Source organism: Amycolatopsis acidicola (genome assembly GCF_007713735.2).
Classification (GTDB): domain Bacteria; phylum Actinomycetota; class Actinomycetes; order Mycobacteriales; family Pseudonocardiaceae; genus Amycolatopsis_E; species Amycolatopsis_E acidicola.
In genome coordinates this window covers 1-55,802 of the sequence record NZ_VMNW02000013.1, presented here as the reverse complement: position 1 = coordinate 55,802, position 55,802 = coordinate 1, and the positions used below count along the sequence as shown (strand labels likewise).

The following is a 55,802-nucleotide window of genomic DNA, read 5'->3' as shown; positions in this document are numbered from 1 at the left end:
GTGCCCGCAGGGATCCTGACGGCGCCGCTGCGGCCCGGGAGGGCCTGCCTGGGCGTGACGGTGCACCGGGGAAGCGCGAGGGCGCGATCCGCGGCCGCCGCCCGGCGGAGGGCCGTCCTCAGCCGCCGCGGACGCCGCCCGCCGATCAGCACCCGTCCCTGCCGCTGACGCCTCGGCGCCCGCGGCCGGAGGATCCGCCGCGGCGCGGGGAGCGTGGCGGCGACCCTGGTGCCCGCGAACGGAAAGCACCGCCGCCCGGAGCGCGGCGGCCGCGTCCGCCGGAGGATGACCGTCGGCGTGGTGGCGACGGCCGCGGTGCCGGCACGGGTGACCGGCCACGCCGCCTGCCGCCGCGAGGCGAAGGCGACCCGCGCGGCGGACGTCAGGGCGACCCGCGACGTTTTCCCGGCCGCCGGAGCAATCCGCCGGAGCGGGGTGGGCGTCGGCCGTGGGACGACGAGGGCTGAGCTGAGCCATACTGAGCTAAGCCGTCTCGGTTGGCCCGCTTCGTCCTCAAGCGACCTTTTCCGACGCTCCACAAAGGACAACTCGCGCGTGGCCAGACCACCGGTCCAGCCGTGCGGGAAGTCCTCGGGACTACTTGCCTGCCTTGCTGCGAAGCTCTCGCGGCAGTGCGAAGGCGATCTTCTCGTTCGCCGTGGTGACTTCTTCCACCTCGCCCCAGCCGCGCTCCGCCAGCCACTCGAGCAGTTCCATCACGAGCACGTCCGGCACCGAGGCGCCACTGGTCACGCCGACTGTGCCGACGCCTTCGAGCCACGACTCGTCGACCTCGCGCGCGTAGTCGATCAGATGCGCGTCCTTCGCGCCCGCCTGCAGGGCGACCTCGACCAATCGCTTGGAGTTCGACGAGTTCCGCGAACCGACGACGAGCACGAGGTCGCATTCACCGGCCATCGCCTTCACCGCGACCTGACGGTTCGAGGTGGCGTAACAAATGTCGTCGCTCGGCGGGTCGGCCAGGTTGGGGAAACGCTCCCGCAACTGGTCGACGCGCTCCATGGTCTCGTCGACGCTGAGCGTCGTCTGGGAGAGCCACACCACTTTGGACGGATCGCGGATCTCCGCCTTGGCCACGTCCTCGGCCGTGTCGACGAGCTGCACGTGTTCCGGCGCTTCACCCGACGTGCCTTCGACCTCTTCGTGACCGTGGTGACCGATCAGCAAAATGTCGAAGTCGTCCCGCGCGAACCGGTTGACTTCCTTGTGCACCTTGGTGACCAGCGGGCAGGTCGCGTCGATGGTGCGCAGGTTCCGCTCCGCGGCCTCGGCGTGCACGGCCGGGGAAACACCGTGCGCGGAGAACACCACCAGCTCGCCCTCGGGCACCTCGGACGTCTCGTCGACGAAGATCACGCCGCGCTCGCGCAGCGTGTCGACGACGTGCCGGTTGTGCACGATCTCCTTGCGGACGTACACGGGCGGCCCGTAGAGCTCCAAGGCCTTTTCGACCGCGATCACGGCGCGGTCCACACCCGCGCAATAACCGCGCGGTTTGGCCAGCAGCACTCGCTTGGCGGATTCGGTCGAAGGTGTCCCTGCACTCATATGCCCCAGGGTACGGGCCATGGGCAGGTGCGCGCGGAACGGTCGCTCCCGCCCCTGGCCAACGGCCGGTGTCATCTCGCGCACAGTCGTCGCAGGCCGGGCCGCGGACGCCCGGCCACCGGAAACCCCGCTACCGGCAACCGGGAAAACGGCTCGGGATTGTGCGGCCCGTCACGTCGGATGGGCCATTGGTCTTGATCGGTTGGGCAGGATGGCCCACTTGGGGCACGCTGTACGCATGAAGCCGCTCCCGCTCCCCCTCCGTGTTGCCGCGGGCCTGGCCGTGACCGCCGCCGAGCATGCCCGCGAGCTGCCGAAACAGGTAGCCGGACTGCCCGTCACGGTGTTCTCCCAAGTCCTGCAGTTCTCCATGCGCCTGCAGCAGCACGTCACCGAACTCGCGATCAAGGGCGACGAGGCGCTGTCCGCGCTGCGGCCCGTCGAGGAGACGCCGAGCTGGGCCACCTTCGACGAAGACCTCGCGGCCGACGACGAAAACCCGGCCGACGCGCCCCCGTTCAGCGAGCCTTCGGCGGTCAAGAACGGCTACCGCCCGGTGACTGTGCTGAAGGACGTCAGCGAAAGCCCGCGGGACCCTTGGGAGCAGGAAGAAAGGGCACTCGCGGAGGACCACACCGAGGGCGAGTTCGACAGCGACGCCGAACCGGGCGACGGGCTGGGCGACGGGCCGGTCGGGCTGGCGAACTACGACGAGATGACGCTGCCGCAGCTGCGGGCGCGCCTTCGCCGGTTTTCGCTCGAGCAGCTCGAGGAGTTGCTGGCCTACGAACGCGCCCACGCCAACCGGCCGTCGTTCGTCGGGATGCTGACCCGCCGCATCGGCAACGTGCAACGACTGGCGGAAAGCGACGGCCCGGACACCGCCGGACTGTGACGCCCCGGCGGGTCGCCACAGTCGAGTCGGCGCACCGCAAGGGCCGCGACCCAACCGGACGATCGAAACCCGATCGGCGCCAGGCCTGCTTTCGGACGGAGCCACCGAGGTCGAACCGGCGCACCGCGGGCGGTCCGAGCTGCGCCGGGCTATCACGGGACCAGCCAACGCGAGACGCGCGAGCCACCACGGAACCACCACAGGCCCAACGCAAAACGGGCGCACGGGCAGGGGCATCGCGGCCAGCCCAACACCAAGACGGGCACGCGGGCAGGGGCATCGCGGCCAGCCCAACACCAAGACGGGCGCGCGGGCGAGAGCATCGCGGCCCAGCCAGACGCAAGGCGCCATGGCCGGAACCACCGCGGCCCCACGCAAGAATTCGGCGAGCCACAAGCGAATTCCACTGCCGAAAGTGACCGTTGCCGATAGATTTACCGGGTTCACGCGCCAGGCCAGCCGGTGATGCACGATCGCGCAGGCAGCGTGCCCACCACCGATTGCACCAGGCCGGCCGACCGCGCCAGGCCACCAGAACACCCGCCGAGCGACACTCCACGACCAAGCCAGGACGCCCCATGACGACCGAATCGACCGGGAACACGCCGCCGACCAGCGCCGAGAATCCGTGGCCCGTCCGCACCGTCGCGCGCAAGATCGCCGACTGGGTGCATCGGCTCGGGGTCGTGTGGGTCGAGGGCCAGGTCACCCAGATCTCCGCCCGCCCCGGCACGCAGACCGCCTTCCTCACCCTGCGGGACCCGAGCGCCGACGTGTCGATGACCGTCACGTGCCCGGTGCGCCTCATCCGCGGGATCGAGCCGCCGCTGCGGGAGGGCGCCAGCGTGCTGGTCAACGCCAAACCCACGTTCTTCCTCGGCCGCGGCACGATCAGCCTGCGGGCCAGCGAAATCCGGGCGGTCGGCATCGGCGAACTGCTCGCGCGCATCGAGCGGCTGCGCCGGCTCCTCGACGCCGAGGGCCTGTTCGCGAGGGAGCGTAAACGGCGACTTCCCTTCCTCCCCAAGGGAATCGGGCTGATCACCGGGCGCGCGTCCGCAGCGGAACACGACGTGCTGGCGAACGCGCACAACCGCTGGCCCGCCGCGCCGATCCAGGTGATCAACACCGCCGTGCAGGGCCCCACCGCGGTCCCGCAGATCCGCAAGGCACTGTCCATTCTGGACGCCGACCCGAACATCGACGTCATCGTGATCGCGCGCGGCGGGGGCAGTGTCGAGGACCTGCTCCCCTTCTCCGACGAAGCGCTCTGCCGGGCGGTCGCCGCCGCGGGGACGCCGGTGGTCAGCGCCATCGGGCACGAACCCGACACCCCGCTCCTCGACCACGTCGCGGATCTGCGCTGCTCGACCCCCACCGACGCGGGCAAACGGATCGTGCCCGACGTCAAGGAGGAAACCGCCCGCGTGCACCAGATGCGTGACCGCGCCCGGCGCGCGCTGCACGGCTGGGTCGACACCCAGTGCCGCCTCCTCGACCAGCTCCGCAGCCGTCCGGTGCTCGCCGACCCCTTTGCCCCGGTGGATCGCCGCGCGGAGGACGTCGAGCTGCACCGTGAGCGCGGCCGCCGCGCGATGCTGAACTCGCTTTCCCACGAGCAGGCCGCGATCGCCTCGGCGCGGGCGCGGCTGACCGCGCTCGGCCCGGCCGCGACGATGTCCCGCGGCTACACGGTCGTGCAATATCCCGACGCGGCAGGCAACCTCCAGGTGCTCCGATCCATCTCTGAAGTAGCGGAGGGCACGCCTCTCCGCGTGCGGGTCGTCGACGGGGCGATCCACGGGACGGTCACGTCGACGGAACCAGGAGAGTAGGCAGTGCGAGCCCCCACGTTCCTCCCGCTCACCGCGGACGTGGCGGCACGCGCCGGAGCCAGGGCCGTGCTGCTCGAAGCCGCGGAGACGGACGAAGCCGCCAACGCGTGCTGGTCGTCGCTGCTGGCGGGCTGCGAGGCGGCGAGCCGCTGGGGCCTGGACAAGCACCTTCGCCGGCTGTCCGAGGTCACCTCGGTGCAGGTCGGCACCACGTGGTGGTTCCGCGAGGGCTCGGCCTACCGGCGCCGGGTCGCGCACGCGCAGGGCTGCATCGAGGACGCGATCACCGAGAGTGATGGCCAGGAGTTCGCCCAGGCGTTCATGGGGTACGACCACGCGGTGGCGAGCGCGCTAGTGTGCGCTGGTGAGCGACGACCCGGAAAACACCGAGCTCGGCTATGAACAGGCCCGCGACCAGCTCGTCGAAGTGGTGCGGGAGCTGGAGGCGGGCGGCCTTTCGCTGGAGCAGTCGCTGGCGCTGTGGGAGAAGGGCGAGCACCTCGCGAAGGTCTGCGAGCGGCATCTCGAAGGCGCGCGCGAGCGCATCGAAGCGGCCCTGAAGTCGGTGGAGGACGACGAGGCGGCCGCCACCGGAGACGGACAGTGACCTTTGCCATGCGGATGGCGGCCTGCGGATCCGAAAGCGTCTGAGAGAATCGACGTCCGGCCAGCACCGACCCTGGAGGCATCAATGTCGAGCGGCACCCCGTCCCCCAGCTCCGAGCGACGTAAGGAAGCGCCCGATCGCAACCTCGCGATGGAGCTGGTGCGCGTCACGGAGGCAGCCGCCATGGCGGCGGGCCGCTGGGTCGGCAAGGGCGACAAGAACGGCGGTGACGGCGCCGCGGTGGACGCGATGCGCCAGCTCATCTCCACGGTTTCGATGCGTGGCGTCGTGGTCATCGGCGAGGGCGAGAAAGACGAAGCGCCGATGCTCTACAACGGCGAGGAGGTCGGCAACGGCGACGGCCCGGCGTGTGACGTCGCGGTCGACCCGATCGACGGCACCACGCTGATGGCGAAGGGCATGCCCAACGCGCTGGCCGTGCTGGCGGTCGCCGAGCGCGGCGCGATGTTCGACCCCTCCGCGGTGTTCTACATGGAGAAGCTGGCCGTCGGCCCGGAGGCCGCTGGCGCGATCGACCTGGCCGCCCCGATCGCGGAGAACATCCGCCGGGTCGCGAAGGCCAAGCACAGCGGGGTTTCCGACGTCACGGTCTGCATCCTGGACCGGCCGCGGCACGAGCAGATCATCAAGGAGGTCCGCGAGGCGGGCGCCCGGATCCGGTTCATCTCCGACGGTGACGTGGCCGGCGCGATCGCCGCGGCCCGGCCGACGACGGGTGTCGATCTGCTCGTCGGCATCGGCGGCACGCCCGAGGGCATCATCGCCGCGTGCGCGCTGAAGTGCCTCGGCGGCGAGCTGCAGGGCCGCCTCTGGCCGAAGGACGACGCCGAGCGTGAGAAAGCGCTCGCGGCGGGGCACGACCTCGACCGCGTGCTCACCACCGACGACCTCGTCCGCGGCGACAACGTCTTCTTCTGCGCCACCGGCGTGACGGACGGCGACCTGCTTCGCGGCGTGCACTACCGCGCGGGCGGCGCGACGACGCAGTCGATCGTGATGCGCTCGAAGTCCGGCACGGTGCGCCTGATCGACGGCTACCACCGGCTGACCAAACTGCGCGAGTACTCGGCGATCGACTTCGACGGTGCCCCGGGTGACGACGCCGACCTGATGCCGCCGCTCCCGTGAGGCGGACGTTGCTGATCACCGCGAGCTGCTTGCTCGCGGTGATCTTCTGTGTACAGCCCGCTTCGGCGATTCAGCCCGCGCTCGTCGGCGGGGTCGAGGCCGATCAGCCGTACCCGTTCGCCGCGGCGCTGCAGAACACCTCGGGCGAGTTCTTCTGCGGTGGCTCACTGATCAACCCGTCGTGGGTGGTCACGGCGGCGCACTGTGTCGAGGGCCGTCAGGCGGACGCGTTCACCGCGCGGGTGGGCAGCAACGACCGCACGCAGGGCGGCGAGGTCACCAAGCCGGACAAGATCGTGGTCAGCCCGGACTACAACCCGTCCGGCGCGGGCGGCGATATCGCGCTGGTGCACCTGACCGCTCCGGCGGCGGCCGCGCCGGCCGCGATCGGCACCGACACCGCGCCGGGCACCAAGGTGCGCCTGCTCGGCTGGGGCCAGACGTGCCCCGACCCGAACTGCGGGCAGGCGCCGAACCTGCTTCAGCAGCTGGACACGCAGCTGCTCGACCCGGCGAAGTGCACCGCCTCCATCGACGCGAAAACCGAGCTGTGCACGGACAATCCCAACGGGAACTCCGGCGCGTGCTACGGCGATTCCGGTGGTCCGGAGCTCGCGCAGGTGGACAACCGCTGGCTGCTGCTGGGCGTGACGAGCCGCCCCGGCAACAATTCCTCGACCTGTGCCACGGCGCCGTCGATCTACACCTCGGCGGTGGCGTACACGAATTGGATCAACCAGACCACGGCCGCGTAGCTATTCGACGTTGCTGGAGTGCCCCGGGAACAGGTGCGCGTCCGGATCGAGCGCGACGGCGATGTTGTTCACCGCCGTCGCCGCTTCGCCGAACCCGGTCGCGATCAGTTTGACCTTGCCTGGATAGCTCGCCACGTCGCCGGCCGCGTACACGCGTTCCCGCGCCGTCGCCATCTTCGAGTCGACAGCGATCGCGCGGTGGTCGATCTCCAATCCCCAGTTCTCGATCGGGCCGAGGTCTGCGGTGAACCCGAGCGCGGCCACGACGGTCTGCGCCGGCAGCACCAGCGCGTCGGATCCCTTGGGCTGCACGGTGATTTCGCTCAGTTCGCCGGATTCGCCTGCCCGCATCTCCGACACCTCGGCGTCGGTGATCATCCGCACGCCGAGCCGTTGCGCCTCGCGCACGATGGAGTCCGCGGCGCGGAACTTGGCCCTGCGGTGCACGAGCGTCACGCTCGCCGCGACCGGATGCAGCGCCAGCACCCAGTCGAACGCCGAATCCCCGCCGCCGACGACCACGACGTCCTGTCCCGCGTGCGCGTCCAGCGCTGGCACGAAATGCACCATGCCGCGGCCGAGCCAGCCGTCGCCCGCCGGCAGCGGCCGCGGGGTGAACTCGCCGATCCCGGCCGTGATGAGTACCGCGCCGGCACGCACGACGTCGCCGCCGTCGAGCAGGATCTCCAGCCCGGAATCCGCCGAGCGCAGCCCTTCCGCCTTGCGCCCCAGCAGATATCGCGGATTCCACGGCGCGGCCTGTTCGACGAGGCCCTTCACGAGATCGCGGCCGCGGACCGCGGGGAAACCGCCGACGTCATAGATCATCTTCTCCGGGTACATGGCGGTGACCTGACCGCCTGCCTCCGGCAGCGAATCCACCACGGCCATCGAAAGGCCGCGAAATCCCGCGTAGTACGCGGCGAACAAACCCGTGGGTCCCGCGCCCACGATCAGCAAATCGACGGACAACTCCTGAGGCGCGCCCACGGCGTACCGCCCTTCCGCAGTGATCTCTGGCACACCGATCCTAGGTGCATCGGGTGCGCAAGCACACGAAGCGAGTCCGGCCGGGCTGCGCGAAACTGGCGTCATGGCTGAACAGGAATACCGGATCGAACACGACACGATGGGCGAAGTGAAGGTGCCCGTCGATGCGCTGTACCGCGCCCAGACCCAGCGGGCCGTCGAGAACTTCCCGATCTCCGGCCGCGGGCTCGAACGCGCCCAGATCCGCGCACTCGGCCTGCTCAAGGCCGCCGCGGCGCGGGTGAACGCCCGGCTCGGCGTACTGGAACCCGACCTGGCCGAGGCGATCGCCGCCGCCGCCGACGAGGTGGCCGAAGGCAAGTACGACGAGCATTTCCCGATCGACGTGTTCCAGACCGGTTCCGGCACCTCCTCGAACATGAACGCCAACGAGGTGATCGCAACGCTGGCGAGCCGCAAGCTCGGCCGCGACGTCCACCCGAACGACCACGTCAACGCGTCGCAGTCCTCCAACGACACCTTCCCGACGACGATCCACGTCGCCGCCACCGAAGCCGTGCTGCTGGACGTCATCCCCGCGCTCGGCCACCTCGCCGCGACGATCGAGCAGCGCGCCGCGGACTGGCAGGACATCGTGAAGTCCGGTCGCACGCACCTGATGGACGCGGTGCCGATCACGCTCGGCCAGGAGGCGGGCGCGTGGGCCGCGCAGGTGCGTTACGGCATCGAGCGGTTGCAGTCCGGCCTGGAGCGGCTCGGGGAACTGCCGATCGGCGGCACCGCGGTGGGCTCCGGGCTGAACGCGCCCGACGGTTTCGGTTCCTCGGTGGCGAACGAGCTCGCCAGGGTCACCGGGCTGCCGCTGACCGAGGCGCGCAACCACTTCGAGGCGCAGGCGAGCCAGGACGGTGTCGTGGAGACGTCGGCGAATCTGCGCACGGTCGCGGTTTCGCTGAACAAGATCGCGAACGACCTGCGGTGGCTGGGTTCCGGGCCGCGCACCGGGCTGGCCGAGCTGGCGCTGCCGGATCTGCAGCCGGGCTCGTCGATCATGCCGGGCAAGGTGAACCCGGTGATCCCGGAGGCCACGCTGCAGGTGGTGGCCCAGGTGATCGGCAACGACGCGGCCGTCGCGTTCGCCGGTTCGCAGGGCAACTTCCAGCTCAACGTGAACCTGCCGGTGATCGCCCGCAACGTGCTCGAATCGGTGCGGCTGCTGGCCGCCGTTTCGCGGCTGCTGGCGGACAAGGTGTTCGCGGGCCTGACCGTGAACGAGGACCGCACCCGGGCTTACGCCGAAGGTTCGCCCTCGATCGTCACGCCGCTGAACAAGTACATCGGCTACGAAGAGGCTGCCGCCGTGGCGAAGCAGGCGCTCAAGGAGCTCAAGACGATCCGCGACGTCGTGCTGGAGCGCGGATACATCCAGCAGGGCAAGCTGACCGAGGCCCAGCTGGACGAAGCGCTCGACGTGCTCCGCATGGCCCGCGGCGGGAAGTGACGCCGGTGGGGGCGGCCCGGCCAGGCCGCCCCCACGCGGTTTTCACCGGCGCCGCAAGGACTTTTCGGTCAACGCCGGTGGCAGGTGGTCCGACTCCAGCCGGTTGAGGTCCACGCATCATCCCGCGAAGGCGTACGCGCTGGCCGAGATGCCCGTGTCGCCGAGAATCCGCCGTTCCCTTTCGAAGAAACGCTCCGGCTCAGGTGTGGACGGACTGCTTCAGCTGCACCTCACCCGCCGGTGAGGTCAACGTGGCGATGCATTCCAGCTGCTTGCCGACGAGGTCGCCGGACACGGGGAGGCTCGGGTTCGTGGCGCCCTCGACGGGAACGTTGTACTTGAAGCCGTCCCCGTCGTCCTTCTCCTCGAACCACTCGTATCCCACCTGAGCGGACGCCGGAGTGAGCCCGCCGACCTCCGCGGTCAGGGACTGGCCAGCGGTTCCGGTGATGCGCAGCGTTCCCGTCGGCGCCAGTTCCGGGTTCGGGCGCAGGGCCTGCTGCCGCCAGTCGGCGGGGTTCATGAACTCGCCCTGATGCGCGCTGCCGTCGCAACCGTCGCCGCTTTGCGCGCTGAGCACACCGGCGACCTCGGGCCCCTCCGCCGTCGTCAGCAGCAGCGGGCCGCCCGAATCGCCGGGGCAGATGCTCGGCACCGCCGCGCCGGAACCGGAGGGCACACCGGTGACGCAGAAGCCGTTGTCCCCCACGGAATCCTGCGGGACGTTCGGCGCGCATTGCTGCGGCGCAAGTAGCTTCATCGTGGCCTGCTGCAGCCTGTCGGTCATCCCGGTGGTCTGCTCTGTGCTGCCGTGGCCGTAGACCGTGCCGGTGCCCGAGGCCGCCACTGCCGCGGAAACCTCGACGGGACTCGCGATCCGCGCGGGGCGGACCCCGCGCACCGGCTGATCGAGGACGACCACGGCCAGGTCGTCGGCCGCGAACGTGCCGTCCTTGGTGTCGATCTTGCGCCACCCCGGGTGCCAGAACCAGCCCCGCACCTGATGCGCGGCGCCCCGGGGCCGCGAGAGTCGGTCCGCGCCGAGGTAGACCTGGAAGTCCGCCGGGGACTTGTCCAGCACGCAGTGCCCGGCGGTCAGCACCCTGTCCGGGGCGATGAGCGTTCCGCCGCAGTAGCCGCTCCGCGTCAGCGGATCGGTGCCGGCGAACGCCAGCGTCGCCATCCAGGGGGCCGAACCGGCCGGGGCCTCGGTGCCCTGCGAAATCGCCGACGCCCCAGGCGTGTTCAGGACCATCCCGGCCAGCAGCGCCGCCGACGCCAGTACCGGTACGCCCAGCCGGCGAGCCGCGCGGCGGAGGTCAGAGGGTGCCATCAGACGTCTTCTCCCGTTGGTTTCAGCTTCGCTTGCAGAGAAGACGCTATTGCCGGCACCGCTGCGCGCACGTCGGCCCGAGGTCGCCAACCGCGCTAAGCCGAAAGACCTATTCCAGCAACTGCTTCGCGATCCGCTTGGCGTTGGACACGGCGCCCGGTACGACCTCCAGCGAAGCGGCCACGGTCGCCCCTTCGATCAGGATGAACAACGACTCCGCCACCTTCCCCGCGGCGCGAAGCCCTGCCGCCTCCGCCAGTTCACGCAGGTAGCCGAGCATCCATTCCTTCTGTTCCTTGATCACCGCGCGGCCGGGGTGCTCGCTGTCCGGCAGCTCCGCGTGCGCGTTCACGAACCCGCAGCCGCGCACGTTCTCGGCGGCCATCCACTCGTCGAGCGCGTCGAACACCAGCAAGGGGCGCCGCGCCGGTGTCGTGCGGGGACTGCGCGCCACGACCTCGAGGACGTGGGCGCGCCAGCGCTCGTCCCGGCGGCGCAGGTACTCGGCGACCAGGGCCTCCTTGGAACCGAACCGGTCGTAGAGGGTTTTCTTGGTCACCCTGGCCGCGGCGGCGATGGAGTCCACGCCCACCGCGTGGATCCCGTTGGCGTAGAACAGCTTCCCGGCGACGTCGAGCACCCGCTCCGCCGCCGGGGTCAAGGTCCGCGTCGTGGTCATGGCTCCAGGGTATACCGATCTGTATAGTCGCGCTTGAAGTAAACAGATCTGTATACCTGGAGGTCCGATGTGGACGTTCGTGCTCGGCGCCGGGTTCGTGGTGCTGTGGTCGTCCGGATTCGTCGGCGCCACGCTGGGCGCCTCCGCCGGCGGGGCGATCACCCTGCTGGCCTGGCGGTTCGTGCTCGCGGCCGTGCTGCTGCTCCTGTGGCGAAGGCGGATTTCGCTGTGCCCCAGGCAGATCGCGGTGCAAGCGGGCCTCGGGCTGCTGTCACAGGGCGGCTATCTGTACGGCGTCTACCAGGCCGCGGACCTCGGTGTCGCCGCGGGCACGTCGGCGCTGGTCGCGGCGCTGCAGCCGATCGCTGCCGCGGCGCTGGGCCAGGTCGTTCTCGGTGAGCGCGCCAACATAAGGCAATGGGCCGGGCTGGTCGGCGGGCTCGCGGGCGTGGCGCTCGTCGTCGGTGGCGACGTCTCCGGGCATCCGGGGACCCCGTTGTGGGCGTACGCGCTCCCGTTCGGCGCGATGCTGGCGCTGGTCAGCGCCACGCTCCTGGAACGCAGAACCACGTCGGAGGTTCCTGTCGCCGACTCGCTCGTCGTGCAGTGCGTGGTCAGCGCGCTCGGGTTCGGCACGCTCGCCGCCGCGACGGGACAGCTCGCTCCGCCGATGACCGGCTCGTTCTGGTTCGCCGTGCTGTGTGTGGTCGTGCTGTCCACGTTCGGCGGTTACGGCTGCTATTGGCTGCTCCTGCGGCGCACCTCGGTGACCACCACGTCCAGCCTGCTCTATCTGACCCCGCCGGTGACCATGCTCGCCGCCTGGGCGATGTTCGGCCAGCAGCTGACCGTCAGCGGCCTGCTCGGCCTGGTGATCTGCTTCGCCGCGGTCGCCCTCGTCCTGCTCCCTCGGAAATTGTCGGTACCCCGGAGCATGATGGCCACATGTTCCTCGCCGATGTCGTCGACGCCTCCGCGGCGCTAGCGGCCACGCGCTCGCGCAAGGCGAAGATCGCGACGCTGGCCGAACTGGTCAACCAGGCCGGCCCTGCCGAGCTGCCCGCTGTCGTCGCCTTCCTCACCGGGCAGCCGACGCAGGGCCGCATCGGCACGGGGTGGCGCACGCTGGCCGAGCTGGGCGCGGCACCGGCCGAGGAGTCCGCGCTCACCGTGGCCGAGGTGGACGCGGCGCTCGGCGAGGTCGCGGGCACCTCGGGCAGCGGCTCGGCGAAGCGCCGCGCCGAAACGCTGCACGCGTTGTTCGCCGCCGCGACGGAGGAGGAACAGCGGTTCCTGTTCCGGCTGCTCACCGGCGAGCTGCGCCACGGTGCGCTGGAAGGGGTGATGATCGACGCGATAGCCGCCGCGGCCGAAGTGCCCGGCGAGGCGGTGCGCCGCGCGTTCATGATCTCCGGGCAGCTCCCGGTCACGGCTGTCGCGGCGGTCACCGGCGGCGCCGAGGCACTGGCCGGGTTCCGGCTCGCGCTGGGGCGACCGTTGCGGCCGATGCTGGCTTCGCCTGCCGAATCGCTCGAAGAGGCGTTGGCGGAGCACGATTCGGCGATCGTCGAGTACAAAATGGACGGTGCGCGCATCCAGGTGCACCGTCAGGGTGACGAGGTGCACGTGTACACGCGCACCTTGCGCGAGATCACGAAGAACGTCGGCGAGCTGGTCGAGCTCGTGCGCGGGCTGCCGTGCGATTCCGTGGTGCTGGACGGGGAAACGCTCGCGCTGACCGACGACGGCAGGCCGCGGCCGTTCCAGGAGACGATGAGCCGGTTCGGCAGCACCCGCGAGGAGCAGGTGCGGGAGTTGCTGCTGCGGCCGTACTTCTTCGACTGCCTGCACCTGGACGGCGTCGACCTGCTGGACGCGCCGCTTCGTGAGCGCAACGCCGCGCTGCACAAGGTGGCGGGCGAGCACCTGATCCCCGGCGAGTCCGTACCGGCGGACCCGGCGGGGCTGCTCGAAGCAGCGCTCGAAGCCGGGCACGAGGGCGTGATGGTCAAGTCGCTGGATTCGGTCTACGCGGCGGGCAGGCGTGGTCGCGCCTGGCTGAAGGTGAAGCCGGTGCACACCCTCGACCTGGTGGTGCTGGCGGCGGAGTGGGGGCACGGCAGGCGCACGGGCTACCTGTCGAACCTGCACCTGGGAGCACGGGATCCGGACGGCGGCCCGCCGATCATGGTGGGCAAGACGTTCAAGGGACTGACGGACGAACTACTGGCGTGGCAGACGAAGACGTTCCCGGAGCTGGAGGTCCGGCGGGACGACTGGACGGTGTACCTCCGCCCGGAGCTGGTGGTGGAGATCGAGCTGGACGGAGCGCAGGTCAGCAGCCGGTACCCGGGCGGGCTGGCGCTGCGGTTCGCGCGGGTGCTGCGCTACCGCCCGGACAAGGACGCGGCCGACGCGGACACGATCGACGCCGTCCGCGCCACGTTGAAGGGCTGAGATGTCACTGGAAGAGCGGTTCGAAGATCTCGTCGACGAGCTGGTCGGCCTGCCGGGGGTCACTCCGCCGCAGCCCGGCCGTGGCTTCGGCGCGCACGCGCTCAAGGTGCGCGGCCGGATCTTCGCGATGTTCGTCCGGGGCAGGCTCGTGGTGAAGCTGCCCGCCGCCCGCGTCGACGAACTTGTCGGCGCGGGCGAAGGAATCCCCTTCGACGCGAACAAGGGCAAGCCGATGAAGGAGTGGCTCAACCTCGATCCGGAGTCCACAGTGGACTGGTCCGCGCTCGCGAAGGAGGCGATGTCCTTCGTCGGCGGGTGAACCTCAGGAGCGGCCGAGGAAGATCGGGTTCGTCATCGCCGCCATCGCACCGAAGTTGAGCCCGGCCGAAAGCGCCGGTGCCCCTGCCGTGCCATCGGTCTGCGGGTGCCGTACTTCGGCGCGCACGTAGACCGAGACGGCCGGCGTGGTCAGCCAGGTCACCGAACCGCTGCCGGACGCGTCCAGGCTCTGCTGCAGGATCTGGCCTTCGTCGGTGATCAGCCGGACCGTGCCGTTCGGGACACCCTTGACGTCCAGGTGCACCGACACCTTGTCGTCGGTGCCGACGTCGAGCCGTTCCCCGATGCCCGCGGACTGGCCGCGCGGGCCGGTGGCGGTGAAGGCGAGGTCGACGGCGGCGGACTCGGCGAGCCAGTTCCGCCCTGCCTTGATCCCGGCGAGGATGGCGTCGCGGGACAGGTCGTCGGCGAGCACCACGTTCTGCGGCAGGCCGATCACGTTGCCCGGGTTGTGCGCGTCGCTGTTGCCCATGGCCGGCAGCCAGTCGCCGGTGCCGCCGCGCGCGAACTCAACCAGCTTGTTGTCCCAAGTGGACACGGTGGCGTCGTCGTCCCAGGTCCACGGCCCGTTCCACACCTCGACCGCATCGAAGTCGGTGTAGCCGAACTTGAAGTTGCAGGCCACCCAAGGGCAGTAGGGGTGCGCGGCCACGGTCAGGCCACCGGATTCGTGCACCTGGCGGGCGTAGTCGGGCAGCACGTGGTCCCGCGAGCGGTAGCGCCAGTCGACGAACTGTCCCGGCTCGAGGCCGAGCGCGAGCCAGTGCCCATTCCGGGTGGTGACCTCCTCGCCGAGGATGATCAGCAGGTCCGGCCCGGCGAACTCGCCCCACACCCCGTGGGAGGACGAAGTGTTGTGGTCGGTGGAAGTGATGAAGTCGAGCTTCGCCTCCCGCGCCCCGGCGGCGACCTCGGTGGGCAGGCGCTTGCCGTCGGAGTACACGGTGTGCAGGTGACAGTCGCCGCGATACCACGTGCGCCCGCGCCCGCGCGCCTTGAGCGGCGGGTAGTTCGGCTTGAACGGCTCGCCCGGCGTGCCGTGGGTGAGCGTGACCTCGACGCGGTAGTTCATCCCTTGCGGCGCGACCTGGTACGGGCCGAGCACGATGTTCCAGGTGCCCGGCATGACGTCGCCCGGCAGGTAGCCCGGCGTCGCCTCGGTGCGGCTGATCGAGAACCTGTCCCGGAACCCGCCGGACCAGCCGCGGAACCCGGCACCGCCGAGTTTCGTGCCGCGCGCGTCGAAAACCCCGATGTCACAAGAGTTTCCCGGCGTGCCCGAGGGCACCGTGGGCTTGTCGTAGCTGTACACCGCGGAGATCTGGCTGACGCCCGCGGGCACCTGTACGGGCAGGTAGACGAAGTCGGCGACGCCGGGGTCGAAGTGCCCGGTGATCACCTTCGTTTCGGTCTGCCCATCGGCCGCTTCGGCGAAGGCGACCGGCGCGAGCGCGGCCGCGGTGCCGATACCCGCCGCAGTCAGGAAATTACGCCGCGAAACACCGGACCCACAGTTCAAGCACATGGCGGGAACGCTCGCAGAGACCGGTAAAACCGCCGGACCGATCAGCCGTCCAGCCGGTGTCGCCAAGCTGAATCACAGTGGCTTCCAAATCAGGCAAGGCTAAGTTAAGTTACTCATCCGGCCCAAAGCAGACGGAACGACCGATCGGAGGGGTGTCTTGCGTGCCGACGGTTCCGCCGTGACGGTGGCCGGATCAGTGGCGAACGGCGCGCGACGGCCGCTGTTCCTCCTGCTCCTCGCGATCGCCGTGCTCGTCTCGGCGCTGCTGAGCCTCGTCGTGGGCAGCAACCACCTCGGCTTCGGCACCGCGATTCACGTGCTCCTGCACGACGACGGGAGCGAAGCCGCGACGATCGTCCGCCAGGTCCGCCTGCCGCGCACGCTGCTCGGCATCTGCGTGGGGATCGCGCTCGGCGCCGCCGGAACCCTGATGCAGGGCCACACTCGCAACCCGCTCGCCGATCCCGGGCTGCTCGGGGTCACCGCCGGCGCGGCGTTCGCCGTCGTGCTGGCTTCGCAACTGCTGTCGATCACCAGCCCGGCCGGGCAGACGTGGTTCGGCCTGGCGGGCGCGCTTGTCGCCACCGCAACGGTTTTCGGCGTGACCGCGGCCGGGAGCGCACGGTTGAGCCCAGTGCCGATGGCGCTCGCCGGCGCCGCCGTGACGGCGTTGCTGACCGCGTTCACGTCGATCATCGTGCTCAGCGACCACACCACGCTCGACGTCTACCGGCGCTGGGCCGTCGGCTCGATTTCCGGCCGGGACGCGGGAGTCCTCGCCGACGTGCTGCCCTTCCTCGCGCTCGGCCTGGTGCTCGCGGTGTTCAACACCAGGGCGCTCAACGTCGTCTCGCTCGGCGAGGACACCGCGCGCGGGCTCGGCCAGTCGGTGACGAGCAGCCGCTTCGTCGGGCTCGCCGCCGTCACGCTGCTCACCGGCGCCGCGACCGCCGCGGCGGGGCCGGTCAGCTTCCTCGGCCTGATCGTGCCGCATCTGGCGCGAGCCGCGACCGGGCCGGATCACCGTTGGCTGCTGCCGTGTTCCGCGCTCGGCGGCGCGGTTCTGCTGCTGCTCGCCGACGTCCTCGGCCGGTTGCTCGGCGGCGCGGGCGAGGTGCAGGTGGGGATCACGCTCGCGGTGCTGGGCGGCATGTTCTTCATGGTCATCGCGCGGCGCGGCAGGCTGGTCCGCCTGTGATCGCACGGACCACCACGATCTGCGTCACGACGCTCGTCGCGATCCTCGCCGTGACCGCGTTCGGCATCGCTCTCGGCGAATACCCGCTGGCCGTGCGGCAGCTGCCGGAACTGCTGTTCGGCGGCGGCACCCGGCTGGACCGGCACATCTTCCTGGACCTGCGGCTGCCGCGCGCGGTGATCGGCTGCCTGGCGGGCGCGTGCCTGGCCATGGCCGGCGCGCTGACGCAGACGATCTCGCGGAATCCCTTGGCCACTCCCGATTTCATCGGGGTGACGGCGGGCGCTTCGGCGGGTGCGGTGGCGGTGATCGTGTTCGGTGGCGGTAGCTACGCCGTCACCGGAACCCTTACCGCACTGGGCATCCCGGCCGCGGCGCTGATCGGCGGACTACTCGCGGCCGGGGCGGTTTACGGGCTTTCCTGGCGCAACGGGGTGGACGGCTACCGGCTGATCCTGATCGGCGTCGGCGCGGCGGCGGTGCTCACCGCGATCACGTCCTGGCTGCTTGTCGTCGCGAGCATCAACAACGCCGCGCAGGCCGTGGTCTGGCTGGCCGGCTCGCTCAACTCGCGCACCTGGGACCAGGCACTGCCGCTGACCGTGCTCGCCGTGGTCCTGCTGCCGTTTTCCGTGCTGCTGCCCCGGGTTCTGCGGGTGACGCAGCTCGGCGACGACGTGGCGACCGCGCTCGGCGTGCGGGTGCAGGCGACCCGGCTGGGCAGCCTCGGGCTCGCTGTCGGGCTGACCGCGGCGGCCGTCGCGGCCGCGGGGCCGGTTGCGTTCGTGGCGCTCGTCGTCCCGCAGATCATGCTCCGCCTCACCCGCGGCTCCCGCCCGCCGCTGCTCGCTTCGGCGCTTGGTGGCGCGTTGCTCGTGCAGAGCGCCGACCTGATCGGGCGCAGCCTGTTCGCCTGGGAGATCCCGGTCGGGCTCGTGACCGCGGTGCTCGGCGCGCCCTACCTCATCTGGCTTCTCGTTCGCAGGAAATAGAAAGGTCGACGAAATGGTGGCTACGCGCAGATCCTTCCTCGCCGGAGGACTCGCCCTCGGTCTGCTGACCGCTTGCGGCACAACGGATTCCTCGTCCTCGGGCGGTGGCGCCTGGTCGTTCACCGACGACCTCGGCAAGAAAACCGAACTGCCGCAACGGCCCGCGCGCGTCGCCGGGCTGAACGACGCCATCGCTTCGCTGTGGAACTACGGCGTCGTGCCGGTCGCGTCGTTCGGCTACACCGGGCTGGCCGAAGACGTGAACTTCCAGGGCAAGGACCTGAGCAAGGTCAAGGAGGTCGGCCGCACCTACGGCGAGATCGACATCGAAGCGCTCGCGGCCGCGAAGCCGGACGTGATCGTCACGCACGCGTACCCCGTCGACAGCGCCGGCACGCTCAGCCCCGACAAGGCGTTGTACGGCTTCAAGGATGTCAGCCAGCAGCAGGCCGTCGCGGAGATCGCGCCGATCATCGCGCTGAAGATGGCGGGTTCGGCGACCGGCGTCGTCCAGCGCACGGTCGAACTCGCCACCGCGATCGGCGCCACCCCGACCGCCCAGCAGGACTACGCCTCCGCGCAGACCAGGCTGAAAACCGCTGCCGCCAAGGGACTTTCGGTGATGGCCATCGCCGCGTACCCGGCCGACGGCGTCTACATCGCGAAGGCCGCGGACGACCCCGCCCTGCGCAGCTACACCGAACTCGGGCTCACCTACCCCGCTCCCGGTGGTTCGGCCTACTACTGGGAAACGGTCAGCTGGGAGAACATCGGCAAGTACAGCACCGATGTCGTGCTGTACTCCCTGCGCGCGATGAACCGCGACGACCTGCTCAAACAGGCCACGTTCGCCCGGCTGCCCGCGGCCACGGCGGGGCAGGTCTTCCCGTGGGAGTTCTCGTCGATGGACTACGTCGCGCAGGCCCGCACGCTCAACGACCTCGCCGGTCACCTGGAGGGCTCCCGCAAGGTCACCTAGCCCACCCGCCAGCCCGACCACCGCCCCTGTCGGGCGCGCTTCGCGCGACTAGCCTTACCGGCATGACAGCAACCGTGCAGAACGTGGTCACGTCCGGGGTCTTCGAACTGGACGGCGGCAGCTGGGACGTGGACAACAACGTGTGGGTCATCGGTGACGACCGGGAGGTCTTCGTCATCGACGCGGCGCACGACGCGGACGTCATCGCGGACGTGGTCGGCGAGCGCACGCTGCGGGCGATCGTCTGCACCCACGCGCACAACGACCACGTCAACGCCGCGCCGGCGCTCGCCGAGCGCACGGGGGCGCCGATCCTGCTGCACCCGGACGACCGCGTGCTGTGGGACCTGACCCACCCGGAGCGCGCCCCGGACGGCGAACTCGCCGACGGGCAGGTGCTCACCATCGCGGGCACCGACCTGACCGTGCTGCACACACCCGGTCACGCTCCGGGCGCGGTCTGCTTGTACGCCAAGGATCTCGGCGTCGTGTTCACCGGGGACACGCTCTTCCACGGCGGCCCCGGCGCCACCGGACGGTCCTATTCGGACTATCCGACGATCGTCCGGTCCATCCGGGAGAAGCTGTTCGCCCTGCCGGAGTCCACGCGGGTCAACACCGGCCACGGCGAGTCGACCACACTGGCCGCGGAGAAGGAGAACGTCACCGGCTGAGGCCGAGCCGCGGCGCCGCCCCGGCGGCGCCAGCGCGGACCCAGTGGACGAGCCCCTCGACGTCGATGCCGTGCGGCGCCTCCGCGGCGTACGGCTCGATGGCGTCGGCTCCGCGGGTGAGCAAGGACACCGCGCCCTTCTCGTTCCCGCGCGCGGCGTGCGTCATCCCGACAGCCAGCTGCGCGAGGCCCTTCCACAGCCCCCGCTCGGGCCCGTCCGAGGACTTCCAGGCGTCCTCGAACACCTCGTGCGCGTGGAACGGCTTGCCCTCGTCAAGCAGCCGTTGCGCCTCCTGAACCGTCTCCTGCGGCGTCCGCACGACACCCTCGGGCTGACGCGCCACCCCGGCTGAGCCGTACGGCAGCGGCCGTCCCAGCCCGTCCCTCGGACGAGCGTTCCTGGCCCGTCCCTCGGTGTCTCGATCCCGCTCGGCCATGTGCCCATCATGACGTATCCTGGGTTCTCGTGCGCTTCCTCGATGGCCACCGGCCCGCCCACGACCTCACCTACGACGACGTGTTCCTCGTGCCGAACCGTTCGGACGTGGAGTCCCGGTTCGACGTGGACCTGTCCACAGTGGATGGCACCGGGACCACGATTCCCATCGTGGTGGCCAACATGACGGCCGTCGCCGGCCGCCGGATGGCCGAGACGGTCGCCCGCCGCGGCGGGCTCGTCGTGCTCCCCCAGGACGTGGACCCGGCGGCGGTCGCCGAGATCGTCGCCTGGGTCAAGCAGCGGCACACGGTGTGGGACACCCCGCTGGTGCTGACCGGGAACGACGCGGTGGCCGACGCGCTCAACCTGGTCGGCAAGCGCGCGCACGGCGCCGTCGTGATCGTCGACGGCGAGGGCAGGCCCACCGGCGTGGTGGACGAAAACGATTGCGCCGGGGTGGACAGGTTCGCCAGGCTGGCCGAGGTCGCCGCCCCGGCCGGGGTCACGGCCCCGCTGGACACCCCAGCCCGCGAGATCTTCGAACGCCTGCACGCCGCCGGGTCGCGGCTCGCGCTGGGCGTGGACGGTGACGGCAGGCTCGCAGGCGTCCTCACACCCACGGCCGCGCTGCGCGCCGACATCTACCGCCCGGCGGTCGACGACGCCGGAAAGCTGCGCGTCGCCGCCGCGATCGGCGTGAACGGCGACGTCGCGAAGAAGGCCGAGGCCGTACTGGCCGCGGGCGTGGACGTGCTGGTCGTGGACACGGCGCACGGCCACCAGGAAAAGATGATCGCCGCGCTCAAGGCCGTGCGCTCGGTCTCGCCGAAGGTGCCGGTGGTCGCGGGCAACGTCGTGACGGCCGAAGGCACGCGGGACCTCATCGCGGCAGGCGCGGACGTGGTGAAGGTCGGCGTCGGCCCTGGCGCGATGTGCACCACCCGGATGATGACCGGCGTCGGCCGCCCGCAGTTCTCGGCGGTCGCCGAATGCGCCGCGGCCGCCCGCGAGCTGGGCAAGCACGTGTGGGCCGACGGCGGCGTCCGGCATCCGCGCGACATCGCGCTGGCGCTGGCCGCGGGCGCGTCCGCCGCGATGGTCGGTTCGTGGTTCGCGGGCACGCACGAATCGCCGGGCGACCTCCGCTACGACGAGAACGGCCGCCCGTACAAGGAATCCTTCGGTATGGCGTCGAAACGCGCCGTCGCCGGCCGGACACGCACCGACAACGTTTTCGAGCGCGCCAGGAAGGCCCTGTTCGAGGAGGGCATCTCGTCCTCGCGGATGCTGCTCGACCCGGCAAGGCCCGGCGTGGAGGACCTCCTGGACTCGATCTGCTCGGGCGTGCGGTCCTCGTTCACGTACGCGGGTGCGCGCGGGATCAAGGAGTTCTCCGAGCGCGCCGTGCTGGGAGTCCAGTCCGCGGCCGGGTTCGCGGAGGGACGGCCGCTGCCGTCCGGGTGGTGACGCCGTTTTTCCCTGACCGAGAAATCGGCGGAAAAGAATCGCGGCCGCGCTTACGCTGAATAACGTGACCGACGCAGTCGTGGTGACCGATCTGGTCAAACGCTATCGGAAAAACGCCCCGCCCGCGGTGGACGGGCTGAGTTTCTCGGTGCCGCCGGGCGAGGTGTTCGGCCTGCTCGGCCCGAACGGCGCGGGCAAGACGACCACGGTCGGAGTGCTCACCACCAGGGTGCTGGCCACGTCGGGAAAGGCGCTGGTGTACGGCGTCGACGTGCGCCGATCGGCCAGCCAGGCGCGGCAACTGCTGGCCGTGGTCCCACAACGGAACAATCTGGACCGTTCGCTCGATATCCGGCAGAATCTGATCTTCCACGCGATCTACCACGGCGTCGGCCGGGCCGAACGCAATCGCCGGGCGGACGAAATCCTCGGCAGGATGGGCCTCGCCGATCAGGCCAAGGCGCGGCTGGACTTCGTTTCCGGCGGGCAGTCCCAGCGCGTGATGATCGCGCGGGCGCTGATGCACCAACCGAAGGTGCTGTTCCTCGACGAGCCGTCCACAGGCCTGGACCCGCAAGCCCGGCTGTTCGTGCACGAGCGGGTCGCGGAGCTGAAGGACGACGGGGTCACGGTCGTGCTGACCACGCACGACATGGACGAAGCGGCCAAACTGTGCGACAGGGTCGGCATCGTCGACCACGGCAAGCTGCTGGCGCTCGACACGCCGGAGGCGCTCACCCGCTCGCTGCCGGGCAGCACCACGCTGAGCGTCACGGTGCTCACCGGCGGCCATTCGCCGGAACGGATCAGCGAGGCACTGTCCACAGTGGATGACGTCGAACGGGTCGAGCGGATAGCGAAGAACCCCGGTCTGTCCACTTCGGACGTCGAGCAGTTCCGGCTGTACACCGCGCACGAGCCCGCGGTCGTGCTTCCGCTGGCGCTCAAGACGTTGACGGCATTGGGTTGCGACGTAACGGATCTGGCGATCGGCACACCCAGCCTGGAGGACGTGTTCATCCACCTCACCGGAAGGGAACTGCGATGACCGCCGCCGTCGACCTGCCCGGGGCGGGCCCAGCCGTCGCGGCGAGGACGTTCTTCGCCGTGCTGTGGCGGGACACCTTCGTCACCGGGCGCGAACTGCTGCCGTTCCTCGCGCAGGTGGTGATCCAGCCGTTCTTCATGCTGTTCATCTTCGGCAAGGTGCTCACCGGGATCGGCTACGTGCAGGGCGATTTCGCGCAGATCCTGCTGCCGGGGATGGTCGCGCTCACCGGGTTCCTGACGGCGCTGCAGAACACCACGATGCCGCTGATCCTGGACTTCTCGTGGACCCGCGAGATCGAGGACAGACTGCTCGCCCCGATGCCGATCCCCTTGGTGGCACTGGAAAAGATGGTGTTCGGCGCGTTGCGCGGGATCGTCGCCGCGCTGCTGATCATCCCGATCGGCTTCCTGATCCTCGACGGCATCCACTGGCCTGCCTCGGCCTGGCCGGGTGTCGTGGGCCTGATCGTGCTGGGCTCGCTCGCGGGTGCGGCGATCGGGATGACGGTGGGCACGCTGGTCAACCCGCGGCGGATCCAGATCATGTTCGCCGTGGTGCTGATGCCGTTGATGTTCACCGGATCCACGCAGTTCCCGTGGCACGGGCTCACGCACCTGCGGTGGTTCCAGGTGATCTGCGCGCTGAACCCGCTGACATACGTGAGCGAAGGCATGCGCGCGCTGCTGCTGCCCGGCGAGATCCAGTCGATCCCGTTGTGGATCGACCTGCCGGTGATCCTGGTGTCGTTCGCCGTGTTCGCCGGGATCGGCATCAAGGGTTTCCTGCGCCGCTCCATCGACTGAGCACGGAAGCCCGCCCCGGGCCTGGGCCCGGGACGGGCGGCGCGCCTTATCCGTGGTCCTCCAGCATTTCCGTCACCAGCGCCGCGATCGGCGAACGCTCCGAGCGGGTCAGCGTGACGTGGGCGAACAACGGGTGCCCCTTCAGCTTCTCGATCACCGCCGAGACGCCGTCGTGCCTGCCGACGCGGAGGTTGTCACGCTGGGCGACGTCGTGGGTGAGCACCACCCGCGAAGCCGTGCCCAGACGGGAAAGCACCGTCAGCAGCACGTTGCGCTCCAGCGACTGCGCCTCGTCCACGATCACGAACGCGTCGTGCAGCGAGCGGCCGCGGATGTGGGTCAGCGGCAGGACTTCCAGCATCCCGCGGTCGAAGACCTCGTCGAGAACCTCCTGGCTGACCAGCGCGCCGAGGGTGTCGAACACCGCCTGCGCCCACGGCTGCATCTTCTCGCTCTCGGAACCGGGCAGATAGCCCAGATCCTGCCCGCCGACCGCGTAGACGGGGCGGAACACCACGACCTTGCGGTGCTCGCGCCGCTCCATCACCGACTCCAGGCCGGCGCACAGCGCCAGCGCGGACTTGCCGGTACCCGCCCGGCCGCCGAGCGAGACGATGCCGACTTCGGGGTCCAGCAACAGGTCCAGCGCGATGCGCTGCTCGGCCGAACGACCGTGGAGGCCGAAGGCTTCCTTGTCGCCGCGCACGAGCCGCACCTTCTTGTCCGGCGTGACCCGGCCCAGCGCGCTCGAACTGCCGGACAGCAGCCGGACACCGGTGTGACACGGCGACTCGCCCAGCTCGGGCTGGCCGAACTCGGCGACGTCGACCGTGCCGTTCGCGAACAGCGCGTCGATCGCCTCCTGCGGCACGTCGACGTCGGCCATCCCTGTCCAGCCCGAGGGCGTCACGTCCTGTGCGCGGTACTCGTCGGCGTCCAGGCCGACCGCGCCGGCCTTGACCCGCAACGGAATGTCCTTGGTGACCAGCGTCACAGTCTTGCGCTCGACGGCGAGGTTGAGCGCGCAGGCCAGGATCCGGTGGTCGTTGGAATCCGTCCGGAACCCCGGCGGTAGCACTGTCGGATCCGAGTGGTTCAGCTCCACGTGCAGGGTGCCGTCCTGGTCCCCGATCGGGACCGGCGCGTCCAGCCTGCCGTAGGTCCGCCGCAGGTCGTCCAGTAAGCGCAGGGACTCCCGCGCGAACCAGCCGAGCTCCGGGTGGTGCCGCTTCGCCTCCAGTTCGCTGATCACGACCAGTGGCAGGACCACTGCGTGCTCGGCGAACCTGGTGACCGCCCACGGGTCGGACAGCAGGACCGACGTGTCGAGCACGTAGGTGTGCCGCTGGGATTCAGGGGATAGCGGGCCAGCCGCTGATTCTCCAGCGCCCTCCGCGCTGGTCGAGGCCTTCCGGGGCGAACGCTGCGCAGTCACGACGGCATCTCCCTCAGTGGGCGTGGCACCCACGCCCGCACTCGCTGGGCCGGGCCGCCCTGGCTTGTCCGTTTCCGCTGACGCCGGTTACGTCAGTCGGGCGCGGCCAAGAAGGCCGGGTGCCGGCCCCCTTGTGCGTTTCGCGAACGACGCCGCGGCTACTACCGCCGCCGTTCCCTCAACTACCGCCACGTCCAGGGCCTCCCGCGATGTTCCGCAAGGTCACGGTCCATCACTTCGGAAGTTACCTGCGATTCGCCGATCTTGCAGGCAGCCAGCCAGGTGATTCGCGAAGATGTCATCTCACCGTCGGTAGAAACATCCCCACAGCGCGTGCATCTACCGTGGGTGTCAATTACCGAATCGGCGGTGCCGCCAGGCGTAGTCACGCAGGGCACGGAGGAAATCGACCCTGCGGAAGGCGGGCCAGTAGGCCTCGGTGAACCAGAACTCCGAGTGCGCGGACTGCCAGAGCAGGAAGCCGGACAGGCGCTGTTCGCCGGAGGTCCGGATGATGAGATCCGGATCGGGCTGGCCCGAGGTGTAGAGGTGCTCGGAGATGTGGTCCACGTCGAGGATCTTCGCCAGCTCGCGGATCGACGTGCCCTCGTCGGCGTGCTGCAGGAGGAGCTTCTTCACCGCGTCCGCGATCTCCTGGCGGCCGCCGTACCCGACGGCGATGTTGACCTCCATGCCGTCGCGGCCCTCGGTGCGCGCCGCCGCGGCCTTGAGGCTGCGGGCCATCTCCGCCGGGAGCAGCTCCAGCGCGCCGACCATGCGCAGCCGCCAGGGGTTCTCCGGCGCGGCCAGCTCGTCCACCACGTCGACGATGATCTTCAGCAGCGGCACGACCTCTTCCTGGGCGCGGCCGAGGTTGTCCGTCGACAGCAGCCACAGCGTGACCACCTCGACGTCCGCCTCGCGGCACCAGGACAGGAAGTCCGCGATCTTCTTCGCCCCGGCGCGGTGCCCGTCGGCCACGTCGGTGAAGCCGGCTTCCCGCGCCCAGCGGCGGTTGCCGTCGAGCATGATCGCGACGTGCCGGGGATGGCGTCCGGCGGCTTGCTGGATGAGCCTGCGGCCGTAGACGGTGTAAGCGATGCGGGAACCGATAGAGCGAAGACTCACGTCGGCCAAGCGTACGCACTCGGCTGTGTGACCGTGGTTCCGGCCACGGACACTGGCGGAAAACCTACGGTCCCGTAACCTTGACTCGTGAGCGTCGCGACCGAGAACCCCGTGGTTGACACCCGCCCGCGACTTCGCGGTCATATCCACTTCTGGTCGTTCTTCGGCGCCCTGGTCGGCGCGGCGACACTCGTCGTGCTCGCGGCCACCACGGTCTCCGGCGAGGCCGCACTGGCCACGGCGATCTATGGGGCGACCGTGATGGGCGTGTTCGGCGTGAGCGCGCTGTACCACCGGCGGCTGTGGAGCCCGCGCGCCTACCAGTGGATGAAGCGCGCCGACCACTCGATGATCTTTTTGTTCATCGCCGGCACGTACACCCCGTTCACGCTGCTGTCGATGTCGAAGCCGACCGGGTACGTGATCCTGGGCGTCGTGTGGGGCGGCGCGGTGCTGGGTGTCGCGCTGAAGATGCTGTGGCCGAAGGCGCCGCGCTGGCTCGGCGTGCCGATCTACATCGCACTCGGCTGGGTGGCGATCTTCGTCCTGCCCGAACTGGCCCGGCACGCGGGCGTCGCGGCGCTCGTGCTGCTGCTGGTGGGTGGCCTGTTCTACACGATGGGCGCCGTGTTCTACGGCGTGCGCTGGCCCAACCACTGGCCGGACACCTTCGGCTACCACGAGTTCTTCCACGCGTGCACAGTGCTGGCGGCGATCTCGCACTACATCGCGATCTGGTTGGCCTTGTACGCCTAGCGCCCGAGTTGGCCGCCCCCGCGCGCGAGTTGGCCACCCCCGTTCACGAATTGGCCACCCCCGCGCGCGAGTTGGCCCGTGGCGGCGACCCGCGTGGCCGCGCAGGTTTCCAGAACGCCACCCGACTGCGGCCCGGGCAGCCCTCAGCCGAGCATCTCCGCGCGTAGGAATGGCTCCGGGATCGCGAAGGCGTCCACCAGCAGCCGCGCGTCCGGGCGTAGCTTCGCGCAGAGCTCGTTCACTGCCGCGATCACCGACTTCGCCCGGGACGCCGTCAGACGGCCGTGTTCCAGGAACCACGCGCGGTCCTCTTCGAGGTTCGACAGCACATACAAGTCGCACAGCTGGTTCAGCACCCCGCGCGCCTCGTCGTCCTCGCAGCGCTCGATCGCGGCGACGAAAGCTTCCAGCACAACCCTGTCGACGTGCACCCGCGCCGCGCTGAGCACATGGTCCTGCGCATCGTTGAAAGCCTCGAACGGATCCCCTTCCGCGGCACGGCGAAGCCGCCGCGCACAGCCCTCCAGCACATGCTTCTCGCGGTCCTCGAACAACGCGACCTGCCAGCCGCGGTCGAACAGCACCCCGTCATCGTCACGGCCGGGCGCCGCGTCGACGAGTCGTTCGATCACCTTGCGCGCGGCCGTCCGCTCGATCACGGTCTCCACCACCTGCTCCGCCACGAACCGCGCCATCGCGAGCGGGCTCAGGTCCGAGAAGTGGTCCCGATAGTTCGTCAGCAGGCCCTTCGCGACCAGCTGCAACAACACCGTGTTGTCGCCCTCGAAAGTGGTGAACACGTCGGTGTCCGCCTTGAGCACCGTCAACACGTTCGCCGCGAGATATCCCGCGCCACCACAGGCTTCCCGCGCCGTCTGGATCGTCTTCGTCGCATGCCAGGTGGCCATCGCCTTGATGCCGGCGGCACGCGACTCCAGCTCCCGCTGACTGTGCTCGTCGACCTCCTCCTCGGCACTCTGGATCTCGTGCAGCTTCCGGACGAGCTCCTCCTGCGCGAAGTGCAGCGCGTACGTCTTGGCGATCGCGGGCAGCAGTTTCCTTTGGTGCGCACGGTAATCCAGCACGACGACCTCTTCCGCGTCGCCGGGCGCGTTGAACTGCCGACGCTGCTCGCCATACCGGACAGCCAAAGCCAGCGCACGTTCCGCGGCGCTCGTGGCCGCGCCCGCGACGCTGATCCGGCCGCGGATCAGCGTGCCCAGCATCGTGAAGAAACGCCGCCCGTCGCTCTCGATCGGACTCGAGTAGGTGCCGTCCTCGGCCACGTCGCCGTACCGGTTGAGCAGCGCCTCCCGCGGCACGCGCACGGAACGGAACGTCAGCCGCCCATTGTCGACCCCGTTCAAACCACCCTTGCGCCCGCAGTCGCCGATCTCCACGCCCGGCAGCGGCTCACCCAGCTCGTTGCGGATCGGGACCAGAAACGCATGCACACCACGGCTTTCACCACCGGTGACGAGCTGCGCGAACACCACGGCCATCCGCCCGTCACGCGCCGCGTTCCCGATGTAGTCCTTGCGGGCCGAGGGATCCGGGGTGTCGATGACGAACTGGCGCGTCTCCGGGTCGTACGTCGCCGTGGTGCGCAGGTGCTGCACGTCCGAGCCGTGCCCGGTCTCGGTCATCGCGAAACACCCCGGCAGGTCGAGGTCCATGATCCGCGACAGGTACCGCTCGTGGTGCTGCTTCGTGCCGAGCAGCTGCACCGCCCCGCCGAACAACCCCCACTGAACCCCGGACTTGACCATCAGCGACAGGTCACCGAGCCCGAGCAGCTCGAACGAGACGACCGAACCGCCGATGTCCCCACCACCGCCGTACTCGCGGGCGAACCCGAGCCGCGGCTGCCCCGTCTTTGCCAGCTTGTGCAACTGGTCCAGCACCCAGACCCGGTAGTCCTCGGTGCTCAGGTCACGCGGCTCGTCGTAGGCGTTCTCGCTGAGCTGCTTGCGGACTTCCCGCCGCAGCTCAGCCCACTGTCCATCCAGAACGACCGTCAGCGCCTCAGGGTTCATGCCCCAAGTTTCGCGCAACCAGGCGGAGTCCGCACGGTTCAGCCGAGGTCGGGACCCTTCGCCCGCAGATCGTCCACTTTGGACATCGCGTCCCGCAGCCCGGTCAGCCACTCCTCCGCGTGCTCGCCGACCAGCCGGACCGCCCAGGCCAGCGCCTCCGACCGCGACCGCGCCACGCCCGAATCGACCAGCGTGTCCAGCACCCGCCGCTCCGGCTGGCGCAACCGCGTCATCACCGGCACCGACAAGGTGGTGAACAGCTCGGTGGTCTCACCGATCCGCGCGCCCCAGGCGACCTTGCGCTGGTAGCGATGTTCGGCCTGCCGGGCGATTTCGATGCGCTGGTCCCTGGTGTCCTCCCGGAACCGGCTGATCCGCCCGGACTCGGCGGCGGCACGGGCCGCGTCGTCGGCGAACTCCTCGGTCAGCGCGGGCAGCGTGCCGACGACGAGGATCTCCTCGCGGTCGACGGTGATCTCCGGCGCTTCGGTGAACCACTCGTCGGGCAGGCGTCCGGTGAACCAGCCCGCGGCGTCGTCGGCGGACGGCACCTCGTTCTGCTGCCAGCCGCCGCGTCCCTTCCAGCCTCGTCCGTGCGTGCGCATTCCGACCTCCGCGATTACATGATTACATCGCTACACACGCTACGCCGATTTCAAGCAGCCGAGCCCACTGTTTGCCGAGGGCGAAACCTAGCGGGCCAGCGCCGCTTCCAGCTGGTCAGCGGTGGTGACAGGGCGTTCGCAGACGTAGCCGCGGCACACGTAAGCGGCCGCCGCGCCTTCGACGAGCGGGCGGTCCGCGAGCAGCGGCACCGTCTCCGGCTGCCCCGCGAGCACGACACCGCCGCCGTGCACGAGCTGCGCCGCCGTGGTCCGCAGTTCGGCCCACGACTCCGGATCCAGCCCGACCACGGCCACCTGGATCGGCCCGGACGCCAGCGCCTCCGCCACCGACAACCAGTTCCCGGCGAACCGGGGCACCTTCGCGGCGAGCCTGCCGACCCGGCTCACCGCGCTCTCGGCGGCCTCGCGATACCGGGACGCACGCTCAGGCCCGACGAGTACGGACGCCGTCACCAAGGCCGCCGCGAGCGCCGAAGCGCCCGACGGGCTCGCGTTGTCCCCGGGGTCGGAAGGACGCTGTACCAACGTTTCCGCGTCGTCCGCCGTGTCGTGGTATGCGCCAGGAGTCTCTTCGACGGCAAAGTGCTCCAACGCGATGTCGAGCAATTTCACTGCTTCGTCGAGCCAACGCTGCGCGCCGGTCGCCTGGTGCAGCGCCAAAAGCCCTTCCGCGAAGCACCCGTAGTCCTCGAGCACGCCTGCCGCTTCGCCGACCTCGCCGTTTCGCGAGCTTCGCCGCAGGCGCCCGTCCACGACGTGTACACCGAGGATCGTTTCCGCCGCACGCTCCGCGGCCGCAACCCATTCAGGCTCGTTCAGCGCGACGCCCGCTTCGCAGAGCGCGGTGATCGTCAGACCGTTCCAGGACGCGATCACCTTGTCGTCACGACCGGGCTGCGGCCGCAGGTTCCGCACCGCGAGCAGCAGCCGGCGAACCTGCTCGAACCGCTCGAAATCGTCCGGATCCCGACGCAGCTGCAGCACCGACGTGCCCCGCTCGAAGGTGCCGGACGCCGTCACGCCGAACAGCTCGACGGCCCAATCCCCGTCCGCCCCAAGGACTTCCCGCAACTCCGCCGGCGTCCAGACGTAGGTCAGGCCCTCCTCGCCGTCGGTGTCCGCGTCGAGCGAAGCTGCGAACCCGCCTTGCACCGTCCGCAGCTCACCGAGCAGGAACCCGGCCGTCTCCCGCGCCACCGCGAGCGCACGCGCGGACTCCGTCAAGCGGGCGAGATGCGCGTACACGCGAAGCAGCAAAGCGTTGTCGTACAACATCTTTTCGAAATGCGGCACCACCCACGCGCTGTCCACCGAGTACCGCGCGAAGCCGCCGCCGAGCTGGTCGTACATCCCGCCGCGCGACATCGCCGACGCGCATTCTTCGACCAGGGACAGCGCTTCCGCCGAGCCGGTGCGTTCGTGGTGGCGCAGCAGGAACTCCAGCACCATCGACGGCGGGAACTTCGGCGCACCACCGAAACCGCCGTGCTCGTGGTCGGCCTCCGACGCCACGCTCTTCACCGCCGACTCGAGCACCTCGGCATCGACGGCGGCCTCCGGCAGTGGGCCGGTGCGCTCGGCCAGATGCGCCACGATCTGCCCGGCTCCCTCACGCAGCTCCTCGCGGCGCTCCTGCCACGCCTGCGCGACCGCGACGAGAAGGTGCTGGAACGAGGGCATTCCCGGCCGCGGCTCGGGCGGGTAGTAGGTGCCGCAGTGGAACGGTTCGCCTTCCGGCGTCAGGAAACACGTCATCGGCCAGCCGCCCTGGCCGGTCATCGCCTGGGTGGCGGTCATGTAGACGGCGTCGAGGTCCGGCCGCTCCTCGCGGTCGACCTTGATGTTGACGAAGTTGTCGTTCATCAGCCGGGCCGTTTCGGCGTCCTCGAACGATTCGTGTGCCATCACGTGGCACCAGTGACAGGCCGCGTAGCCGATCGACAACAGGATCGGCACGTCGCGACGTTTGGCCTCGTCGAGCGCTTCGGGGCCCCACTGCCACCAGTCCACCGGGTTGCCGGCGTGCTGGAGCAGGTACGGACTGGTCGCGGTGGCGAGTCGGTTGGCCATGCACCCAGGGTGTCACGGCCCCGCACTCGCCACGCCGCTAGGAGCTTTCGCTCTTCTCCTGTTTCGCGGTGGCCGCCTTCACCTTCGGCTCCTCGGCTTCCGGCTCCGTGGCCTGCTCACCCTCGGCCGAAGCCTGTTCCTCGTCGGCCGGGTCGAAACTCGCCGGAACACGCTTGAGGTGCTTGGTCATCGAGCGGACCAGGAACGCCACCGCGACCAGGAACACCAGCAGCAGCAGGAATCCCACCGGCGAGGACTTGCCGAAGTCCTCGCCCTGGCCGCCGTTGTCGCCGTTGCCCGGCTGCTGCGCCAGCACCAGCGCGGTCGTCGCGACCGGCGCCGCCACCGGCAGCACGAAAGTCATGCCGTCACCTTCTCCCTCACCCCGGCGAACAGATCGTCCTCCGGCAACGTGCTGTCGACAAGGGAGCGGACCAGCTCGTACTCCTCGGTCGGCCACACCCGCCGCTGCATCTCCAGCGGCACGGCGAACCACCGGCTGTTCGGGTCGATCTGGGTGGCGTGCGCCTTCAGCGCCTCATCCCGGACCTCGAAGTAGTCACCGCAGTCGACCCGCGTGGTCACCCGCTCCATCACGTCGGCACGCTCAGGGTCCCACTTCTCCAGCCACTCGCCGTACGGGGAGTCCAGTCCGGCCTCCGTCAGCGCGTCGTGGAACAGCTGCATCTTGGCCCGCGAGAACCCGTGCATGTAGTAGAGCTTCAGCGGCTGCCACGGCTCGCCCGCGTCGGGAAAGCGGTCCGGCTCCGCGGCCGCGTCGAAAGCCGCGACCGACACCTCGTGGCACCGGATGTGGTCGGGGTGCGGGTAGCCGCCGTTCTCGTCGTACGTGAGCACCACGTGCGGGCGGAACTCGCGGATGACCTTCACCAGCTCGTGCACCGGCTCCTCGAGCGGCACCACCGCGAAGCAGCCCTCCGGCAGCGGGGGCAGCGGGTCACCCTCCGGCAGCCCGGAGTCCACGAAGCCCAGCCAGTGGTGCTTGATGCCGAGGATCTTGGCCGCGCGCGCCATCTCCTCGCGGCGGATCTCGCTCATGTTGGCGTGCACCTCGGGCCGGTCCATCGCCGGGTTCAGCACGCTCCCGGCCTCGCCGCCCGTGCAGCTCACGACCATCACTTCGGCGCCATCGGCGACGTACTTCGCCATCGTCGCGGCACCCTTGCTCGACTCGTCGTCCGGATGCGCGTGCACCGCCATCAAGCGAAGGCGCGACCCTGCTTCGGCTGTCCGCTCGTCAGATCCCACCATGCCTGCAACGACCCCTTCTGCACCGCTATTCCGCGCCTGACGGATACTCGACCTGGACCCCATTGTCCCCGGGGGTACGACAAGACCGATCAGGAGGCCCTGTTGAGCACACGCGCGCTGCCGGAAGGCCGATACGGCCCGGTGCGCGCACGCACGCAGAAGCGCTGGCTTCGCCGGCTGTGGACGGCACTCGCGCTGGTGGTCAGCTGCGCCGTCGCGTGGATCGCGTACGTCAATCTCGGCCCGGCGCCGATCGAGGCGGACCGGACGAGCTTCTCCGAGCAGCCCGGCAACGCGATGTCGGTCACCATCAACGTGACCAGGGACGACCCGTCCAAACCCGGCGTCTGCATCGTGAAGCTGCAGGACATCACGGGCGCGGAAAGCGGGCGCAAAGAGGTCTACGTCCCGGCGGGTGACGACCACAGCATGCAAACCACCGTGGTGCGCAGCATCGACCGGCCGGTCACGGCGGACGTGTTCGGTTGCTCCTACGACGTACCAGGGTATTTGTCAAGCAGCTAGCGGCCAACGGGGTGAAACCCGCGCCGAGTGTCCGGGGCCGACCAAAACGGGCGGCCTCCGGCGCTTGCTGCGTGCTATCCTGGTCTACCGGCACGGCCCATGCGGGCCGTGTTTTTCCTTTATCTCAGCCTCGCTGGCTGCCAGTCAGTGAGGCCGCCGGCTTGTATACCCATGCCCGGCAGGCACAACGAGGAGATGGTGACCGTGAGCGACACCCAGGTGACCTGGCTGACCCAGGAAGCCTTCGACAGGCTCAAGCACGAGCTCGACGAACTGATCGAGAATCGTCCGGTCATCGCCGCGAGGATCAACGACAGCCGGGAAGAGGGCGACCTCAAGGAGAACGGGGGCTACCACGCCGCCCGCGAGGAGCAGGGGCAGGCCGAGGCGCGCATCCGCCACCTGCAGGAGCTGCTCCGCTCCGCCAAGGTCGGCGAGGCCCCCGCCAACGACGGAATCGCGGAGCCGGGCAAGGTGCTCACCGTTCGCTACGACGGTGACGACGAGGACGAGCAGTTCCTGCTCGCCACGCGCGAAGAGGGCGCCGAGGGCGAGCTCGACGTGTACTCCCCCGAATCGCCGCTGGGCAAGGCCCTGCTCGGCGCCAAGGAAGGCGAGTCGCGCGAGTACGACCTGCCCAACGGCAGCAGCCAGAAGGTCACGCTGGTGAAGGCCGTGCCCTACAAGGGCTGAGCTCACGGGCAGCGGGCCCTTTCCCACCGGGAAAAGCCCGCTGCCCGGCGCCGCGGGCGCGCTAGCGTTGGCGGATGGACTCCCTTCCGATCTGCGCCACCTGTGGCATGCAGTACGCGTCGCCGAGGCCCGACTGCCCGATCTGCGAGGACGACCGTCAGTGGGTGCCGCGGTCCGGCCAGCAATGGACTGATCTACGGTCTCTCCGCGCGGAGCACACCGCCCTCATCCAGGAAGAGGGCGAGGGCGTGCTCGGCATAGCCTGTCAGCCGAAGTTCGCCATCGGGCAACGAGCGCTGCTGATTTCGGCCGGTTCCGGCAACTTCCTCTGGGACTGCGCCCCCTACCTCGACGACGAGATCATCGAAAAGATCAACGGACTCGGCGGGCTCACCGGGATCGCGATCAGCCACCCGCACTACTACGCGACCGTCGTGGACTGGGCGCACGCCTTCGACGTTCCCGTTTACCTGCACGAGAAGGACCGGGAATGGGTGGGGCGCCCGGATCCCGCGATCGAGTTCTGGGGCGGGGAGACCAAGCGGGTCGCCGAGGACCTCACCCTGGTCCACCTCGGGGTCCACTTCGCGGGCGGCACGGTGCTGCACTGGCCCGACGGCGAGCAGGGCAAGGGCGCGCTGTTCACCGGCGACATCGCGAACGTGGTCGCCGACCGCAAGCACGTCGCCTTCATGTACAGCTACCCGAACCAGATCCCGGAACGCCCCTCGCTGGTCCGCCGCGCGGCGGAAATCCTTGCGGGGTACCGGTTCGACACCGTCTACGGCGCCTGGTGGGACGCCGTCATCCGCACCGACGGGCACGACGTGGTGCAGCGCTCGGCGAAGCGCTACCTGGATTTCGTTTCGTCGTAAGCGATCCGCTCCAGCAGCGGGCGCACACGCGGCGGGATCGGCGTGGTCAGGGCGAGGGAAGTGTTGGTGCGCAACACTCCCGGCAGTCCGACCACGCGGTCGATCACCTGCTGCAGGTCCTCGTGGTCCCGCGCGACGAGCCGCACGAACAGGTCGCCCTGGCCGGTGGTGGCGTGCGCTTCGCAGACCTGGTCGATCGCGGCCAGCCCCTCCGCCACTTCGAGCCGGCTGCCCTGCGCGATCTCCAGTACGGCGAAGGCGGTGAGCCCGTAGCCGATCGCCGTCATGTCCACCTCGGGCGGGAACCCGCCGAGAATCCCTTGCTCCGTCAGCCTGTCCAGGCGCGCCTGGACCGTCCCGCGCGCCACACCGAGCCGTCGCGCGCATTCGAGCACGCCGAGCCGGGGCGCGTCGGTCAGCAGGAGCAGCAGCCGTGCGTCGAGCGAATCCAAGGTGGCCACCTCCTACGCCATGCGCTCGCGGACGAGGGTGTATCCGGCCCGCTGGAGTTCGGCGGCGACGTCGGCGCAGTGCTCCGGGCCGCGCGTCTCCAGGTTGAGCGCCACCTCGACCTCGCCGAGCGCGAGCGCGCCGGAAATCCGTGAATGCTCCACGTCCAACACGTTCGCACCGAGTTCGCTGATCCGCGACAGCACGGACGCGAGCACACCCGGCCTGTCCGGCACGCGCAGACGCAGCGCGAGGTAGCGGCCACCGGCGGTCATGCCGTGCTGGATGATCTGCAGCAACAGCAAGGGATCCACGTTGCCGCCGGAGAGAATTCCGACGATCGGCCCGCGGAACGCCCCGGGGTACTGCACCAGAGCGGCGACAGCGGCCGCACCCGCCGGTTCCACGACGAGCTTCCGCCGCTCCAGGCACAGCAGCAGGGCACGGGAAAGCGCTTCCTCGGAGACCGTCACCACGTCGTCCACCAACGCCTCCACGTGCGCGTAGGTGGTCGGCCCCGGCTGCCCGACCGCGATCCCGTCGGCCATCGTGGACGGACTCGGAACCCTGGTCGGTTTCCCTTCCGCCAGCGACAATTTGAGCGACGCGGCCCCCTCGGCCTGCACCGCGATCACCCGCGCTTCGGGCCGCGAAGCCTTCACCGCGGAGGCGACACCGGTGACCAGCCCGCCACCGCCCGCGGGCACCAGCACCGTGGCGACCTCCGGCACCTGGTCCAGCAGTTCGAGACCCACCGTGCCCTGTCCGGCGATCACGTCGGGGTGATCGAAGGGGTGGATGAACACCGCTTCGGTGCGCTCGGCGAAGGCGATCGCCTCCGCGAGCGTCTCGTCGAAGACGTCTCCGTGCAGATGCACGTCCGCGCCATAACCCCGGGTCGCGGCGAGTTTCGGCAGCGGCACCCGGTTGGGCATGAAGACGGTGGACTTGATGCCCAGCAACGACGCGGCGAGCGCCACGCCCTGCGCGTGGTTGCCCGCGCTCGCGGCCACGACGCCACGCTCGCGCTCAGCGGCGCTCAGCCCGTGAATCCTCGTGTACGCGCCGCGGATCTTGAAGGAACCGGTGCGTTGCAGGTTCTCGCATTTGAGATGCACCGGGGTGCCGTGAACCTTTTCCAGATCCCGTGCGTGTTCCATCGGGGTGACGCGGACGATCCCCTCGAGGAGCGCACGCGCCTCGAGGATCCGGTCCAAGGTCACCAAACGCATAACCGGGATCATGCCACCCCGGCCGGACCGCTTTCGGTACCCTGGACGCGGTCAGGACCGGGAACCAGGGAGTAACCATGCGAAGGCGGAGCGGTACGGCCGACGGCGGCAGCCGGCGCGCCCTTCGTTCGGCCGGGGTCCTGCCTCTCGTCGCGGCGGTCACCTCGGCCTTGGCTCTGACGGGCGCCGCGTTCTACACCGTCGACAGGGCCGCCTGTGGCGACCCGGCGCAGTACATCCGCCACGACAACCACGTCGAGCTCGTGGGTGGCTGCGTGGACAGCTCGGATCTCGCCCAGCTGCGCTCGCAGACCCACTCCTCCGGCCAGATCACGGACGACAGCTACCGCCCCTGATCAGCCGGCCGCTCATCAGCCCAGCGCCCGCCGGAGATCCTCGACGAGGTCGCGGCCGTCCTCGATACCCACCGAGAGCCGCAGCAGATCCGCGGGCACCTGCAGCATCGAACCCGCCGTGCTGGCGTGCGTCATGCGGCCCGGGTGCTCGATCAGCGACTCGATCCCGCCCAACGACTCGGCGAGGATGAACAGCGAGGTGCGTGAGGCCACGTCCAGTGCCGCCTGCTCACCGTCCACATGCCGGAACGAGACCATGCCGCCGAACCGCCGCATCTGCTTCGCGGCCACCTCGTGGCCCGCGTGCCCGGCCATACCCGGGTAGTACACCTGCGCGACCTTCGGGTGCGCGGCCAGCGCCTCGGCCACACGCTCCGCGTTGTCGCAGTGCCGCTCCATGCGCACCGCCAGCGTCTTGGCGCCACGCAAGGTCAGCCACGCGTCGAACGCGCCCGGCACCGCCCCCGCGGCGTTGCGCAGGAAGAAAAGCTGCTCGCGCAGGTCGTCCTCATTGGTCAGCACGGCGCCACCGACCACATCGGAATGTCCGCCGAGGTACTTCGTCGTGGAGTGCACGACGATGTCCGCGCCCAGCGCCAGCGGCGTCTGCAGGTACGGGGTGGCGAAGGTGTTGTCCACGACCAGCCGCGCGTGCACGCCGTGGGCCACGCCTGCCAGCGCGGGGATGTCGGCGATGCCGAGGAGCGGGTTGCTCGGGGTCTCGCACCAGATCAGCTTGGTCCCCGGCCGGGCGGCGGCCCGCACCGCTTCCACGTCGGCGAGGTCGGCCACGGTGTACTCGACGCCCCACTGGCTGAGCACCTTGTCGATCAGCCGGAACGTGCCGCCGTACGCGTCGTTCCCGAGCACGAGGTGGTCGCCGGGGCGCAGGGTCGCGCGGAGCACGGCGTCGGTGGCGGCCATGCCGGAGGCGAACGCGAGGCCGTGCCGGGCCCCCTCCAGCGCGGCGAGCTGCTGCTCGAGCGCCGTCCGGGTCGGGTTCGCGGTCCGTGAGTATTCGTAGTCACCCTCGCGGGTGCCGCCGACACCGTCCTGCGCGTAGGTCGAGGTCTGGTAAATCGGCACGATAACCGCGCCGGTCCGCGGGTCAGGCTCCTGACCAGCGTGGATGGCACGGGTCTCGAAACCGAACGCAGAGGTGTCGTGGGTCATGGCTCGAATGTAAACCGTCGCGCGAAGCGTGTCCGCTGAGGGCGGTGGTGGGGAAGCGGCCGGCCTTACGACCAGCCGCTGGTCACCCACCGTGCGGTCGGCCGGACGCTGGCGAGCACGAGCGTCGCCACCGCGGGCAGGCACAACAGCGCGGTGTACCCGACCGGGATCGTCTTGTCCGCCAGGCCGAGGAAGAACACCCCGAACGACCCCAGTACCAGCACGGACACGTACAGCAGCAAGGCGAGCACCGCGCCGCCGATGGTCCACGTCCGGCCGAACGGTTTGGCGAGAATCAGCCCCACCCCGCCGGTGATCAGCACTCCCGCCACGAGCACGTGCAACAGGAACGTGAGCAGCGCGCGCCCGAGATCGTCGTCCCCGGCCAGCATCACCGCCCCGCCCGCGACGCCGATGAGGTGGAAGATCCCGCCGAGCAGCGCGAGCACGGCGGCGGGGATCCCGGTACCGCCCCCGCGGGAGGACTGCGAAGACATGGTCAATCAACTACCAGGCCCGCGGCGGACAGGGCTGAACGGGGTAACCCGGATCCGCCGGTCGATAGCGCAGATAGCGGAACGTCGCAGGCAGGACGGACAGCACCAGCACGACGAAACCGCCTGCCACGCCCGCTATCCGCACCCACGAGTCGTCGAGCTGGAGCTGGAACACGGCCTTGAAGAACTGGGTGAACTGCCCGGGGAAGAGCAGCAGCGGCTCGGCGACCACCGCCCCGATGGCGGCGAGCGCGGCCAGGATCAGCAGCACTCCGCCCGCGAGCGCGCGGAAGAACGTGACCAGCGCGCCGATCAACAGCAGCAGCGCGGCACCGAGGTAGAGCCCGAGCACGATCTTCGCCTTGTCCGGCAGGTCGTTGATCCCGAAGTCGATGAACGTGCGGACCGGGAGGTAGCCGAGCACGCCGGCGAGCGCCAACGCCAGCAGGCCCGCGAGCACGGCCGTCCCGCCACTGGGTCGTCGAAGTGCGGCCTGCTGGCCGTACGGAGTGGTCACTATGCCCCCAGATGGCGAGCACAAGGCTGGTCCGCACACTTTAGCGGCGCCGGGCACATTCCGGATGAGGTTCGCGAAACAACGATGCCCCCGGCCTCGTGGCCGGGGGCATCGGGTTGTTCAGCTGGTCACCACTGGGGCGGCTGACCGGGCTGCTGCGGCGGCTGGCCGTACGGGCCGGGCTGGCCGGGCTGCCCGTAACCACCGGGCTGCTGGCCGGGCTGGCCGTAGCCGGGCGACGGGAACCCGCCGCTGGTCGGCGTCGGGCCACCGGGCTGCTGGCCGTACGGACCAGGCTGGCCGAAGCCACCGCTGGGCGGACCGTACTGCTGCGGCTGACCGAAGCCACCGGGCTGACCCGGCTGGCCGAAACCGCCACCGGGGGGCGGGCCCCCGAAGCCGCCGGGGCCGCCGAAGCCACCACCGGACGGGCCGCCGTCGAGACCGACGAACTGCTTCGTGGCCGCGACGAGGCCGAGCGCGCCGATCGCCGCGATCACGATGCCGAAGATCAGCTCGAACACCGCGCGGGTCAGGTTGCCCAGGCTCGCGAGGAAGATGATCGAGAAGATCAGCAGGAGCGCACCGCTGGCGGCGAGCACCCACGCGGACAGCTTGTTCTTCAGGAACAGCAGCACCGCGCCACCGACCGCGGCCAGCGAAGCGACCGCGAAGATGATCACGTAGATCCACGCTTCGGTGGTCTGGCTGTCGGCTTCCTTGTAGCTCTCGCAGATGCTGGTGTTGCCACCGAGCTGCTGCATCGAGCTCATGCACTGGTCGTAGGCGCCGCTGCTGCTCGAAGAGCCGCCGAGGTCGCCCATCAACGTGAAGGCGAGGATGGCGCCGATCAGGCCCAGCAGGCCCGCGACACCGGCCGCGATCCAGCCGAACAGCTGGGTGTTGCCGCCACCGCCGCCGGCCGGAGCGCCGTACTGCGGGGCGCCGTAAGCACCGGGAGGCGGGCCGCCGAAGCCACCGGGCTGGCCGCCCGGCGCGCCGAAGCCCTGCTGGGGCGGCTGGCCGTACGGCCCGGGCGGCGGCTGCTGGCCGAACCCACCGGGCTGCCCGAATCCGGGCGGGGGCTGCTGGCCCATCGCCGCGGGGTTGTCCGCCGCGCTGGGCGGCGGCGCGTACGGGATGGAGGGCGGTGGCTGGGAGCCAGGGGGAACCAGCTGCGTCGACTCCGCACCCGGGCCCTCACCGCCCCCGGCCTGGGTCGCGCCGGACGCACCCTGCTCGCCGGGCTGGCCCGGCTGGACGACCTGGGTCGGCTCGGCGGTCTCCCCGAAGTTGCCGGTCGGCTGTGCTTGGCCGGGTTGTACCACCTGGGTCGGCTCGGAGGAGCCGAACGGACTGTCTTGCTGCTGAGGGCCGCTCGGCGGCTCCTGCGGTGACTGTCCGCCACCCCAGGGCTGATTCGGCGGCTGCGGAGCGCTCATGCGGGTCTTGAACCCCCCTTGACGAGGACTGTTGAGGACAAAAATTTGTCTACTGGCGGCACACGCTATCGGATGCCACCAGGGGACGCTCGTAACGCCCCGAACGAAAAGGGCGATAAGTCTACCCTCGGCGCCCGGCGAGGAAACCCAGCAGATCGTGCCGGGTCACCACACCGGCCGGTTTTCCGTCCAGCAGGACGAGTGCGCCGTCTGCTCCGGAAAGCGCTGTCATCGCGACGCTGACCTGCTCACTGGCCCCGATCGTGGGCAGCGGGGCCGACATGTGCCGGTCGAGGCGGTCGGCGAGGTTCGCCTTGCCGGTGAACAGGGCTTCGAGCAGGTCGCGCTCGATCACCGCGCCCACCACCTCGGCCGCCATGACCGGCGGTTCGGCGCTGACCACGGGCATCTGGCTGACGTTGAACTCGGACAGGATCGCGACCGCCTCGGCGACGGTCTCGTTGGGATGGGTGTGCACCAGGTCCGGCAGGGTGCCGGTCTTCGCCCGGAGCACGTCGCCGACCGTGGCGCCCGACTGGTCCGGGGAGAGGAAGCCGAAGGACGACATCCACTGGTCGTTGAAGACCTTCCCCAGGTAGCCGCGGCCGCCGTCCGGCAGCAGCACCACGATCACGTCGTCCGGGCCGAGCCGCTTCGCGAGCTTCAGCGCCGCCGCGACGGCCATCCCGCAGGAGCCACCGACGAGCAGGCCCTCTTCGAGCGCCAGCCTGCGGGTGATCTCGAAGGACTCGGCGTCGGAGATCGCGATGATCTCGTCGGCGACCGTGCGGTCGTAGGTCTCCGGCCAGAAGTCCTCGCCGACGCCCTCGACCAGGTAGGGACGGCCGGAGCCGCCCGAGTACACCGAGCCCTCGGGGTCGGCCCCGACGACGCTGACATGGCCGTCCGAGACCTCCTTGAGGTACCGGCCGGTGCCCGAGATCGTGCCGCCGGTGCCGACACCCGCCACGAAGTGCGTGATCCGGCCTTCCGTCTGCTGCCACAGCTCCGGGCCGGTGGAGTGGTAGTGGCTGGCGGGGTTCTCGGGGTTGGCGTACTGGTTGGGCTTCCACGCGCCGTCGATCTCTTCGACGAGCCGGTCGGACACGGAGTAGTAGGAGTCCGGGTGCTCCGGCGGCACCGCCGTCGGGCAGACGACCACGCGGGCGCCGTAGGCCTTGAGCACGTTGCGCTTGTCCTCGCTGACCTTGTCCGGGCAGACGAAAACGCAGTGGTAGCCCTTGCGCTGGGCCACCATGGCGAGGCCGACCCCGGTGTTGCCGGAGGTCGGCTCGACGATCGTGCCGCCGGGGCGGAGTTCGCCGGACTTCTCGGCGGCTTCGACCATCCGCAGCGCGATGCGGTCCTTCACGCTGCCGCCCGGGTTGAGGTACTCCACCTTGGCCAGCACGAGCGGCTGCAGGCCTTCGGTCAGCGCGTTCAGCTTGACCAGCGGGGTGTTGCCCACGAGGTCGACGACATGCTCGACGTAATCCACCCGGTCAGCCTAAACGGTCAACGTGATGCTCCCGTTGCGTTCGGTCGCGATGGTGGCTCGACGGCGTGGTGGCGCCCGTCGCGTTCGGGTTTTGCCCGGCGCGGCGGACAGGGCAGGATATGGGTAAGCACCCGCTTAGCTTGACCCGAAGGAGTGTCCCGCCATGCCCGAAGCCGTGATCGTGTCGACAGCCCGCTCGCCCATCGGGCGTGCGAACAAGGGCTCGCTCGTGAACCTGCGCCCCGACGATCTGGCCGTGCAGATGGTCCGGGCCGCGCTGGACAAGGTCCCGCAGCTGGACCCGAAGGACATCGACGACCTGATGCTGGGCTGCGGCCTGCCCGGCGGCGAGTCGGGCTTCAACATGGGCCGCGCGGTGGCCGTCGAGCTGGGGTACGACCACCTGCCGGGCTGCACCGTCACCCGGTACTGCTCGTCGAGCCTGCAGACCACGCGGATGGCGCTGCACGCGATCAAGGCGGGCGAGGGCGACGTGTTCATCTCGGCCGGGGTCGAGACCGTCTCCCGCTTCGGTAAGGGCAGTTCCGACTCGTGGCCCGACACGCACAACCCGCTCTTCGCCGACGCGGAGGCCCGCACCGCGAAGACCGCGGCCGAGGGTTCGGAGACGTGGACCGACCCGCGTGAGGACGGCAAGATCCCCGACGTCTACATCGCGATGGGCCAGACCGCCGAGAACCTGGCGCGGCTGAAGAACGTTTCCCGCGAGGAGATGGACGAGTTCGGTGTCCGCTCGCAGAACCTCGCCGAGAAGGCCATCGCCGACGGGTTCTGGGCCAAGGACATCACCCCGGTCACGCTGCCCGACGGCACGGTCGTCGCGAAGGACGACGGGCCTCGCGCCGGCGTGACGGTGGAAGGCGTTTCGGGGCTGAAGCCGGTCTTCCGGCCCGACGGCCACGTCACCGCGGGCAACTGCTGCCCGCTCAACGACGGCGCCGCGGCACTGGTGGTCATGTCCGACACGAAGGCGAAGGAGCTCGGCCTGACCCCCCTGGCGCGGGTCGTGTCGACCGGCGTTTCGGGGCTCTCCCCGGAGATCATGGGCTACGGCCCGGTCGAGGCGTCGAAGAAGGCGCTCGCGAAGGCGGGACTGTCCACTGGGGACATCGACCTCGTGGAGATCAACGAGGCCTTCGCCGCGCAGGTCATCCCGTCGTACCAGGACCTCGGCATCGACCTCGACAAGCTGAACGTCAACGGTGGCGCGATCGCGGTCGGCCACCCGTTCGGCATGACGGGCGCCCGGATCACGTCCACGCTCATCAACTCCCTGCAGCACCACGACAAGCAGTGGGGCCTGGAGACGATGTGCGTCGGTGGCGGCCAGGGCATGGCGATGGTACTGGAACGGCTCAGCTGAGCGGAAAGCCCGGGCGCTCCGGCGCGCCCGGGCTTTCGCCTCAGGCGGCGCCCTCGGTCTGGGACGCGCAGATCGTGGTCGGTGGCTTGGAGTAGGTGAGCGCGCCGTCGGCGTCCGTGCCGTCGCAGGCACCCTCGTCGGCCTGGCCGTCGACCACCTTGAGGATCTTCACCTCGGCGGTCGGGTCCGCGCAGTCGACCCGCTTGTAGCCGGCCGTGGTGTTACTGAGGACGTTCGCGACGCATTCGCCCTCTTGCGCGTTCAACATCAGGCAGAGCTTGTACCCCGAGGACCGGCCGCTCACGGAGTACTCGTCGTAGTCGCCGCTGGGGCAGCTGCCGTTGTCGTCGTCGAGCCTCACCCCGACCTTCACGTTCGCCGAGGGGTCCGTGCAGGCGACCTTGTCCGGCTCGGCGCCCTTGCGGAACTCCTTGACGTTGAGGCAATCCCCTTCCGCCGCGTTGTCCGGCGAAGAGGTCGAACCGATGATCACGGCGATCCCGACGCCGATCACGACGACAAGGCCGATACCGAGGCGCAGCCAGCGCTTGACGTTCGACGGCTTGATCGGCGCGCCCGGCGGCGGGCCGAAGTTGCCGGCGGGCTGGCCGGGAGGCGGGAACCCGCCGGGCGGACCGGGCGGCGGGAAGCCCTGGCCGGGCATGCCACCCGGTTGTCCCGGAGCGCCGAGCGGCGGACCGGTGGGAGCGGGCTGACCGGGGAACCCGCCGGGCTGCGCAGGGGCACCGCCGTAGGGCGCCGGCTGACCAGGTTGTCCCGGCTGAGGGGGAACGGACACACGAACCTCACAAATGTGAAATGACGTCAGGTGTCCGTATCTAACACCGCGTAAGCAACTCCGGAGGCACATACCTCCGATTCAGTGGAAAAACAGACAGGGGACGTTCGGCCGGTTACCGAACGTCCCCTGCTTCAGCCTGCAGGCGCTAGTCGTTCTGGAGGTACGACAGGAGCCGGAGGATCTCGAGGTAGAGCCAGACCAGCGTGGTCATCAGGCCGAAGGCCGCGAACCACGCCCACTTCGACGGCATGCCCTCGCGGATCATCCGGTCGGCCATGTCGAAGTCGAGCAGGAAGTTGAACGCCGCGATGCCGATCACGACGAGGCTGAAGACGATCGACAGCGTGCTGCCGTCGCGCAGCCCCATGTTCACGCCGAACAGCGCGAGCACCAGGTTGGCCAGCATCAGGATGACGACGCCGGCGGTGGCCCCGATGATCCACTTGGTCAGCTTGGGCGTGACTTTCACGGCACCGGTCTTGTAGACCACGAGCATGGCGATGAACACCCCGGCCGTGCCGAGGATCGCCTGCAGCGCGATGCCGTGGTACACCAGCTCGAAGATGCCGGTGAGCGCACCGAGGAAGACGCCCTCGACGGCCGAGTAGGCCAGGGTCATCGGCCCGCTCGGCTTCTGCTTGAAGATCATCACCAGGGACAGCACGAGGCCGATCAGGACGGACACGCCCATCACGGCTCCGACGACGCCGACGTTGTCGGCGGAGACCTGCCCCATCGCCCACACCGCCGCGAGCACACCGGTGACCAGCGCGACGCCCAGCGAAATACCGGTCTTGATGACGACGTCGTCCACCGTCATCGGGCGATCGGCGGCACCTGAGGGCGCCGGCGGCATGCCGTAACCGGGCACGCCGCCCTGCGGTTGGTTGAAGCCCACGCTGGGCCCGTACTGACCGTATCCCGCAGCCCGGCCGGTGGGCAGATTGCGGAACGCGGGGTTGCTCGTGGAACGCACCTTGATCCTCCGGATCTCCTGGCACCTGCATCAGGTCTAACGGCGGGGACCGCAGACCGGTTCCCGTTAAGTAAAGGCGACTTTACCCACGCTCGAGGGCCTGCCCGCGCCGTGGCACTCATAGACGGCGGTAATCAGCACTTCAGCGGATTGTCCATGAACCTCTTTCCCGTGACCCTCACATGGGGTGTCCGCCTGGTCACCCGGAACCGTCGTCGGGGGACGATACGCGAAGGAGACGGCAGTTCATGGGGAGGACACCACGTGCCCTGCTGGGCGTTCTGGCGGTCTGCCTGCTCGGCGCACTGGCCACGACCACACTGGCGGCGCCCGCGTCGGCCGAGTTCCGCGAACAGACCGGCCGCCTGGTCACCCCGGGGCAGCCCTACGGCGGCAAGCCGAGGTCCGGCGACTGGCTCGGCTCCTACCTGGTCAACGGCAAGCAGGTCTTCTGCGTGCAGTTCGAATACAAGGCACCCGACACCGACGAGCAGTACCAGCCGGGCGACGAGCTGCGGACCAAATGGGGTGACGCGCTCGAACCCAACATCGCGGCGAACATCTCGTATCTCTTGCTGCGCTACGGCGACACCACCGACGCGGACGAGGCCGCGGCTTTGGCTCACCTGCTGCATTCCTGGACCTCGCCGGCCCGCGCTGGGCACGACGATCTCAACCCCGCCAACGATTTCCGGCACATCGCCTACGACGCGCCCTTCCATCTCGCGAAGCTCCCGGCCGGCGCGCGGACGGCCGTCCAGCAGCTGACCGCCGACGCCGAGGCGAACCGCGGCCCGTGGACGGCCTCGGTCACGGCGCCGAAAGACCCCCAGACGATCGGGACCGCGGCGAAGTGGACGGTCACCGTGCACAACGCCAAGGGCAACGGCATGGCCGACGTGCCCGTGTCCCTGAAGCTGAAAGACGCGACCGTCAAGGGCGGCTCCGACGAGGCGTCGCTGACCACCGGCAAAGACGGCACCGCGACCGTTGAGGTCACGCCCACCGGCACCGAGCCGAGCGCCACGGCCACCCTCGCGGGTCCTGCCGACAAGCCGTACGTGCAGGCTCCCGTCGACGTCGACACCCAGCGCGTGGTGTCGACCGGCGGCGAGAAGCAGCTGACCGCGAAGGCGAGCGTGACGGCACGCACGAAACCGGGCGCGGTGCACATCGCGAAGCTCGATGCCAAGAGCGGTAAGGGAATCAGCGGGGTCGCGCTGCGGCTGACGGCCAAGGACAAGACGTCTCCGGCGAAGGGCCAGAGCGGTGACTCCTTGGTCGGCCCGGACGGGAAGCCCGCCGTGCTCACGACCGCGGGAGACTCCGGCGAGGCCGCGGTGGCGGATCTCCAGACACCGCAAGAGATCTGTGTCGTCGAGGTGAGTCCTCCGGCCGGCTACGACGACGCCTTCAACCCGGAAGATCCGCCTTCCGCGTGTGGCACGGTCCAGCCCGGCGACACGCTGGCGCTGACCATCGAGAACTCGCCGAACGAGGTGCCCACGGCGATTCCGGCCGGCGCCGATCCGCCGACCGCCGTGTTCCGCGCGTCGACCACCACGACCACGTCGCCGCTCGGCATCGCGGCTGTCGGCGGGCTGGCCCTGCTGGGCACCGGCCTGGTCGGGTTCCTGGCGCGCCGCCGGTTCGGCCGGAACTGAGCGATGGAGTCGCGACACGGCAGGTTCGCCACGCCCTTTTTGCTGGGTGTGGCGAGCCTTCTCCTACCGGGGCTGCTGATCGCCGCCGGGCTGATCCGGCCACCGACGACGGCCATCGCGGGCAGCCCCCAGCCGGTGCAAGCCGCCGTCGCCTCGGTGAACGCCGGGACAACTCCTGCGCCGGTGGTTCCCCGACCGACCCAGGACGCGCCCACGAGTTCCGCGCCTCCGACGTCGACGGCACCGCGGACGCAGACGGCCCAGCCACCGGGCACCGTGCGGCTGGCGGACGGCAGCACCGCCCGGCTGGTGCGCCAAGAGGTGGTCGGCGGAGTCCTCCCGGTGCCGAAAAACCTCGACGAAGCGGCCTGGTGGGGCGCGGAGCTGAACGCGCCGCGCGGCGCCAGCGTGCTGGCGGGCCACGTGAACTGGGGTGGCCGAACGGGTCCGTTCGCGTCGTTGTGGAGCGCCCGGATCGGCCAGGAGATCACCGTCGCGGACGCCGACGGCAAACCGGTGCCGTACCGGATCTCGCAGCTCGTCACGCTGCACAAGGACGAACTGCCGCAGCGCGCGACCGAGCTGTTCGGCCAGACCGGATCCCACCGGCTCGTGCTCGTCACGTGCGGCGGCGAATGGATCGGCGGCGCGGAGGGCTACGACGAGAACCGGGTCGCGGTCGCCGACCCGGTTTGACGGTGGACGGCTGAACGGGTGCCTGTGCGGGACGGCGGTGGTCTCCGCACCGCCGGTGCAGCAGAATGCGCAGTGATTCTGCACGGACGCGGCGAAGAGGTGCACCATGCCCGGCTATTTCGTGACCGGCGCGACCGGCCTGATCGGTCGCCAGTTCACCCGGCTACTCCTCGCGCGGGAGACGACCGAGCGGGTCTATCTCCTGGTGCGGGAGGCCTCCCGCACCAGGCTCGAGAAGCTGGTCGCCACGTGGCCCCATCCCGAGCGGGTCACGCTGGTCACCGGGGACATCTCCGCCGAGCGGCTCGGCGTGGGCGACGAGGTCCGCGAGGATCTTCGCGGCCGGATCGACCACCTGGTGCACCTCGCGGCGCTCTACGACATCACCGCCGACGACGAGACCAGCATCCGCGCCAATGTGGACGGAACGCGGAACGTCGTCGAGCTGGCCGCGGACGTCGACGCGGGTTGTCTGCACCACGTGTCCTCGGTCGCCGTCGCCGGGGACCACGAGGGCGTGTTCACCGAGGACATGTTCGACATCGGCCAGCGGCTGCCGACCGCTTACCACCGCACGAAGTTCGAGGCCGAGCGCATCGTGCGTCAGCAGCACGAGGTGCCGTGGCGGGTGTACCGGCCCGCCGTGGTGGTCGGCCACTCGGAGACCGGCGAGATGGACAAAGTGGACGGTCCCTACTACCTGTTCACCGCGATCGACAAATTGCACGGGCTGCCGAACGTGCCGCTGGTCGGGCCGGACCTCGGGGACACGAACATCGTCCCGGTCGACTACGTGGCGAAGGCGCTGCTGGAACTGGCCGGCAGGCCCGGCCTCGACGGCTGCGCGTTCCACCTCGTCAGCCCGGAACCGCAGTCCGTGGTGAGTGTCTACAACGCTTTCGCGAAGGCCGCCGGCGCGCCGACCATCAACGCCGAGCTGGAGCCACGGCTGTCGAAAGGGCTGCTGCGGCTGGCGAAACTCACCGAGCACGTGCCCGGCGTTTCCCTCGCCCGCGACGCTTTCCTGGCGCGCCTTGGCATCCCGCCGGTACTGCTGGAGACGATGTCGTTCCCGTCGGTGTTCGCCTCGGCCGCGACGCGGAAGGAACTCGCGTCCTCCGGCGTCGAGGTGCCGCGGCTCGAGGACTACGCGGCGGTGCTGTGGCGCTATTGGCGCGAGCACCTCGACCCGTTCCGCGCCCGGCAGCACGGAAGCCGGGGTGAGCTCGACGGCCGCCGGGTGATCATCACCGGCGCGTCGTCGGGCATCGGGCGCGCCACCGCGCTGAAGGTGGCCTCCGAGGGCGGCGTCCCGCTGCTCGTCGCGCGGCGGCAGCACGAACTGGAGGAGGTCCGCGACGAGATCGTCGCGGCGGGCGGTTCGGCGTCGGTCTACCCCGTCGACCTGACCGACGAGGAGGCGATCACCAAGCTGGTCAAGCAGATCCTCGTCGAGCACGGCCGGATCGACATGCTGGTCAACAACGCGGGCCGCTCGATCCGCCGGTCGATCAAGCTCTCCTACGACCGGTTCCACGACTACGAGCGCGCGATGGCGATCAACTACTTCGGCGCCGTGCGGCTCATCCTCGCCGTGCTGCCGCACATGTCCGAACGCAAGTTCGGGCACATCGTCAACGTGTCCTCGATCGGGGTCCAGGGCATCGCTCCCCGGTTTTCCGCTTACGTGGCATCGAAAGCGGCGCTGGACTACTTCAGCAAGATCGCCGCGACGGAGACGCACGGTGACGGGATCACCTTCACCACCATCCACATGCCACTCGTGCGCACGCCGATGATCCGGCCGACCAAGATCTACGACGCGTTCCCGACCAAGTCACCGACGCAGGCCGCGGACATGGTGTTGCGGGCACTGAAGGAACGCCCGAAACACATCGGTACCCCTGAGGGGTACCTGATGCAGGCGGCCTACGCGCTGCTGCCCGGGCTCGTCGACGCGGTCGCGTATGAGGGGTACCGGATTTTCCCCGACTCGACGGCCGCGGGCGGCTCCGGACAGCTCAAGCTGGGCAAGGGTGAACTGCACTTGTCCAAGGCGGCGACGAGGCTGATCCGACTCACTCGCGGGTTCCACTGGTGAGTCCAAAAAGCTCGGACACGAGCTGACCTGACAGCACTAACACCCTGTACCCGGGTACCTTCGTCGGTATGGTTCCCGAGCGAGACAACGCCCTCCTCCCGCTGAAGCGTGAATACAACCAGGTGTGGCACGGTTTCGACCGCGGTCAGGTGCTGCAGTACCTGGACCATGTCGAGGTAAACCTGCGGCGGGTCATGGCCGATCGCGATGCCGCGCGGGCACAGGCGAGCACCATGTCGCGTGAGCTGGAGAACGCGCGCGCGGAAATCACCCGGCTCCGCAACCGGGTGGAGGAACTGAAGCGGCCGCCGGAGCGCGTCGAGGACCTCGACGAGCGGATGCAGCGCACCGTCGACCTGGCGAACGCGCGCGCCGAGGAGATCGTGAGCCGGGCGCAGGTCGCCGCCGAGGAACACTGGGCGAAGAGCACGGACGTGTCGAGCCGGCTCCGGGAGCGCTACCAGAAGCTGATCTCCGCGCTCGAAACGCACGCCGAGGCGCTCGAAGCGGAGCACAAGAACGCGCTCGACTCGACCAAGAACGAGGTGCGCAGGCTGACCACCGAGGCGGCGCAGCGGCGCACCGCGATGGACATCGAGGCCGAGCGCAAGCGGCGCACCATCGAGCACGAGTTCGAGACGTCCATGAACTCGCAGCGGGCCCAGCTCGAGAAGCACGTCGCCGATCAGCAGACGGCCAGCAAGAACCAGGCCGAGCGGCGGATCAACGAGGCGACGGCCGAAGCGAAGCGGCTGGTCGACGAAGCGACGGCGCGGGCGAAGCAGCTGGTCTCGGACGCGACGGCGAAGGCCGAGCAGCGCGAGAGCGAGGCCGACCGGAAGGTTCAGCGGCTCAACGGGTTGAGCGAGCAGGCCGCGTCGCGGCTCCGCCGGGCGAACGAGGTACTCGCCCGCAGCCAGGCCTCGCTCGAACCGCTCAAGGACGAGTCCGTGGTGAACATGGCGCGGGCGACCGAGGCGATCGACCCGCCGACCAAGCCCGCCACGTCCACCACCACGCGGCCCGCGACCTCGGCCGCCACCCGTTCGCCGTCCGCGACGAAGCCCGAGACGAAGCCGGCCACGCCGTCCGAGAACGGCGACGGAAACGGCAAGGCGCCGTCCGACAGGCCGGAGCCCGCAGGCACGACGAAGCGGAACTGACCAGGCGCCTCAGGGCAAGCGCGGCCAGGGGTTGAGGCGTTCGAGCTGGGCCGCCAGGCCCAAGAGCCGAGACTCGCCGCGCGGGGTGGTCACGAGCTGGATCCCGATCGGCAGTCCATTCGGATGCCGTGCAGCGGGCACCGTCATCGCCGGGAAGCCCGCCAGGTTCCACAAGCCCGCGAAGCCCGCCACGCGAATGGACGGCAGGGCGTTCGCCGGGCAGGAGCGGGTGTGCCAGCGTTCCGCCTTGGGCGGCAGGGTGGCCAGCGCCGGGGTCAGCAGGATGTCGTAGTCCTCGAAGAACCTGTTCGCCCGCGCCAGCCAGCGCTCCTTCGTGCCCGGCTTGATCAGCCCGGCCTTCCGCAGCACCCGGCCGAACCGCACCTGAGCGCGAGTCCGTGGCTGCAACAACTGCTCGTCCAGTTCGTCGGCCTGTTCCGACGGGCCGCCGAACCAGCGCGCGGCGATGCCCAGCGTCGCCTCCACCCCGTAGTCCGGCGTGGCCCGTTCGACGGAATGTCCTTGTGCCGCAAGGACGTCCGCCGTGTGGAACACCGCGTCGCACAACGCCTTCGGGACCGGGGCGTGTGTCAGCGGCAGATCGGTCGACACGGCGACCCGCAACGGACCCGGCTCGGTGAGCCCCGCCAGTTCCGGCTGGTTCGCGAGGACTGACAGCAGTAGCGCGGCGTCGGTGACCGTCGTCGCGAGGCTGCCGTGGGCCGACATGCCGTACCAACCGCTTTCGCTCAACAGGTCGGCTCCGGGCTTGATCCCCACCAGACCGCACATCGCCGACGGCAGCCGGATCGAGCCGAGCCCGTCCGTGCCGTGCGCGATGGGCACCAGGCCCGCTGCGACCGCGGCCGCGCTGCCGCCGGACGACCCGCCCGCGGTGTAGGCCGGGTTCCACGGGTTGCGCGTGATGGCCTCCGGCGAATCGGTCATGGGCCAGATGCACAGCTCGGGCACCCGCGTCAGGCCGACGATCACCGCGCCAGCGGCACGGAGCCTGCGGACGATCTCCCCGTCCTCGGCGGCAGGCCGCTCCGGTACGGCGGCCGAGCCCCACGACGCGTACTCACCACGGATGTCCGCGACGTCCTTGACCGCGACCGGGACCCCGGCCAGCGGAAGCTCACCGAGGTCGGACCGGGTCGCAAGCGCTTGCGCTTCGGCCAGCGCCTGCTGCGCCCGGACCTTGCGGAACGCCCCGACCACGCGGTCGGCCGCTTCGATCCCGTGCAGCACCTTTTCCGTCAGCGCAACAGGATCGACCCGGCCCGCGCGCACGCCTTCGGCCCATTCGGCAGCAACCATGCCGGAACTCTAGCGCCGGGAGATCGCCCGTGGCGTGCTCAGTCGATCGCGGCCGGTGCCGTGGCGGTGCGGTCGGTGCCGAAGCTGATGCCCTTCGCCTCCTTGCCGACCAGCGTCAGCACCGCCACCACGATCAGCACCGGAATGATGGTCACGGCCAGCGCGAACGGATACCCGTGGCTCTCGGCCAGCGACTCCTGGATCGGCAGGTTGAAGGCGGCGAGGCAGTTGCCGAGCTGGTACGTCACGCCGGGGTAGAACCCGCGGATGGCGTCCGGCGACATCTCGGTCAGGTGCGCCGGGATCACGCCCCACGCGCCCTGCACCATGACCTGCATCAGGAACGCGCCGAGGCACAGCATGGCCGCCGTCGTGGAGAAGGCGAACAAGGGCACGATCGGCAGGCCGAGCACGGCGCAGAAGGCGATCGTGTACCGGCGGCCGAAGCGTTCCGACAGCGAGCCGAAGACCAGCCCGCCGATGATCGCGCCGATGTTGTAGATCACCGCGATCCACGTGGCCGTCGTGGCGGACAGGCCCGCGCCGCCGTTGGTGTGCGCGGACAGGAACGTCGGGTACACGTCCTGGGTGCCGTGGCTCATCCAGTTGAACGCCGTCATCAGCACGACCAGGTAGATGAACCGGCGGATGATCTTCGGGTCGAGCAGGATGTCCTTCACCGAGGTGCGGGTGAGCCGCATCTTCTCCTGCGCCGACTGCCAGACCTCGGACTCCTTCACCCGCGACCGGATGATCAGGCTGATCAACGCGGGAATGACGCTCAGCGCGAACAGCCAGCGCCACGACAATCCGGCCCAGTCGAGCACGACGAGCGAAGCCAGCGACGCGAGCAGATAACCGAAGGAATAACCCTCCTGCAGCATTCCCGAGAAGAACCCGCGCCGTTTGACCGGGATCTTCTCCATCGCGAGCGCGGCGCCAAGCCCCCATTCGCCGCCCATGCCGATCCCGTACAACAGCCGCAGGATCAGCAGCACCGTGAAGTTCGGCGCGAAGGCGCAGAGGAAACCGACGATCGAATAGAAGATGACGTCGACCATCAACGGGATCCGGCGGCCCACCCGGTCCGCCCACAGCCCGAACAACAGCGCACCGACCGGCCGCATGATGAGCGTGGCGGTGGTGATGAAAACGACGTCGGCCTTCGCCATCCCGAAGCTCTTGGCGATATCGGCGTAGACGAAGACGACGATGAAATAGTCGAACGCGTCCATCGTCCAGCCGAGCACGGCGGCGAGGAACGAGTTCCGCTGGTCGGACGTGAGGCGCTGACGCGCGCCGGTGCCGGATGACGACTCTGCCATGCCTGTAGACCCTATTTCGACAACTCTCGCCGAACCACTCTTACCGGTGATTAGTTTCCACCATTGACGGCAAAAGGGATGTTTCAGGCGGATTCGAATTCGGCCCTTACTCCTAACAGCCGAATCGGGCGGCTGTCCTCGAAGCGCGACCACACCTCGAGTGCCGCTCGCTCGATTTCGTCGCCGTCGCTCGTCGGTGCGGGCAGCGTGGCGCTCCGGGTCTGAGTCACGAAGGGCGCGAAGCGCACTTTCACGGCAACGCGCACAGCCGGCCGCCCTTCGGCGACGACGTCCGCGGTGACGCGCCGGGCGAGCGCCGCCACTTCACGGCTGATGTCCGCCGGGTCGGTCAGGTTCTGCTGGAAGGTCACCTCGCGGCTGCGCGAGCGCGGCACGTACGGGGTCGCGGTGACCTCACGGTCGCCGACGCCGAGCGCGAGGATCCGGTACCACGGCCCCATCGTCGGCCCGAAGCGCTTGGCCAGGTCCGCCGGATCGCTGCGCGCGAGCTGCTCGACGGTTTCCACGCCCAGCTCCGCCAGCTTCTTCGCGGTTTTGCGGCCGATGCCCCACAGCGCTTCCGTGGGGCGCGCGTTCATCACCTCGCCCCAGTTTTCTTGGGTGAGGCGGTAAACGCCGGCCGGTTTCCCGAATCCCGTGGCGAGTTTGGCGCGCAGCTTGTTGTCGCCGATGCCGACCGAACAGAACAGGCCGGTGTTCTCGCGAACCCGGCGCTGGATCTCCGCCGCCAGCGCCTCGGGGTCGTCGGTCCGCGCGCCGAGGAACGCCTCGTCCCAGCCGACCACCTCGACCACGACGGGCAGCTCGCGCAAGGTCGCCATCACCCGTTCGGAGACCTCTTCGTACGCGGGCTTGTCCACGGGCAGAAATACCGCGTCGGGGCAGCGCTTAGCCGCGGTACGCAGGGGCATGCCGGACTGGATGCCGAACTCGCGCGCTTCGTAGGACGCCGTGGCCACGACGGCACGCTGTGTCGGATCCCCGACGCCACCGACCACGACCGGGCGTCCGCGCAGCTCAGGGTGCCGCGCCACCTCGACGGCGGCGATGAACTGATCGAGATCGACGTGCAGGATCCAGTCCTCGGGCACGCGATCAGTATGGGGCCGGATTCGGCCGAGGGCCGCCTGGATTTCCCGCCCTGGAGTGACGCATCACACGGTAGGGTGGCGCCGGTCGCCCGCGGCCGACTACAAATCCGGTGCGGGTTAGGCTGACTCACCCAGACGAAGGATCAGGAAGGGCACGATCTGTGACGACCGCGACCCATAGCCTCGACACCTCGTCCGGCACGACGGTGGCCGAGCTCCTCGCCCGCAACGGCGCCCGCCCGAGCCGTACACCGCACCGGCGGAGCCGCGCCGAAGGGCAGTTCGACGGCACCTTGGCCGAAGTGCCGATCCCCGCGCAGTCCGGCACGCTTTCGGGACTCGTCGCGGAGCCTTTCACTTCCGTTCGGCCGGATGCGCCGGCGCGTGAGGACGACACGGTCCTGATCCAGTACCGCTACGACGAGTCCGCCTTCGCGGGATTGCTCGCGCCTGCCGCGGAAACCACGGCTGTCGACGCGCTGCCGATCGTGGAACCCGCGGTTGCCGAGCCAGTCAAGGAAAAGAGCCGCACCGGCCGGAAGATCGCGGGCCTGGCGTTCGCCGGCGCGGTCCTCGTCGGTGGCTGGGCGCTCGCCAGCGCGCAGACTCCCGACCACCAGGGCCCGGCCAACGCGGGTCCCGTTCCCGGCCAGGGCGCGGCGAGAGACTCGCTGGCCGACCTCTCCGCCCCGGTGGGCGGGCAGGTCGCGCTGCTCGGGTCATCCACGCCGACCGGCACCGCCGAGATCCCGGCACCGGCGACGACCGCCCAGCGGCAGCCGGATCAGGGGCAGATCAGCGGCAAGCTGCCGACGACCACGCAGAAGAAGGCCGCGGCCGCGCCGACCACGAAGAAGGCGCCCCAGGCGCCGGTGGCCGCGCGCGTTCCGGCACAGATTCCGGCCCCGGCCAACTGGCCCACGGCCGGGCGTCCCGGTCAGAAGAACCAGGGCAACCAGCACGACGGCGGCGGGAAGTCCCACAAACCCCATCACTGAGCTCCGGCTGGGCTCGCACCCGATCGTGGTCAGGGCAGCCGGGTCATGCCTGGGCGGTACGTGCTCGAAACCGGCGGGCGGCTCGCTTGGCCGTACCCGCGGACGATCTCTTGGCTGGCACGGTTTTCCTCACGGTGCGGGTGGATCTGGCTGACCAGCGGTTTCGAGCTCCGCGAGTTCCGTCCGCAGCGCGGCGACTTGCGCGGGCGTGAACCGCCGCAGCTGCAGGTCGAGGACCGCGAGCGCCTGTTCCTCGGTCACGCCGAGCACCCGCTGCACGGCCGCGCGCGCCTCCCCGTCGTCGCTCACCTGCCACAACGCCTCAAGCAACTCGTGGCGATGCCCGGCGGCGAGCACCAGGGCGCGGAGAACCTCCACGCGGTCGCGGATCAGCTCGTCACTCGGCATGGCAGGCACCCTATCCGCCCGGGGGCGTGGGTGGGC

Annotated in this window: 55 protein-coding genes (1 of these 55 running past the window's edge); 29 read left to right on the top strand and 26 right to left on the bottom strand. The window is 69.8% G+C overall.

All coding sequences use genetic code 11. The features are described from left to right. On the top strand, positions 1-467 hold the end of the coding sequence (locus FPZ12_RS11825; protein WP_144747943.1) for a DUF6542 domain-containing protein. Its footprint begins 604 nt before the window's first position; 467 of the gene's 1,071 nt are visible here — the last part of the coding sequence; its start codon lies beyond the left edge, outside the window; its stop codon occupies positions 465-467. A 130-nt stretch (positions 468-597) separates the two neighbouring features. Here the strand turns inward: FPZ12_RS11825 and FPZ12_RS11820 are convergent, their stop codons facing one another. Beyond that, positions 598-1,569: a 4-hydroxy-3-methylbut-2-enyl diphosphate reductase gene (locus tag FPZ12_RS11820; protein WP_243769800.1), complete on the bottom strand. Its 972-nt coding sequence runs from the start codon at positions 1,567-1,569 to the stop codon at positions 598-600. Positions 1,570-1,807: 238 nt separating this feature from the next. Between FPZ12_RS11820 and FPZ12_RS11815 the strand changes: the two genes are divergently transcribed. From FPZ12_RS11815 to FPZ12_RS11790, 6 genes are all read left to right on the top strand, one after another. Next, on the top strand, positions 1,808-2,464 hold the full coding sequence (locus FPZ12_RS11815) for a lipid droplet-associated protein (RefSeq protein WP_144747944.1): 657 nt from the start codon (positions 1,808-1,810) through the stop codon (positions 2,462-2,464). 578 nt (positions 2,465-3,042) lie between these two features. After that, a complete protein-coding gene (gene xseA, locus FPZ12_RS11810; RefSeq protein ID WP_144747945.1) occupies positions 3,043-4,299 on the top strand; it encodes an exodeoxyribonuclease VII large subunit in 1,257 nt (418 codons plus the stop codon). 3 nt (positions 4,300-4,302) lie between these two features. Further along, positions 4,303-4,701: a hypothetical protein gene (locus FPZ12_RS11805; protein WP_144747946.1), complete on the top strand. Its 399-nt coding sequence runs from the start codon at positions 4,303-4,305 to the stop codon at positions 4,699-4,701. Beyond that, positions 4,664-4,906: an exodeoxyribonuclease VII small subunit gene (locus tag FPZ12_RS11800; protein WP_144747947.1), complete on the top strand. Its 243-nt coding sequence runs from the start codon at positions 4,664-4,666 to the stop codon at positions 4,904-4,906. The genes FPZ12_RS11805 and FPZ12_RS11800 overlap by 38 nt, the downstream gene beginning before the upstream one ends. Before the next feature lie 84 nt (positions 4,907-4,990). Next, positions 4,991-6,055, top strand: coding sequence for a class II fructose-bisphosphatase (gene glpX / locus FPZ12_RS11795; protein ID WP_144747948.1), 1,065 nt, complete (start codon positions 4,991-4,993; stop codon positions 6,053-6,055). Beyond that, positions 6,052-6,810: a S1 family peptidase gene (locus FPZ12_RS11790; RefSeq protein ID WP_144747949.1), complete on the top strand. Its 759-nt coding sequence runs from the start codon at positions 6,052-6,054 to the stop codon at positions 6,808-6,810. Before glpX ends, FPZ12_RS11790 begins: the two co-directional genes overlap by 4 nt. Here FPZ12_RS11790 and FPZ12_RS11785 read toward each other — a convergent pair whose 3' ends face one another. After that, complete coding sequence (locus tag FPZ12_RS11785; protein ID WP_144747985.1) at positions 6,811-7,767, bottom strand: NAD(P)/FAD-dependent oxidoreductase; 957 nt, start codon at positions 7,765-7,767, stop codon at positions 6,811-6,813. 136 nt (positions 7,768-7,903) lie between these two features. Between FPZ12_RS11785 and FPZ12_RS11780 the strand changes: the two genes are divergently transcribed. Next, the gene (locus FPZ12_RS11780) at positions 7,904-9,301 is read left to right on the top strand and encodes a class II fumarate hydratase (RefSeq protein ID WP_144747950.1); all 1,398 of its coding nucleotides are present in this window, start codon (positions 7,904-7,906) and stop codon (positions 9,299-9,301) included. Between the two features lie 199 nt (positions 9,302-9,500). Here FPZ12_RS11780 and FPZ12_RS11775 read toward each other — a convergent pair whose 3' ends face one another. Both FPZ12_RS11775 and FPZ12_RS11770 read right to left on the bottom strand, forming a co-directional pair. After that, positions 9,501-10,634: a S1 family peptidase gene (locus FPZ12_RS11775; protein ID WP_144747951.1), complete on the bottom strand. Its 1,134-nt coding sequence runs from the start codon at positions 10,632-10,634 to the stop codon at positions 9,501-9,503. A 109-nt stretch (positions 10,635-10,743) separates the two neighbouring features. Beyond that, positions 10,744-11,313: a TetR/AcrR family transcriptional regulator gene (locus FPZ12_RS11770; RefSeq protein WP_144747952.1), complete on the bottom strand. Its 570-nt coding sequence runs from the start codon at positions 11,311-11,313 to the stop codon at positions 10,744-10,746. A 67-nt stretch (positions 11,314-11,380) separates the two neighbouring features. Here FPZ12_RS11770 and FPZ12_RS11765 point away from each other — a divergent pair, with 67 nt between their 5' ends. From FPZ12_RS11765 to FPZ12_RS11755, 3 genes are read left to right on the top strand one after another with little or no spacing between them, the layout of a single operon-like run. Then, positions 11,381-12,298 carry a DMT family transporter gene (locus tag FPZ12_RS11765; RefSeq protein WP_144747953.1) on the top strand — a complete coding sequence of 306 codons (918 nt, stop codon included), beginning with the start codon at positions 11,381-11,383 and terminating at the stop codon, positions 12,296-12,298. Then, the gene (locus FPZ12_RS11760) at positions 12,259-13,770 is read left to right on the top strand and encodes an ATP-dependent DNA ligase (protein ID WP_144747954.1); all 1,512 of its coding nucleotides are present in this window, start codon (positions 12,259-12,261) and stop codon (positions 13,768-13,770) included. The genes FPZ12_RS11765 and FPZ12_RS11760 overlap by 40 nt, the downstream gene beginning before the upstream one ends. Position 13,771: 1 nt before the next feature. Continuing rightward, positions 13,772-14,089, top strand: a complete 318-nt coding sequence (locus tag FPZ12_RS11755) for an MmcQ/YjbR family DNA-binding protein (RefSeq protein ID WP_144747955.1) — start codon at positions 13,772-13,774, stop codon at positions 14,087-14,089. 3 nt (positions 14,090-14,092) lie between these two features. Here FPZ12_RS11755 and FPZ12_RS11750 read toward each other — a convergent pair whose 3' ends face one another. Continuing rightward, positions 14,093-15,634, bottom strand: a complete 1,542-nt coding sequence (locus tag FPZ12_RS11750) for a CehA/McbA family metallohydrolase (RefSeq protein ID WP_144747956.1) — start codon at positions 15,632-15,634, stop codon at positions 14,093-14,095. Between the two features lie 157 nt (positions 15,635-15,791). On the opposite strand from FPZ12_RS11750, the gene FPZ12_RS11745 reads away from it, so the two are divergent. The 4 genes from FPZ12_RS11745 to FPZ12_RS11730 all read left to right on the top strand — a co-directional run bounded on the left by FPZ12_RS11745 (position 15,792) and on the right by FPZ12_RS11730 (position 19,477). After that, a complete protein-coding gene (locus tag FPZ12_RS11745; protein WP_243769799.1) occupies positions 15,792-16,832 on the top strand; it encodes a FecCD family ABC transporter permease in 1,041 nt (346 codons plus the stop codon). Further along, positions 16,829-17,824: a FecCD family ABC transporter permease gene (locus tag FPZ12_RS11740; RefSeq protein ID WP_144747958.1), complete on the top strand. Its 996-nt coding sequence runs from the start codon at positions 16,829-16,831 to the stop codon at positions 17,822-17,824. Before FPZ12_RS11745 ends, FPZ12_RS11740 begins: the two co-directional genes overlap by 4 nt. 13 nt (positions 17,825-17,837) lie before the next feature. After that, complete coding sequence (locus FPZ12_RS11735) at positions 17,838-18,803, top strand: ABC transporter substrate-binding protein (RefSeq protein ID WP_144747959.1); 966 nt, start codon at positions 17,838-17,840, stop codon at positions 18,801-18,803. 62 nt (positions 18,804-18,865) lie between these two features. After that, complete coding sequence (locus FPZ12_RS11730) at positions 18,866-19,477, top strand: MBL fold metallo-hydrolase (protein ID WP_144747960.1); 612 nt, start codon at positions 18,866-18,868, stop codon at positions 19,475-19,477. Here the strand turns inward: FPZ12_RS11730 and FPZ12_RS11725 are convergent. After that, positions 19,467-19,913 (bottom strand): DUF309 domain-containing protein, encoded by a 447-nt coding sequence (locus FPZ12_RS11725; RefSeq protein WP_144747961.1) that lies wholly within the window; start codon positions 19,911-19,913, stop codon positions 19,467-19,469. The genes FPZ12_RS11730 and FPZ12_RS11725 overlap by 11 nt on opposite strands. A 29-nt stretch (positions 19,914-19,942) precedes the next feature. On the opposite strand from FPZ12_RS11725, the gene guaB1 reads away from it, so the two are divergent. From guaB1 to FPZ12_RS11710, 3 genes are all read left to right on the top strand, one after another. Further along, positions 19,943-21,382: a GMP reductase gene (gene guaB1, locus FPZ12_RS11720; RefSeq protein WP_144747962.1), complete on the top strand. Its 1,440-nt coding sequence runs from the start codon at positions 19,943-19,945 to the stop codon at positions 21,380-21,382. A 64-nt stretch (positions 21,383-21,446) separates the two neighbouring features. Beyond that, positions 21,447-22,430, top strand: a complete 984-nt coding sequence (locus FPZ12_RS11715; RefSeq protein ID WP_144747963.1) for an ABC transporter ATP-binding protein — start codon at positions 21,447-21,449, stop codon at positions 22,428-22,430. Beyond that, a complete protein-coding gene (locus FPZ12_RS11710) occupies positions 22,427-23,236 on the top strand; it encodes an ABC transporter permease (RefSeq protein WP_144747964.1) in 810 nt (269 codons plus the stop codon). The genes FPZ12_RS11715 and FPZ12_RS11710 overlap by 4 nt, the downstream gene beginning before the upstream one ends. A gap of 46 nt (positions 23,237-23,282) precedes the next feature. Here the strand turns inward: FPZ12_RS11710 and FPZ12_RS11705 are convergent, their stop codons facing one another. After that, the gene (locus FPZ12_RS11705) at positions 23,283-24,569 is read right to left on the bottom strand and encodes an RNA 5'-3' helicase PhoH2 (protein WP_144747986.1); all 1,287 of its coding nucleotides are present in this window, start codon (positions 24,567-24,569) and stop codon (positions 23,283-23,285) included. Positions 24,570-25,022: 453 nt separating this feature from the next. Further along, complete coding sequence (locus FPZ12_RS11700; protein WP_166462695.1) at positions 25,023-25,799, bottom strand: isoprenyl transferase; 777 nt, start codon at positions 25,797-25,799, stop codon at positions 25,023-25,025. Between the two features lie 87 nt (positions 25,800-25,886). Here FPZ12_RS11700 and trhA point away from each other — a divergent pair, with 87 nt between their 5' ends. Then, a complete protein-coding gene (gene trhA, locus FPZ12_RS11695) occupies positions 25,887-26,555 on the top strand; it encodes a PAQR family membrane homeostasis protein TrhA (RefSeq protein ID WP_144747966.1) in 669 nt (222 codons plus the stop codon). Between the two features lie 143 nt (positions 26,556-26,698). On the opposite strand, the gene FPZ12_RS11690 is transcribed toward trhA, so the two are convergent. The 5 genes from FPZ12_RS11690 to mca all read right to left on the bottom strand — a co-directional run bounded on the left by FPZ12_RS11690 (position 26,699) and on the right by mca (position 32,559). Continuing rightward, positions 26,699-28,591 carry an acyl-CoA dehydrogenase family protein gene (locus FPZ12_RS11690; protein ID WP_144747967.1) on the bottom strand — a complete coding sequence of 631 codons (1,893 nt, stop codon included), beginning with the start codon at positions 28,589-28,591 and terminating at the stop codon, positions 26,699-26,701. Between the two features lie 38 nt (positions 28,592-28,629). Then, positions 28,630-29,196 carry a hypothetical protein gene (locus FPZ12_RS11685; protein WP_144747968.1) on the bottom strand — a complete coding sequence of 189 codons (567 nt, stop codon included), beginning with the start codon at positions 29,194-29,196 and terminating at the stop codon, positions 28,630-28,632. A gap of 87 nt (positions 29,197-29,283) precedes the next feature. Continuing rightward, the gene (locus FPZ12_RS11680; RefSeq protein ID WP_144747969.1) at positions 29,284-31,287 is read right to left on the bottom strand and encodes a thioredoxin domain-containing protein; all 2,004 of its coding nucleotides are present in this window, start codon (positions 31,285-31,287) and stop codon (positions 29,284-29,286) included. 37 nt (positions 31,288-31,324) lie between these two features. Further along, positions 31,325-31,651: a hypothetical protein gene (locus FPZ12_RS11675; RefSeq protein ID WP_144747970.1), complete on the bottom strand. Its 327-nt coding sequence runs from the start codon at positions 31,649-31,651 to the stop codon at positions 31,325-31,327. Next, a complete protein-coding gene (mca, locus tag FPZ12_RS11670) occupies positions 31,648-32,559 on the bottom strand; it encodes a mycothiol conjugate amidase Mca (protein ID WP_144747971.1) in 912 nt (303 codons plus the stop codon). The genes FPZ12_RS11675 and mca overlap by 4 nt, the downstream gene beginning before the upstream one ends. Before the next feature lie 102 nt (positions 32,560-32,661). Between mca and FPZ12_RS11665 the strand changes: the two genes are divergently transcribed. From FPZ12_RS11665 to FPZ12_RS11655, 3 genes are all read left to right on the top strand, one after another. Then, a complete protein-coding gene (locus FPZ12_RS11665; RefSeq protein WP_243769798.1) occupies positions 32,662-33,084 on the top strand; it encodes a DUF4307 domain-containing protein in 423 nt (140 codons plus the stop codon). 195 nt (positions 33,085-33,279) lie between these two features. Then, positions 33,280-33,777 carry a transcription elongation factor GreA gene (greA, locus tag FPZ12_RS11660; RefSeq protein ID WP_144747987.1) on the top strand — a complete coding sequence of 166 codons (498 nt, stop codon included), beginning with the start codon at positions 33,280-33,282 and terminating at the stop codon, positions 33,775-33,777. A 74-nt stretch (positions 33,778-33,851) separates the two neighbouring features. After that, the gene (locus FPZ12_RS11655) at positions 33,852-34,652 is read left to right on the top strand and encodes an MBL fold metallo-hydrolase (RefSeq protein WP_144747973.1); all 801 of its coding nucleotides are present in this window, start codon (positions 33,852-33,854) and stop codon (positions 34,650-34,652) included. On the opposite strand, the gene FPZ12_RS11650 is transcribed toward FPZ12_RS11655, so the two are convergent. Further along, the gene (locus FPZ12_RS11650; RefSeq protein ID WP_208025830.1) at positions 34,628-35,104 is read right to left on the bottom strand and encodes an Lrp/AsnC family transcriptional regulator; all 477 of its coding nucleotides are present in this window, start codon (positions 35,102-35,104) and stop codon (positions 34,628-34,630) included. The two genes, FPZ12_RS11655 and FPZ12_RS11650, sit on opposite strands and share 25 nt — an antisense overlap. A 12-nt stretch (positions 35,105-35,116) precedes the next feature. Further along, the gene (ilvA, locus tag FPZ12_RS11645) at positions 35,117-36,334 is read right to left on the bottom strand and encodes a threonine ammonia-lyase (RefSeq protein ID WP_144747975.1); all 1,218 of its coding nucleotides are present in this window, start codon (positions 36,332-36,334) and stop codon (positions 35,117-35,119) included. A 77-nt stretch (positions 36,335-36,411) separates the two neighbouring features. On the opposite strand from ilvA, the gene FPZ12_RS11640 reads away from it, so the two are divergent. Further along, positions 36,412-36,690 carry a hypothetical protein gene (locus FPZ12_RS11640; protein WP_144747976.1) on the top strand — a complete coding sequence of 93 codons (279 nt, stop codon included), beginning with the start codon at positions 36,412-36,414 and terminating at the stop codon, positions 36,688-36,690. Between the two features lie 15 nt (positions 36,691-36,705). Here FPZ12_RS11640 and FPZ12_RS11635 read toward each other — a convergent pair whose 3' ends face one another. The 5 genes from FPZ12_RS11635 to FPZ12_RS11615 all read right to left on the bottom strand — a co-directional run bounded on the left by FPZ12_RS11635 (position 36,706) and on the right by FPZ12_RS11615 (position 41,817). Next, positions 36,706-37,863 (bottom strand): cystathionine gamma-synthase, encoded by a 1,158-nt coding sequence (locus FPZ12_RS11635; protein ID WP_150980288.1) that lies wholly within the window; start codon positions 37,861-37,863, stop codon positions 36,706-36,708. Between the two features lie 65 nt (positions 37,864-37,928). Then, positions 37,929-38,360 (bottom strand): hypothetical protein, encoded by a 432-nt coding sequence (locus FPZ12_RS11630; protein ID WP_144758083.1) that lies wholly within the window; start codon positions 38,358-38,360, stop codon positions 37,929-37,931. 10 nt (positions 38,361-38,370) lie between these two features. Next, a complete protein-coding gene (locus FPZ12_RS11625; RefSeq protein WP_144758082.1) occupies positions 38,371-38,877 on the bottom strand; it encodes a hypothetical protein in 507 nt (168 codons plus the stop codon). A 128-nt stretch (positions 38,878-39,005) separates the two neighbouring features. Continuing rightward, on the bottom strand, positions 39,006-40,319 hold the full coding sequence (locus tag FPZ12_RS11620; protein ID WP_144758081.1) for a DUF4064 domain-containing protein: 1,314 nt from the start codon (positions 40,317-40,319) through the stop codon (positions 39,006-39,008). A 121-nt stretch (positions 40,320-40,440) separates the two neighbouring features. Continuing rightward, positions 40,441-41,817, bottom strand: a complete 1,377-nt coding sequence (locus FPZ12_RS11615) for a cystathionine beta-synthase (RefSeq protein WP_144758080.1) — start codon at positions 41,815-41,817, stop codon at positions 40,441-40,443. A gap of 163 nt (positions 41,818-41,980) precedes the next feature. Here FPZ12_RS11615 and FPZ12_RS11610 point away from each other — a divergent pair, with 163 nt between their 5' ends. After that, positions 41,981-43,201, top strand: coding sequence for an acetyl-CoA C-acetyltransferase (locus FPZ12_RS11610; protein WP_144758079.1), 1,221 nt, complete (start codon positions 41,981-41,983; stop codon positions 43,199-43,201). A 40-nt stretch (positions 43,202-43,241) separates the two neighbouring features. Here the strand turns inward: FPZ12_RS11610 and FPZ12_RS11605 are convergent, their stop codons facing one another. Next, a complete protein-coding gene (locus tag FPZ12_RS11605; protein WP_243769797.1) occupies positions 43,242-43,865 on the bottom strand; it encodes an LppU/SCO3897 family protein in 624 nt (207 codons plus the stop codon). Between the two features lie 283 nt (positions 43,866-44,148). Further along, positions 44,149-44,979, bottom strand: a complete 831-nt coding sequence (locus FPZ12_RS11600; RefSeq protein WP_144758077.1) for a Bax inhibitor-1/YccA family protein — start codon at positions 44,977-44,979, stop codon at positions 44,149-44,151. A gap of 248 nt (positions 44,980-45,227) precedes the next feature. Here FPZ12_RS11600 and FPZ12_RS11595 point away from each other — a divergent pair, with 248 nt between their 5' ends. The 4 genes from FPZ12_RS11595 to FPZ12_RS11580 all read left to right on the top strand — a co-directional run bounded on the left by FPZ12_RS11595 (position 45,228) and on the right by FPZ12_RS11580 (position 50,603). After that, a complete protein-coding gene (locus FPZ12_RS11595) occupies positions 45,228-46,643 on the top strand; it encodes an MSCRAMM family protein (RefSeq protein WP_144758076.1) in 1,416 nt (471 codons plus the stop codon). Between the two features lie 3 nt (positions 46,644-46,646). Further along, positions 46,647-47,339, top strand: a complete 693-nt coding sequence (locus tag FPZ12_RS11590; protein WP_144758075.1) for a class F sortase — start codon at positions 46,647-46,649, stop codon at positions 47,337-47,339. Between the two features lie 106 nt (positions 47,340-47,445). Next, entirely contained in the window at positions 47,446-49,440 is a 1,995-nt protein-coding gene (locus FPZ12_RS11585; RefSeq protein ID WP_144758074.1) for an SDR family oxidoreductase, read from the top strand. 68 nt (positions 49,441-49,508) lie between these two features. Continuing rightward, the gene (locus FPZ12_RS11580) at positions 49,509-50,603 is read left to right on the top strand and encodes a coiled-coil domain-containing protein (RefSeq protein ID WP_208025829.1); all 1,095 of its coding nucleotides are present in this window, start codon (positions 49,509-49,511) and stop codon (positions 50,601-50,603) included. Between the two features lie 9 nt (positions 50,604-50,612). Here the strand turns inward: FPZ12_RS11580 and FPZ12_RS11575 are convergent, their stop codons facing one another. From FPZ12_RS11575 to FPZ12_RS11565, 3 genes are all read right to left on the bottom strand, one after another. Next, complete coding sequence (locus tag FPZ12_RS11575; RefSeq protein ID WP_144758073.1) at positions 50,613-51,923, bottom strand: amidase family protein; 1,311 nt, start codon at positions 51,921-51,923, stop codon at positions 50,613-50,615. A 38-nt stretch (positions 51,924-51,961) separates the two neighbouring features. Continuing rightward, on the bottom strand, positions 51,962-53,248 hold the full coding sequence (locus FPZ12_RS11570) for an MFS transporter (protein WP_144758072.1): 1,287 nt from the start codon (positions 53,246-53,248) through the stop codon (positions 51,962-51,964). 83 nt (positions 53,249-53,331) lie between these two features. Continuing rightward, positions 53,332-54,360 carry a DNA polymerase IV gene (locus FPZ12_RS11565; RefSeq protein ID WP_144758071.1) on the bottom strand — a complete coding sequence of 343 codons (1,029 nt, stop codon included), beginning with the start codon at positions 54,358-54,360 and terminating at the stop codon, positions 53,332-53,334. Positions 54,361-54,521: 161 nt separating this feature from the next. On the opposite strand from FPZ12_RS11565, the gene FPZ12_RS11560 reads away from it, so the two are divergent. After that, entirely contained in the window at positions 54,522-55,358 is an 837-nt protein-coding gene (locus FPZ12_RS11560) for a hypothetical protein (protein ID WP_144758070.1), read from the top strand. 129 nt (positions 55,359-55,487) lie between these two features. Here the strand turns inward: FPZ12_RS11560 and FPZ12_RS11555 are convergent, their stop codons facing one another. Beyond that, positions 55,488-55,766, bottom strand: a complete 279-nt coding sequence (locus FPZ12_RS11555; protein ID WP_166462694.1) for a hypothetical protein — start codon at positions 55,764-55,766, stop codon at positions 55,488-55,490. Positions 55,767-55,802: the final 36 nt, after the last annotated feature.

Bases quoted from the DNA above. Each gene is read 5' to 3' on its own strand.
- FPZ12_RS11820 (WP_243769800.1), bottom strand. From the start codon at position 1,569: ATGAGTGCAGGGACACCTTCGACCGAATCCGCCAAGCGAGTGCTGCTG.
- FPZ12_RS11815 (WP_144747944.1), top strand. From the start codon at position 1,808: ATGAAGCCGCTCCCGCTCCCCCTCCGTGTTGCCGCGGGCCTGGCCGTG.
- xseA (WP_144747945.1), top strand. From the start codon at position 3,043: ATGACGACCGAATCGACCGGGAACACGCCGCCGACCAGCGCCGAGAAT.
- glpX (WP_144747948.1), top strand. From the start codon at position 4,991: ATGTCGAGCGGCACCCCGTCCCCCAGCTCCGAGCGACGTAAGGAAGCG.
- FPZ12_RS11780 (WP_144747950.1), top strand. From the start codon at position 7,904: ATGGCTGAACAGGAATACCGGATCGAACACGACACGATGGGCGAAGTG.
- FPZ12_RS11775 (WP_144747951.1), bottom strand. From the start codon at position 10,634: ATGGCACCCTCTGACCTCCGCCGCGCGGCTCGCCGGCTGGGCGTACCG.
- FPZ12_RS11770 (WP_144747952.1), bottom strand. From the start codon at position 11,313: ATGACCACGACGCGGACCTTGACCCCGGCGGCGGAGCGGGTGCTCGAC.
- FPZ12_RS11765 (WP_144747953.1), top strand. From the start codon at position 11,381: ATGTGGACGTTCGTGCTCGGCGCCGGGTTCGTGGTGCTGTGGTCGTCC.
- FPZ12_RS11760 (WP_144747954.1), top strand. From the start codon at position 12,259: ATGTTCCTCGCCGATGTCGTCGACGCCTCCGCGGCGCTAGCGGCCACG.
- FPZ12_RS11755 (WP_144747955.1), top strand. From the start codon at position 13,772: ATGTCACTGGAAGAGCGGTTCGAAGATCTCGTCGACGAGCTGGTCGGC.
- FPZ12_RS11750 (WP_144747956.1), bottom strand. From the start codon at position 15,634: ATGTGCTTGAACTGTGGGTCCGGTGTTTCGCGGCGTAATTTCCTGACT.
- FPZ12_RS11735 (WP_144747959.1), top strand. From the start codon at position 17,838: ATGGTGGCTACGCGCAGATCCTTCCTCGCCGGAGGACTCGCCCTCGGT.
- FPZ12_RS11730 (WP_144747960.1), top strand. From the start codon at position 18,866: ATGACAGCAACCGTGCAGAACGTGGTCACGTCCGGGGTCTTCGAACTG.
- FPZ12_RS11725 (WP_144747961.1), bottom strand. From the start codon at position 19,913: ATGGCCGAGCGGGATCGAGACACCGAGGGACGGGCCAGGAACGCTCGT.
- FPZ12_RS11710 (WP_144747964.1), top strand. From the start codon at position 22,427: ATGACCGCCGCCGTCGACCTGCCCGGGGCGGGCCCAGCCGTCGCGGCG.
- FPZ12_RS11690 (WP_144747967.1), bottom strand. From the start codon at position 28,591: ATGAACCCTGAGGCGCTGACGGTCGTTCTGGATGGACAGTGGGCTGAG.
- FPZ12_RS11685 (WP_144747968.1), bottom strand. From the start codon at position 29,196: ATGCGCACGCACGGACGAGGCTGGAAGGGACGCGGCGGCTGGCAGCAG.
- FPZ12_RS11680 (WP_144747969.1), bottom strand. From the start codon at position 31,287: ATGGCCAACCGACTCGCCACCGCGACCAGTCCGTACCTGCTCCAGCAC.
- FPZ12_RS11675 (WP_144747970.1), bottom strand. From the start codon at position 31,651: ATGACTTTCGTGCTGCCGGTGGCGGCGCCGGTCGCGACGACCGCGCTG.
- mca (WP_144747971.1), bottom strand. From the start codon at position 32,559: ATGGTGGGATCTGACGAGCGGACAGCCGAAGCAGGGTCGCGCCTTCGC.
- greA (WP_144747987.1), top strand. From the start codon at position 33,280: ATGGTGACCGTGAGCGACACCCAGGTGACCTGGCTGACCCAGGAAGCC.
- FPZ12_RS11655 (WP_144747973.1), top strand. From the start codon at position 33,852: ATGGACTCCCTTCCGATCTGCGCCACCTGTGGCATGCAGTACGCGTCG.
- ilvA (WP_144747975.1), bottom strand. From the start codon at position 36,334: ATGCGTTTGGTGACCTTGGACCGGATCCTCGAGGCGCGTGCGCTCCTC.
- FPZ12_RS11640 (WP_144747976.1), top strand. From the start codon at position 36,412: ATGCGAAGGCGGAGCGGTACGGCCGACGGCGGCAGCCGGCGCGCCCTT.
- FPZ12_RS11635 (WP_150980288.1), bottom strand. From the start codon at position 37,863: ATGACCCACGACACCTCTGCGTTCGGTTTCGAGACCCGTGCCATCCAC.
- FPZ12_RS11630 (WP_144758083.1), bottom strand. From the start codon at position 38,360: ATGTCTTCGCAGTCCTCCCGCGGGGGCGGTACCGGGATCCCCGCCGCC.
- FPZ12_RS11620 (WP_144758081.1), bottom strand. From the start codon at position 40,319: ATGAGCGCTCCGCAGCCGCCGAATCAGCCCTGGGGTGGCGGACAGTCA.
- FPZ12_RS11610 (WP_144758079.1), top strand. From the start codon at position 41,981: ATGCCCGAAGCCGTGATCGTGTCGACAGCCCGCTCGCCCATCGGGCGT.
- FPZ12_RS11605 (WP_243769797.1), bottom strand. From the start codon at position 43,865: ATGCCCGGCCAGGGCTTCCCGCCGCCCGGTCCGCCCGGCGGGTTCCCG.
- FPZ12_RS11595 (WP_144758076.1), top strand. From the start codon at position 45,228: ATGGGGAGGACACCACGTGCCCTGCTGGGCGTTCTGGCGGTCTGCCTG.
- FPZ12_RS11590 (WP_144758075.1), top strand. From the start codon at position 46,647: ATGGAGTCGCGACACGGCAGGTTCGCCACGCCCTTTTTGCTGGGTGTG.
- FPZ12_RS11585 (WP_144758074.1), top strand. From the start codon at position 47,446: ATGCCCGGCTATTTCGTGACCGGCGCGACCGGCCTGATCGGTCGCCAG.
- FPZ12_RS11580 (WP_208025829.1), top strand. From the start codon at position 49,509: ATGGTTCCCGAGCGAGACAACGCCCTCCTCCCGCTGAAGCGTGAATAC.
- FPZ12_RS11575 (WP_144758073.1), bottom strand. From the start codon at position 51,923: ATGGTTGCTGCCGAATGGGCCGAAGGCGTGCGCGCGGGCCGGGTCGAT.
- FPZ12_RS11570 (WP_144758072.1), bottom strand. From the start codon at position 53,248: ATGGCAGAGTCGTCATCCGGCACCGGCGCGCGTCAGCGCCTCACGTCC.
- FPZ12_RS11555 (WP_166462694.1), bottom strand. From the start codon at position 55,766: ATGCCGAGTGACGAGCTGATCCGCGACCGCGTGGAGGTTCTCCGCGCC.